Origin of the sequence: Fodinibius roseus, from assembly GCF_900129315.1 — a bacterium.
Classification (GTDB): domain Bacteria; phylum Bacteroidota; class Rhodothermia; order Balneolales; family Balneolaceae; genus Fodinibius; species Fodinibius roseus.
Genome location: NZ_FQUS01000018.1, coordinates 57,672 through 107,807, shown reverse-complemented (window position 1 = coordinate 107,807; position 50,136 = coordinate 57,672). Strand labels below are relative to the sequence as shown.

General features: G+C 50.8%; 36 protein-coding genes (1 of these 36 cut by a window edge). 17 read left to right on the top strand and 19 right to left on the bottom strand.

The features are described from left to right. The first annotated feature begins 225 nt into the window (after nucleotides 1-225). Nucleotides 226-1,353 (top strand): DUF6588 family protein, encoded by a 1,128-nt coding sequence (locus BUB16_RS15565; protein ID WP_073066543.1) that lies wholly within the window; start codon nucleotides 226-228, stop codon nucleotides 1,351-1,353. Between the two features lie 7 nt (nucleotides 1,354-1,360). Here the strand turns inward: BUB16_RS15565 and polA are convergent, their stop codons facing one another. Next, entirely contained in the window at nucleotides 1,361-4,141 is a 2,781-nt protein-coding gene (polA, locus tag BUB16_RS15560; protein WP_073066540.1) for a DNA polymerase I, read from the bottom strand. Nucleotides 4,142-4,307: 166 nt separating this feature from the next. Here polA and BUB16_RS15555 point away from each other — a divergent pair, with 166 nt between their 5' ends. Then, entirely contained in the window at nucleotides 4,308-5,453 is a 1,146-nt protein-coding gene (locus tag BUB16_RS15555; RefSeq protein ID WP_073066537.1) for a PP2C family protein-serine/threonine phosphatase, read from the top strand. A 118-nt stretch (nucleotides 5,454-5,571) separates the two neighbouring features. Here the strand turns inward: BUB16_RS15555 and tkt are convergent, their stop codons facing one another. The 8 genes from tkt to BUB16_RS15515 form a co-directional block, all read right to left on the bottom strand. Next, complete coding sequence (gene tkt, locus BUB16_RS15550; RefSeq protein ID WP_073066535.1) at nucleotides 5,572-7,581, bottom strand: transketolase; 2,010 nt, start codon at nucleotides 7,579-7,581, stop codon at nucleotides 5,572-5,574. A gap of 181 nt (nucleotides 7,582-7,762) precedes the next feature. After that, nucleotides 7,763-8,776, bottom strand: a complete 1,014-nt coding sequence (locus BUB16_RS15545) for a tetratricopeptide repeat protein (RefSeq protein ID WP_073066532.1) — start codon at nucleotides 8,774-8,776, stop codon at nucleotides 7,763-7,765. 430 nt (nucleotides 8,777-9,206) lie between these two features. Further along, complete coding sequence (locus tag BUB16_RS15540) at nucleotides 9,207-9,926, bottom strand: LOG family protein (RefSeq protein ID WP_073066528.1); 720 nt, start codon at nucleotides 9,924-9,926, stop codon at nucleotides 9,207-9,209. Between the two features lie 14 nt (nucleotides 9,927-9,940). Beyond that, nucleotides 9,941-10,594 carry a DUF5683 domain-containing protein gene (locus tag BUB16_RS15535; protein WP_073066525.1) on the bottom strand — a complete coding sequence of 218 codons (654 nt, stop codon included), beginning with the start codon at nucleotides 10,592-10,594 and terminating at the stop codon, nucleotides 9,941-9,943. Next, a complete protein-coding gene (locus BUB16_RS15530) occupies nucleotides 10,578-11,537 on the bottom strand; it encodes a ParB/RepB/Spo0J family partition protein (protein WP_073066523.1) in 960 nt (319 codons plus the stop codon). The genes BUB16_RS15535 and BUB16_RS15530 overlap by 17 nt, the downstream gene beginning before the upstream one ends. Nucleotides 11,538-11,550: 13 nt before the next feature. Then, nucleotides 11,551-12,351: a ParA family protein gene (locus BUB16_RS15525; protein ID WP_073066520.1), complete on the bottom strand. Its 801-nt coding sequence runs from the start codon at nucleotides 12,349-12,351 to the stop codon at nucleotides 11,551-11,553. A gap of 425 nt (nucleotides 12,352-12,776) precedes the next feature. Continuing rightward, nucleotides 12,777-13,889 carry an alanine dehydrogenase gene (ald, locus tag BUB16_RS15520; RefSeq protein WP_073066517.1) on the bottom strand — a complete coding sequence of 371 codons (1,113 nt, stop codon included), beginning with the start codon at nucleotides 13,887-13,889 and terminating at the stop codon, nucleotides 12,777-12,779. A 271-nt stretch (nucleotides 13,890-14,160) separates the two neighbouring features. Beyond that, complete coding sequence (locus tag BUB16_RS15515; protein ID WP_073066514.1) at nucleotides 14,161-14,424, bottom strand: hypothetical protein; 264 nt, start codon at nucleotides 14,422-14,424, stop codon at nucleotides 14,161-14,163. A gap of 378 nt (nucleotides 14,425-14,802) precedes the next feature. On the opposite strand from BUB16_RS15515, the gene BUB16_RS15510 reads away from it, so the two are divergent. After that, entirely contained in the window at nucleotides 14,803-15,678 is an 876-nt protein-coding gene (locus BUB16_RS15510; RefSeq protein WP_073066511.1) for a DUF58 domain-containing protein, read from the top strand. Here BUB16_RS15510 and BUB16_RS15505 read toward each other — a convergent pair. Continuing rightward, entirely contained in the window at nucleotides 15,641-17,005 is a 1,365-nt protein-coding gene (locus tag BUB16_RS15505; protein WP_073066508.1) for a peptidoglycan DD-metalloendopeptidase family protein, read from the bottom strand. The two genes, BUB16_RS15510 and BUB16_RS15505, sit on opposite strands and share 38 nt — an antisense overlap. Nucleotides 17,006-17,222: 217 nt before the next feature. Here BUB16_RS15505 and BUB16_RS15500 point away from each other — a divergent pair, with 217 nt between their 5' ends. From BUB16_RS15500 to BUB16_RS15475, 5 genes are all read left to right on the top strand, one after another. Further along, nucleotides 17,223-18,242 (top strand): hypothetical protein, encoded by a 1,020-nt coding sequence (locus BUB16_RS15500; RefSeq protein ID WP_073066505.1) that lies wholly within the window; start codon nucleotides 17,223-17,225, stop codon nucleotides 18,240-18,242. Next, nucleotides 18,239-19,231 carry a vWA domain-containing protein gene (locus BUB16_RS15495; RefSeq protein ID WP_073066501.1) on the top strand — a complete coding sequence of 331 codons (993 nt, stop codon included), beginning with the start codon at nucleotides 18,239-18,241 and terminating at the stop codon, nucleotides 19,229-19,231. The genes BUB16_RS15500 and BUB16_RS15495 overlap by 4 nt, the downstream gene beginning before the upstream one ends. A 110-nt stretch (nucleotides 19,232-19,341) precedes the next feature. Continuing rightward, nucleotides 19,342-22,689, top strand: coding sequence for a transcription-repair coupling factor (gene mfd, locus BUB16_RS15490; protein WP_073066499.1), 3,348 nt, complete (start codon nucleotides 19,342-19,344; stop codon nucleotides 22,687-22,689). After that, complete coding sequence (locus BUB16_RS15485) at nucleotides 22,682-23,620, top strand: L-threonylcarbamoyladenylate synthase (RefSeq protein WP_211483205.1); 939 nt, start codon at nucleotides 22,682-22,684, stop codon at nucleotides 23,618-23,620. Before mfd ends, BUB16_RS15485 begins: the two co-directional genes overlap by 8 nt. Nucleotides 23,621-23,940: 320 nt before the next feature. Then, nucleotides 23,941-24,852, top strand: a complete 912-nt coding sequence (locus BUB16_RS15475; RefSeq protein WP_073066489.1) for a fasciclin domain-containing protein — start codon at nucleotides 23,941-23,943, stop codon at nucleotides 24,850-24,852. 180 nt (nucleotides 24,853-25,032) lie between these two features. Here the strand turns inward: BUB16_RS15475 and BUB16_RS21615 are convergent, their stop codons facing one another. From BUB16_RS21615 to BUB16_RS15465, 3 genes are all read right to left on the bottom strand, one after another. After that, nucleotides 25,033-25,185, bottom strand: coding sequence for a hypothetical protein (locus BUB16_RS21615; RefSeq protein ID WP_170864425.1), 153 nt, complete (start codon nucleotides 25,183-25,185; stop codon nucleotides 25,033-25,035). A gap of 2 nt (nucleotides 25,186-25,187) precedes the next feature. Next, a complete protein-coding gene (locus tag BUB16_RS15470; RefSeq protein ID WP_073066582.1) occupies nucleotides 25,188-27,137 on the bottom strand; it encodes a M1 family metallopeptidase in 1,950 nt (649 codons plus the stop codon). Nucleotides 27,138-27,387: 250 nt separating this feature from the next. Next, entirely contained in the window at nucleotides 27,388-28,563 is a 1,176-nt protein-coding gene (locus tag BUB16_RS15465; RefSeq protein WP_244545714.1) for a M42 family metallopeptidase, read from the bottom strand. 41 nt (nucleotides 28,564-28,604) lie between these two features. On the opposite strand from BUB16_RS15465, the gene BUB16_RS21610 reads away from it, so the two are divergent. The 5 genes from BUB16_RS21610 to BUB16_RS15445 all read left to right on the top strand — a co-directional run bounded on the left by BUB16_RS21610 (nucleotide 28,605) and on the right by BUB16_RS15445 (nucleotide 35,565). Beyond that, nucleotides 28,605-28,832: a hypothetical protein gene (locus BUB16_RS21610; RefSeq protein ID WP_170864424.1), complete on the top strand. Its 228-nt coding sequence runs from the start codon at nucleotides 28,605-28,607 to the stop codon at nucleotides 28,830-28,832. Continuing rightward, nucleotides 28,829-29,263: an acyl-CoA thioesterase gene (locus tag BUB16_RS15460; protein ID WP_073066486.1), complete on the top strand. Its 435-nt coding sequence runs from the start codon at nucleotides 28,829-28,831 to the stop codon at nucleotides 29,261-29,263. The genes BUB16_RS21610 and BUB16_RS15460 overlap by 4 nt, the downstream gene beginning before the upstream one ends. A gap of 175 nt (nucleotides 29,264-29,438) precedes the next feature. Beyond that, entirely contained in the window at nucleotides 29,439-30,701 is a 1,263-nt protein-coding gene (locus BUB16_RS15455) for an HD domain-containing protein (protein ID WP_073066483.1), read from the top strand. 508 nt (nucleotides 30,702-31,209) lie between these two features. Beyond that, nucleotides 31,210-32,412: an efflux RND transporter periplasmic adaptor subunit gene (locus BUB16_RS15450; RefSeq protein ID WP_073066481.1), complete on the top strand. Its 1,203-nt coding sequence runs from the start codon at nucleotides 31,210-31,212 to the stop codon at nucleotides 32,410-32,412. A gap of 24 nt (nucleotides 32,413-32,436) precedes the next feature. Then, the gene (locus BUB16_RS15445; protein WP_073066477.1) at nucleotides 32,437-35,565 is read left to right on the top strand and encodes an efflux RND transporter permease subunit; all 3,129 of its coding nucleotides are present in this window, start codon (nucleotides 32,437-32,439) and stop codon (nucleotides 35,563-35,565) included. A 201-nt stretch (nucleotides 35,566-35,766) separates the two neighbouring features. Here BUB16_RS15445 and BUB16_RS15440 read toward each other — a convergent pair whose 3' ends face one another. From BUB16_RS15440 to mgtE, 3 genes are all read right to left on the bottom strand, one after another. Then, nucleotides 35,767-36,252: a dihydrofolate reductase gene (locus BUB16_RS15440; protein WP_073066474.1), complete on the bottom strand. Its 486-nt coding sequence runs from the start codon at nucleotides 36,250-36,252 to the stop codon at nucleotides 35,767-35,769. Then, on the bottom strand, nucleotides 36,249-37,097 hold the full coding sequence (locus BUB16_RS15435) for a thymidylate synthase (RefSeq protein WP_073066470.1): 849 nt from the start codon (nucleotides 37,095-37,097) through the stop codon (nucleotides 36,249-36,251). Before BUB16_RS15435 ends, BUB16_RS15440 begins: the two co-directional genes overlap by 4 nt. 82 nt (nucleotides 37,098-37,179) lie before the next feature. Next, nucleotides 37,180-38,562 (bottom strand): magnesium transporter, encoded by a 1,383-nt coding sequence (gene mgtE, locus BUB16_RS15430; RefSeq protein WP_073066467.1) that lies wholly within the window; start codon nucleotides 38,560-38,562, stop codon nucleotides 37,180-37,182. A gap of 362 nt (nucleotides 38,563-38,924) precedes the next feature. Between mgtE and trkA the strand changes: the two genes are divergently transcribed. Both trkA and BUB16_RS15415 read left to right on the top strand, forming a co-directional pair. Continuing rightward, nucleotides 38,925-40,274, top strand: coding sequence for a Trk system potassium transporter TrkA (gene trkA, locus BUB16_RS15420; protein WP_073066461.1), 1,350 nt, complete (start codon nucleotides 38,925-38,927; stop codon nucleotides 40,272-40,274). Further along, nucleotides 40,274-41,788: a TrkH family potassium uptake protein gene (locus BUB16_RS15415; protein WP_084088342.1), complete on the top strand. Its 1,515-nt coding sequence runs from the start codon at nucleotides 40,274-40,276 to the stop codon at nucleotides 41,786-41,788. The genes trkA and BUB16_RS15415 overlap by 1 nt, the downstream gene beginning before the upstream one ends. Before the next feature lie 144 nt (nucleotides 41,789-41,932). On the opposite strand, the gene BUB16_RS15410 is transcribed toward BUB16_RS15415, so the two are convergent. Both BUB16_RS15410 and BUB16_RS15405 read right to left on the bottom strand, forming a co-directional pair. After that, complete coding sequence (locus tag BUB16_RS15410; protein ID WP_073066457.1) at nucleotides 41,933-44,449, bottom strand: efflux RND transporter permease subunit; 2,517 nt, start codon at nucleotides 44,447-44,449, stop codon at nucleotides 41,933-41,935. Between the two features lie 83 nt (nucleotides 44,450-44,532). Continuing rightward, entirely contained in the window at nucleotides 44,533-45,309 is a 777-nt protein-coding gene (locus tag BUB16_RS15405; protein ID WP_170864423.1) for a DUF3047 domain-containing protein, read from the bottom strand. A gap of 426 nt (nucleotides 45,310-45,735) precedes the next feature. Between BUB16_RS15405 and BUB16_RS15400 the strand changes: the two genes are divergently transcribed. Then, nucleotides 45,736-46,212 (top strand): hypothetical protein, encoded by a 477-nt coding sequence (locus BUB16_RS15400; protein WP_170864422.1) that lies wholly within the window; start codon nucleotides 45,736-45,738, stop codon nucleotides 46,210-46,212. 5 nt (nucleotides 46,213-46,217) lie between these two features. Next, nucleotides 46,218-47,111 carry a hypothetical protein gene (locus tag BUB16_RS15395; RefSeq protein ID WP_073066449.1) on the top strand — a complete coding sequence of 298 codons (894 nt, stop codon included), beginning with the start codon at nucleotides 46,218-46,220 and terminating at the stop codon, nucleotides 47,109-47,111. A 448-nt stretch (nucleotides 47,112-47,559) separates the two neighbouring features. On the opposite strand, the gene BUB16_RS15390 is transcribed toward BUB16_RS15395, so the two are convergent. Beyond that, nucleotides 47,560-50,136 carry the 3' portion of a c-type cytochrome gene (locus BUB16_RS15390; protein WP_084088340.1) on the bottom strand. 303 nt of this gene lie beyond the right edge of the window, so only the last 2,577 of its 2,880 coding nucleotides appear in the window; the start codon falls outside the window, past its right edge — the gene reads right to left on this strand; the stop codon is at nucleotides 47,560-47,562.

Sequence of the window (50,136 nt, the reverse complement as noted above, 5' to 3'; positions counted from 1 at the left end):
TGAAATTTTTGAACGCTTATAATATTTGTTATTCATTGCATAGCAATATGTTACAAACTTTTATAACATGCTATGCTTCATAAGACCCTTATTAATTATTGGTATTTAACCACAACATCTTTGAATGTGTGATAAGGCCCCTGTTGGCCCAACAAAAAACGGGTTTTTCAATATTCTCAATACGTACAAACCGGTTAACACAATATACTTACCAGATATTTTATCATGGATAAAAAGCTATATACCCTTATAGGAATCGGTCTTTTATTACTAATGGTGACATCACCGGTAACAGCCCAGCTCAATAATGCCGGTGATATTATCCAGGCCGCAGCAACCGAGGAAGGCAGACAAGATGCGAACACCCTGCTGAAGGCTTACTTTGATCCCGTCGGAAGCGGCTTCGGATCCGACCTCAACACCGGCTGGTTTAATACGGCAAAGTCCCATAGCGTGCTCGGCTTTGATCTGACAGTAAGTGCCAGTGTGGCCCGTGTACCCGGCGCCGACCGCTCATTCAACGTACAGGAACTGAATTTAAAGGAACTGGAATATATCGAAGAGGAATCAACCTCGCCTGTTACGCCCACTGCCTTTGGTGGGGACGAATCAAATACCACCCTGGGCGCCTATTTTTCGTATACCAACCCACAAACAGGTGAACAGCAGCAGGAAAGGGTGGATTTTGAAATGCCCGGGGGTACTGACGTTCCCTATGTGCCTGCGCCCATGGTACAGGCAAGTGTGGGCTTTGTCAAGGGCACCGATGTGACGGTTCGCTATGTTCCTCCCCTTGACCTTCCCAATGATATAAAACTGGACCTCTGGGGGATTGGACTCAAGCATGATATCACCCAGTGGCTGCCCGGCGGCAAGCTTATCCCCGTCAATATTTCGCTGCAGGCAGGCTATACCAAACTAAACTCCTCCATTGCTTTTGATGTTGATCCGGAGCAGGGCAGTGATGTGGAGAACAACTATGATCCCTCAACCTGGGAAGGGCAAAAAGCAGCCATGCGTTCTAACGCCTTTACCATTAACGCCCTGGTCGGTAAAACTCTGCCTTTTATTTCCTTTTATGGAGGTATTGGGTATGAAACCTCAAGCCTGACCATCGATACTCCCGGTTCGTATCCCGTGACCGTTCCAAATGAAGATTTTCCGGACCAATCCAATCAACCAAAAAAAATCGAGAAGATCGACAATCCCATTGACATTTCCTACGACGACAACAACTCTTTCCGGGGCTTAGTCGGAACAAGAATAAAGTTGGCCATTTTTAATATCACCGCTTCCTACACTCTCTCGAAGTATCCCGTGGGACAAGTGGGCGTGGGATTCAGCTTCAGGTAATTATATTTTAGTGTGCTTCGAGCCAGTTATCGGCCAGTCCCATCTCCACATCGAGAGGGACCGCCAGTTCGTAGGCCGATTCCATCAGTTCTTTTAGCTTTGGGGGGACTTCCGCCGCCTCCTCATCGGGCACAGAAAAAATCAGCTCGTCGTGAACCTGCAGCAGCATCCGGGTGGCAAGCTCTTGCTCTTCGATAAATTCCTGGATGTTTATCATGGCCAGCTTGATGATATCCGCAGCAGTACCCTGTATCGGCATATTGATAGCCGTTCGCTCGGCAAAAGCCCGCACATTCCAGTTACCCGCAGTAATCCGGGGAATATAGCGCCGGCGTCCCAGCAGCGTTTTGACATAGCCGTTTTCGCGGGCAAAGGCTTTGGTCTCGTTGATATAATCCAATATACCCGGAAAGCGCTCGAAGTACTGATCAATCATCTCTTTCCCCTCGCTGTTGGTGATTCCCAGCCGGTTAGCGAGCCCATACGCGCTAACCCCATACGGGATACCAAAATTAACTTCCTTCGCCTTACGTCGTTGATTTGGCGTCACATCGTCAATAGAATCCAAATCAAAAATCTCTTTGGCCGTCCGGGAATGTATATCCTCTCCATTTTTAAAGGCCCTGATCATATTTTCATCCTCCGCTATGGAAGCAATGACACGCAGTTCCACCTGCGAATAATCAGCCGAAAGCAGCTGATGTCCCTCCTCCGCAATAAAAGCCTTCCGTATTTCGCGTCCCCGTTCCGTTCGTATGGGAATATTCTGCAGGTTGGGATTGGATGATGACAGACGACCCGTCGCAGCGATACTCTGATTGTAATCGGTGTGAATACGTCCCGTTTCCTCATTAATCAGCTTCGGCAAGGCATCCACATAGGTCGACTTCAATTTGCTGAGCGCCCGGTATTCCAGGATGAGATCCGGCATTTCGTATTCTGTTGCCAATTTTTTCAGCACCGACTCGGCCGTGGAGTATTGCCCGGTCTTGGTCTTTTTGCCCGCCGGAAGCCCCATGTTGTCAAATAATACCTCTCCCAGTTGTTTGGGTGAGTTAATGTTGAATTCCATGCCGGCCTTTTCATAAATCTTCTGCTCAAGGGTAATCAGATCGGCGCGGAGCGTCTCGGAGAATTCCTCAAGCAGCTCTTGATCCACCAGCACCCCCTGCATTTCCATTTTGGCCAACACCTCCATCAGCGGAAATTCCAGGGACCGTGCAATTTCAGACAATTCATCCTCTTCCAGAATGTCACTCAGCACTTCATACAGCCGAAGCGTAATATCCGCATCCTCGCAGGCATAAACGGCAACCTCTTCGGCAGGAATCTCATCCATTGTTTTCTTATTCCGTCCCGATCCGATCAGCTGTTCTATGGGAATAGGTTCGTACTGCAGGTAGGTTTTGGCCAACGCATCCATCTTTAACTTCTGGTCGGCATCAATCAGGTAGCCGGCAATCATGGTATCGAAAGCCGGTCCCTTCGGCTCCAGCCCGGCACGGCGAAGCATCATATAATCGAATTTGTAATTATGGGCGATCTTCAGTGTGTCCTCGTTGGTAAACAAGGGCTCAAGAATGACCAGTGCTTCTTCCTGCGGGATCCCCTCCTCCACGTTCAACGGTATATAATACGCTACCCCGGCCGTAGCAGAGAGCGAAATTCCCACCAGCTTGTGTACCATGGGATCCACCCCGTCGGTCTCGGTATCAAAACAGAGCTGCCGGGATCCCTGCAGCCTTGCAACCAGCTCTTTAAGAGACGTGAGGTCGTTAACCAGGTCGTAACTGACAATATCCTCATCGAATGACTGCAGCCCGCTCTCCCCTTCTTCGGTCTCATTCTCGCCAAAAAGATCAGTCTGGTTTTTATTTGATTTTCGGGACTTGTTACGGGAGGAACGACTGATTTCTTCGCCAAGATATTTTTTGGTCAGCGTGCGAAACTCCATCCTTTTAAAAAATTTACCTAATGTTTTCTCATCAGCGCCTTCCCAGTCGAGGTCTTCCCACTTTACCGTATCCGGTACGTCGGTCTTAATCGTTACCATTTCCTTTGCATGGAGTGCTTCCTCTTCATATTCCTGTAGGCCTTCGCGATGCCGTTTGGAAGACATATTCGGAGCATCCTCGATAGCTGCTTCCAGGCTCCCGTATTTATTGATCAGCCTGGGCGCTCCCTTCTTGCCGATGCCTTTGACGCCTGGAATATTATCCGATGTATCGCCCAGGATAGCTAACACATCCACCACTTTTTCCGGGTAGACACCAAAATAATCCTTGACCTCCTCCCGCCCGATAAGGTTAAAGCCGCCGTTTTTATTATCGGGTTTATACATCATGATATGATCGTGTACCAGCTGCATGAAATCTTTGTCCGGCGTCACCATATACACATCTACGTCTTCAGCGTTGGCATCGCTGGCAATGGTACCGATAAGATCGTCGGCCTCGTAGCGATCCTGCTCGATATTCGGGATACCATATCCTTCGATCATCTCTTTGATCAGGGGAATGCCGATTTTCAGCTCTTCGGGCTGCGGGGGACGGTTGGCCTTGTAATCATCATCTATTTCGTGTCGAAAAGTCGGCACGTTTGTATCCCAGGCAACGGCAATATGAGAGGGTTTATGCTCCTTAAGCAACTTTTCCAGCGTATTGGCAAATCCTAAAACAGGACCGGTCGGTATTCCTTCGGAATTTTTTAAATTGCTGCGTATAAAGGCAAAATGAGAGCGGTAAGCCAGGGCCATACCGTCCAGTAAAAAAAGAGTGCTTTTAGACATCTGGTTGAATCGTTAACTTCTGTTTCAAAATTAAATGCAAATATACAAATCTCTAACAGGCGAGCCTACCCCTGCAGAGGAAATAAACCGTAATAATAAAAAAGGTAAAACTTTTTGATATCGTTTACGAATAAGGGCTATAACAACGTGATAACATATTTTTTACATGTTCTTAAAAAACGAAGCACAAACTGCATTTCAAAATACTAAATCGGTTTACAAGGAATATATATCCGGCATGACGCGGGAGCGTATGGGTAAAGATTTCTACAAGGATACCGATAGGCTCAAGCAGCTGTATGAAGAAGCCATACTGGAAGGCGCCGAACAGAGGAATCCTGAGGATATTCCCGGTCACCTGAAATTCCTGCGACTTTTCTCTGCCCTGACGGAGCGGCTCAACCCCACACGCCGGCTGTTATTCGGCTTATCTGTTATCGCCTTTGTCTCCCATTATTTATTTGGAGTTCTTCAACTTACCGGCTTCATTCTTTTCTATGAGCTTCTGCTGCCTTTTGCCTTCGGATCGATGCTCATCCTGCTCCTGGTGGAACTGCTTGAAAAATCAGACGTCAAGCGTGAAATAGATCTGGCCCGGGATATTCAGCTGAGTCTGCTGCCGGGCACTGAATTCCAGAGTACATCGCTTGAAATATTCTCTTTTGCCACGACCGCCAAGGAGGTGGGCGGCGATTATGTGGATATTATTGAAACCGAATCCGGGATCTACGTCATTATCGCGGATGTCTCCGGGAAAGGACTGTCGGCGGCCCTCTACATGGTCCGCATGCAGGCCCTGGTTCACCTCATTATTGAAAAAAATCAGCCTTCTCCCAAGCAGCTATTCCTGGAACTTAACGACTACGTTAAATCCGGGATTGCGGATAAAACGTTTGTGACGGCCTGCGCGGCTTTTTTCCCGGCACAAGAAGACTTTTTTACGTTTGCACGAGCCGGACATAACGCCCCCATTCTCTTTAACAAGGAGCGGGATGTCACTTTTGACCTTCGATCCGACGGTTTTGCCCTGGGCATGACTTCTTCAGCTAATCTTAAACTTCATCTTCAGGAAAAGAAATTTCAATTCGGCTCCGGCGACAGTGTACTCTTCTATACCGACGGGCTGACCGAAGCCCGCAACGAGGTCGGGGAGGAATACGGGGCGGACCGCCTCGACGCCATTCTCAGTATTTACGGGTCCCTGCACGCAAAGACAATCGTTCGCAAAATTCAGTCTTCCCTCGAAAACTTTATCGGCCGGGAAAAGCCGGGGGATGACGTCACCTTTACCTGTGTGCACCGATCCGGCTGAAGGGCGGGCTGAGAGGCTGGAAAGTGTTGGAAGCTAGAAAAGGCAGGAGGTTCAAGGCCGGTTCGGTAATGAGAAAGATTTTACCTCCGGCTGTCCAGCCTTGAACCTCCAACTTCTGTCAGTGAAGGAGCTTTTGAGCCTCTTCCACAATGCGGTCGACGGTCAGTCCATATTTCTCAAATATTTCCTTGTATGGTGCTGAGGCCCCAAAATGATCTATTCCTATGGCCATTCCCTTATCACCTATCCACTCCTTCCAGCCGAAGGTTGCGGCGGCTTCAATGGACACGCGAACGGTTACCTCTTCCGGCAGAACGCTTTGCCTGTAGTTTTTATCCTGCTTACGAAAGAGTTCCCAGGAGGGCATGCTCACAACGCGGACATCCCTGCCCTGCTCCCGGAGCCTGGTTCTTGCCTGCATGGCCAAATGGACTTCCGAACCCGTGCCTATTAAAATGGCATCGGGGGTATCTTTTTCGGAATCAGCCAGGATATAAGCGCCTCTGGTAGTCAGGGAGGCCCGGTTTGCCTCCGTCCGCTCAAAGGTTGGAATACTCTGACGGGTAAGGGCCAAAAGCGCCGGACCATCGGTATAGCCGAGAGCAGCTTTCCAGGCCCAGGCCACTTCATTGGCATCGGCGGGGCGCAGCACGAGGGCATGGGGCATAGCCCGCAGGGAAGCTAAATGCTCGACCGGCTGATGGGTCGGCCCGTCGCCCCCGAGGCCAATACTGTCGTGCGTAAAGACAAAAACCGAGGGGATATGCGATAAGGCCGCAATGCGAATGGCCGGCCGACAGTAATCGGAAAAGATCAGGAATGTGCCCCCGAACGGGATAACGCCCCTGTGCAGGGCCATCCCGTTGAGTGCCGCTCCCATCGCATGCTCTCTAACGCCGAAGTGAATATTTCTGCCGGCATAGTTCGATGACCCGAAAATTCCAGCATCGTCCATCCAGGTTTTGTTGCTGCCGGTAAGATCGGCTGATCCACCAATCAGCTGGGGAATATTGGCAGCCAACTTTTGTATCACCTTTCCGGAGGAAGCACGCGTAGCCATTCCCTCCTCATCTGCCTCGAAGGCAGGAAGAAAGGAGTCGAAATCGGTTGGCAATTCCCGGTTCAGTGCCATTTCGAACTGTTTGCTCTCTTCCGTATGCTCCTGCCTGTATTGATTGAACAGCTCTTTCCACTGCCGGGTGCGGGTTGCTCCCTCCTCTTCAGCCTGACGGAAATGCTCCAATACCTTCTCCGGGATATGAAATTTGTCCTCATACTTCCAGCCGAGCCGGTCTTTGGTCTGTTGGATCTCCTCTTCACCGAGTGGCGAACCATGCGAAGCCGAACTGTCCTGCTTATTGGGACTGCCAAAACCAATGTGTGTGCGACACAAGATCAACGAAGGTTTATCGGTTACGGCCTGAGCTTCTGCAATCGCTTCTTCCACGGCCCTGCGATCATGGCCATCAATACTGATGGTATGCCACCGGTTCGCATTAAACCTTTGCTCCACATCTTCGGTAAAGGCCAGATCGGTGCTGCCGTCAATAGAGATCTCATTATCGTCATAGAGATAAATTAGCTTTCCCAGCTTCATGTGCCCGGCCATGGAGGCCGCTTCCTGAGAGATGCCTTCCATCAGGTCCCCGTCGCTGACGATGCCATAGGTATAATGATCCGTAACGGGATAGCCGTCCCTGTTAAATTTTGCAGCCATATGCGCTTCCGCCATCGCCATCCCCACACCGGTGGCAAAGCCCTGTCCCAGCGGACCCGTGGTCGTTTCGACGCCGGGGGTTAAATGCGCTTCCGGGTGACCCGGGGTCAGACTGTCGAGCTGACGCAGATTCTTTAACTCTTCGAGAGGCAGCTCATAGCCGGTGAGATGCAACAGGCTGTACAGAAGGATGGAACCGTGTCCGGCCGAGAGGATAAACCGGTCGCGGTCATACCACCCGGGATCAGCCGGATTGTGTTTCAGGAATTTTGTCCATAATACGTATGCAGCGTCCGCCATCCCCATGGGCATGCCCGGGTGTCCCGAGCCGGCCTGTTGAACGGCATCCATCGCCAGGGTTCGTATCGTATTCACACAAAGGTCATCAAGTGAATTGGAAGAGTGACTCATCAGTATAAGTACCGGAAGTATTTGGAGTTAGCATCAAATTTCAGAACGGAAAATAGCCAAAGGAAGGCTTACATAAAAGAAAAGAATAGTGACGGATACGGCTGCGTGTCAAGGGCATTAAAAAAGGCTCCGGATATCCGGAGCCTTTCCAAAAACACTGATAAAAGACCGGTTTCTGCTCTTAAATATTTTCACATTTGAGCTCAAATTCCATCTTGTGCTCTGCCGAGCTCTTGAATGATCCATAGGCGGCATTATCAAAAGCGTCGCAGGCATCGGCCCGCTGACCTAAACCCTGGTAAGCTGTACCCAGCGAGAAGTAGTTCTTGGCCTGGTCGGTACGACCGCCGTTGCCCAGCTCAATGGCCTGCTGGGCAGCCTCCGCGGCTTCCGCCCACTGTTGCCGGCCGTTATAGGCTTCCGACAGGCGGTAATAAGCCTCCTCGGAAGAAGAATCGTACTCTAACGCGCTATTCAACAAGCTGATCGCAGTCTCATAATCGTCATTTTCATTCGCTTGCGAGCCGCGATAAATCAGCTCGCTGGCGGCGGCCTCCTGGGCGCGGGACACAATCTGATTATCGTTGTTTTGCTCCCCTACCTCGATGGCTTTATCAAAATAGCCGAGGGCTTCATCCAGGCTGCTGCCTTCCATATTCTTCGTAACAATGCCTTTTTGATAATACGCTTTGGCATAATTGGCATTGCGCTCTATCACTTCATCGAGAGTCGCCAGAGCGGCCTCAAAGTCTTCCTGCTGGTATTGCAGCAGAGCCCGGTTGTACATCAGCTGGGTGATGACGCCCGGAACTTTTTCGGCGATCTGCTCATTGCCATACTCTTCGCTTATCTCCCCGGCTTCACGAAAAGCGCTAATCGTAGCCTCCAGGCTGCTGAGGGATTTGTCGTTTTGGAATGTGCGGTATTCCCTTAACGCCATCTGGTAGTAGGTCGTGGGGAGCTGTTTTTCGGCACGCTGGACAATATCCTGCCCCTCTTCTCCCAGCTCCTCACCCTGGGCTATAGCTTGGTTAAACATACTTACTGCCTGCTCATAATCTTCCGACTCGACAAGCTCCAGGGCTTTGTTATAGGTTTGAACGGCTTCACGTTTATCCTGGGCGTTGACATTCGTTACGCCCACAATAAACAGGGCCAATAACAGTGTTGCAAGACTATTTTTAAACAGCTTCATAATTCCTACGGGTTTGGTTGAATGTTAAAAGCAATTAATGTAATGAATAAAATTATGTATTTAAAAGTAAAACCTGTTCACAGCTTATTTATTGTATGAATTCGTAAGTCAAACTTATAAAATAGGTCTCCAGGCGCTTTATTCTTTATAATAAGTTTTAATATACTATGTTTCGAACCGATTAACGGAACTCTTTGCAAAACCGTTTTTATAGCCAATCTCTTCATTCTCGTGCATTCAATATCATCACATATGATTTATATACTGTGGTTTTGAATGCACTTAGGGTGATATTGGCTAAAATTCCCGGATCCCTCCCCCTCTAAGCCGTATTCCAACCGTAATTAAAGGATTGGGATCCTCTTTTCCATATTAATTCGCAAAGAGGTATGGTATATAAAAGGACCAATTTCGTGTTGAAAAATCCGGGCTAAAAGTTTGGTTTCAGGGTATGGCGCCGGTAAAAGTCACAAATAATCTGTACCGCTTCATCCGGTTCATCGGTCAGTTGAAAAAGAGTAACATCATGATCAGAGACGGTCCCGTTCTCAATCATGGTCGTCTTGATCCAGTCAACAAGTCCGCCCCAGTACTCCCTGCCGACTAATATAACAGGAAACGACTCTATTTTTCTTGTCTGGATAAGCGTCAACGCCTCGAAAAACTCGTCCAGTGTGCCGAACCCCCCGGGGAATACGATAAAGCCCTGGGCATATTTGACAAACATCACCTTTCGCGCAAAAAAATAATTAAAATTTATTTCATAATCAGTATCAACGTAGGCATTGACTCCCTGCTCGTGCGGCAAGGTTATGCCGAGGCCAACGGACTTTCCCTTTCCCTCCTGGGCTCCCTGGTTGGCCGCTTCCATAATGCCGGGTCCCCCCCCGGTGATAATCCCGAACCCCTGCTCGGTGATCTTTTTTGCGGTCTCCTTGGCCATCTTATAGTACGGGTTATCAGGCGTGGAGCGTGCTGAACCAAACATAGAAACACAGGGACCAATTTTAAATAATTTGTCATACCCCTCGGCAAATTCCCCAATTATCTTAAAAACACTCCATACGTCCTCGCTGTGAGACTGGTCAAAGCTTTCGGGTGCTATACGATTGCTGTTTTTTTCAAAACGATTGCTGTCTTCTTTATTCATAGACTTCTATTCATTTACTTAGATTTCTTAAACAGTTCCACCGAAAGGGTTACCCCGAAGGCAGCGTGCGCCATGACATCAGGCTTTAGGGACGGACGCATGCTTAGATTATCCGAAACATCAAACGATCGCATATGGGCAAAAACATAAGCATCCACGATATTAAGTCCATATGCCAACGCAATACCGATATAAACCATATCCCGGCGGTTGCGATAGGTATTGCGGATGGTTTTCAGCTGTTCCAAATTGGCGCTTTCGGGAATATAGTCGGGAGTGGGACCAAACCGCTGGTCATCGGACGTTTGATCATTCAAATTATAATAGGCAGCCCGGTAATCGTGATAACGCCTGGTAAGATCGATGCTATACCATGTCAGACCGCCCAAAAGCCCGTATACAATAGGCACCTTCCAGATCTGGTTATTGGTTACCTGTCCCCACCCGGGAATAATCATCGATTTGTACATCACACTGTTGGGACTGGGCAGCGACTCCCCGCCTTCTGCCGTATCCTGTCGGGCGTCTAAAGACCCGGGTACTTCAGGGGAAAGCGAATAGTGCGAGAGCGGCTGAAAGGATCGATCGATCCGTGATCGCAGTGTCTGTCCGTAGCTGTATATCGTACATCCAAAAAGAAAAAAAATCAGGCTAAGAAATATTCTCAAACAGTCCAAGCAGGCGGTCCAGCTCCTCATCCGAATAATATTCGATACGTATTTCGCCACCATTCTTTTTGGATTTAATTTTAACTTTGGTACTCAGTTTATTGCGCAACCTGTCGGATATCTCTTTAAGAAAAGCATTCTGTCGATCCTTCCCGGTACTGCTTTCGGAGGTGGCCTTCTCCTCCGTTAAGGCTTTCACCGCTTTTTCTGTCTGGCGAACCGAATATCCTTTTTTGATAATTTTCTTGTATATCGCCTCCTGATCGTCGGGATCCTCCACAGATATAAGAGCCCGGGCGTGCCCCATGGAAATTTTCTCATCCCGCAACCCCGCCTGGATGAACGGCGGAAGGTTGAGCAGGCGCAGCATATTAGCCACCGTCGAACGATTTTTTCCCACTCGGCGGGCCACTTCAGCCTGCGTGTATTCTGCTTCTTCAACCAGCCGCTGATAACCCAGCGCCACTTCGATAGGGTTCAAATCCTCGCGCTGAATATTCTCGATGAGGGCATATGAGATGATATCCTCATCGTTCACTTCCCGAATATATGCAGGAAGCTCTTCAATCCCGGCTCGTTTCGCAGCCCTGAGCCTCCGTTCTCCGCTGATTAACTCAAATCTCTTTTCTCCGATGTATCGTACGGTTATGGGCTGGATGAGCCCGTGATTTTCGATAGAACCGGCCAGCTCTTCAAGGCGCTCCTCGTCAAACTCCTTGCGCGGCTGATGCGGATTCGCCCGGATATTATCGACCGGAACATGCAATACAATATTCACACGCTGCTCCGGCTCTACATAGGTTCCGCTGCCGGCAATATCCTCTTTCCCGCTTTCGCCTTTACCTTCAGTTACACCTTGTCCTTCCTTATCCTTTTTATTTTCGTCTTCATACTCGGGAAAGAAAGCACTGAGACCGCGACCTAAAACTTTTTTTGATGCCATAACTTATCACTCCTTAACTGCTTGCAAAAACAGGACTGTCTTTAAAAAGTTCCTTATTGCGATGTATGATTTCACGGGCCAGACTCAGGTAATTTTTGGCTCCCCGGCTGGTCGAATCATATAACAAGGCAGGTTTACCAAAACTCGGTGCTTCCGCCAGCCGTATATTTCGGGCAATAACGGCCTCAAAAACCCGGTCCTCAAAATACTTGCGAACCTCCTCGGCGACCTGGTCGGAAAGCCGCGTTCGCGTATCAAACATCGTCAACAGCACTCCTTCGATCTCCAGGTCGGTATTCAGGTGCTGCCGAACAATCTTGATGGTATTCAACAGCTGTCCCAGCCCCTCGAGGGCAAAGTACTCGCACTGTACCGGGATGATAACCGAATCTGAGGCTGTCAACGCATTGATGGTAAGCAATCCGAGCGAAGGGGGGCAATCGATAATCACGAAGTCGTATTGATCTGCCAGATCCCCTATGGCTTTCTCCAGGATACGTTCCCGCTCCTCGCGATCGATCATCTCTATTTCGGCCCCGACGAGGTTGATATGCGAAGGTATAATCTCTAAAAAGGGCAATTCGGTTTCCCGCACGGCATCCGTAGCATCTACGCCGCCTACCAGCACTTCATAGATTGAATTGGTAACTGTTTTTGCTTCGATACCCAACCCACTGGTCGTATTGCTTTGTGGATCAATATCAATAACAAGGGTGGTATGCTCAATCGCTGCAAGACTGGCGGCAAGATTGATAGCCGTTGTCGTCTTACCAACCCCCCCTTTTTGATTCGCAATAGAAATAACTTTACCCATGTAATCTGATTAAACCTGTTACAACGATTATCTAACTAATGTTTCAAAAATATAATGGGATGTCTTATGGTAAACAAAAATACTTATTAACAAGTTATTAACCAATTCCGACAGCCTGTCTATCAATATGCACAGCAGTATTTTATAACCTGTCAGTTAACAAATTATTTTATATCATCATTTATTCTGGCTGGCTGGACCTGCTTGAATGACATATTGCACGGCTATGGGTCTTAAATCATCTGTCAGGCGGCCTGTTATTGCCCTTCCTCGCCCTCACCTATGGGTACTACCCGCATACCGGCTGCCGGGTTGAATACCGATGAGCCGGTATGGCGAGGCCTTCAACTCCTGAAAAAGCTGTTTGTCTTAGCCGGGTTATGACATAGACCTGCCGCCCCGGATATTGCACCGGGAACTCCCGTTTAAACCGTACGCTCGAGGGACGTATAATCAAGATTAAAGGCCTCGGCCACAGGTTCATACACAATATCCCCACCGGCGATATTAAGTCCCTTTTGCAGTTCAGGGTCATCTTTAATGGCCTGTTCCCACCCTTTGTTGGCAATATCCACCGCATATGGCAACGTCACGTTGGTCAGTCCCAATGTAGAGGTGTACGGCACGGCCCCCGGCATATTTGCCACACAGTAATGGACAATGCCATCGACCTGATAGACAGGGTCGTCGTGTGTAGTTGGGGTCGACGTTTCAAAACACCCCCCCTGGTCTATCGCCACATCCACCAACACCGTGCCCTTTTGCATCGAGGGTAGCATCTCTCTGGTAATAAGATGAGGTGCTTTGGCGCCCGGATTGAGCACAGCACCGATAATCATATCCATCTGCGGGAGCATCCGCTGGATATTTACTCTTGAGGAAAACATCGTGTCTATATTTTTAGGCATCCAGTCGTCAAGCTGTCGCAGGCGAGCGATGTTTATATCCATAATCGTTACATTTGCTCCCATACCCGCTGCAATTTTAGCCGCATTCACGCCCACAACACCCCCGCCCAATACCATCACGTTAGCGGGTTTAACCCCCGGGATGCCACCCAGCAGGATCCCGCGTCCCCCTTGCGGCTTCTCCAGGTACTTAGCCCCCTCCTGGGAAGCCATGCGTCCCGCTACCTCACTCATCGGTATCAGCAGCGGAAGCGATCGATCCTCCTTTTCAACCGTCTCGTAGGCAATCGCAATACTCTTTGATTCAATCACAGCCTCGGTCAGGGACTCACTGGCCGCAAAGTGGAAATACGTAAAGATAATCTGTCCCCCTCTCATCCGGGGATATTCGACTTCAAGCGGTTCTTTAACCTTCATGATCATCTCAGCTTCTGCCCAGAGCTCCTCCACCTCTTCAAGAACCGTAGCCCCGGCCGCTTCATATTGCTCATCAGGAAATCCGCTCCCTTCCCCGGCGCCTTCTTCGACCAGGATACGGTGTCCGTTTTCTTTTAGCTTTGTGACCCCGCCGGGCAATAACGCCACCCGGTTCTCATGTGTTTTAATTTCCTTGGGTACACCGATGATCATAGATACAGGTTTTAAGTTAATAAGAAATTACGCGAAAGGGCCTCAGGATCCTGTTGTATCCGCATTGTCTGTGGTCATGTGACTCCAAAGCGAAGCAAAAGCATAATACCAATGCCATCGCATATTCCCCGCCCGATCTATCCGGAACCGGGAACGCTTGCGGGATTACATATAATATAACCCTTTGAATGAAATCCGTGCCAAAGGTAGGTATTTTTTGGGAAAAATTTAATGCCCCGGACGATAATAAAAGAGAAAGGTGTACACTCACCTACGAAAGTTCGTTATATTTTCGGAGTCCGGCTTTCGTGATTGTGATATGACCGTAGAGAAAGGGACCTCCGATCGTTTCAATAGTAATAAAACCGAGCTCCTGCAGATATTCCAGCACGTTCTTTATTTCCGTGCGATCTAACCGGATATTATCATTTAATTTTCGCACTGAAATCTTGTGAGAGGTATCGCCGCCGGACAAATCTCCTATTTTTTGTAAAAAATGGTGATACTTTTTGCTGAACTTGCTGCCAATCATCATATGCCGGTCGTTATTTTTCTATCGGAAGGATTTGCAAAACAAGGGCTTTTTGCTCAGGTTCGGGGCCAGAGGAATTTCAGGACCACAGCACATTGAGCATAGGTGAGGATTTTGACATCCCGATTTCGAAGAGATAGGGCAATAAAACCATTTTGCAAAGCCTTCTATTGGTTGAACGTTAACAGGTCTGTAAAACAACGAATCACTATCAACAAAAAGTTATCTGAATATTATCAAATTGTTACGATCGGATGATCTTAAAGAGTATGATCTCAAATCTCGTACCGGGAACGTTGGGATAATGGTATCTTATCGCTTTCAACTACCCTCAATTTCTCGTATTCTTCCCACATATTTTTAATACCAACAAGCTACTTTATGATTTCAAAAGAGATCCTCAAGAAAGTTCGCAAGATAGAGATCCGGACCAAAGGGATGGTCAATAACATATTTGGGGGGGAATACCAGTCCACGTTTAAGGGACGCGGTATGGAATTTTCGGAAGTACGGCAATATACCTACGGCGACGATATCCGGCAGATCGACTGGAATGTGACGGCGCGGACCGGCGATCCTTTTATCAAACAGTTTGAGGAGGAACGGGAGCAAACGCTTATGCTGTGTGTGGACATTTCCCCCAGCGGGGTGTTTGGAAGCCGGGATCAAAGCAAGATGGACCTTTCTATTGAGATCTGTGCCGTCCTCGCCTTCAGCGCCATCCAAAACGGCGATAAAGTGGGATTAATCCTTTTTACCGACGAAATCGAAAAAGTTATTCCTCCCAAAAAGGGGCGGCTGCACGTATTGCGACTCATTCGCGAACTGCTGACTACCGAGCCGAAGGGAACGGGAACCGATATCAGCGAAGCCCTCTCTTATGTCAACCGGCTGCTGAACCGGCGGGCCATCGTTATCCTGGCCAGCGACTTCCAGGATGACCGGTATCACCGACAGCTCAAAATCACCAATCGGAAGCATGACCTGGTAAATATTTTTATCAACGACAGGCTGGAGGATGAACTCCCGGACCTGGGACTGGTGCCCCTGAAAGATGCTGAAACCGGCCGGGAAGTGCTGGTGGATACCTCCAGCGAAAAAGTGCGGAAAGCATACCGCAAAAAACGGCTGCGCCATAAACAGGCACTGCATGATCAGCTTATGCGGCTTAAAATCGACATGATAGAAGTGCAGACCAACGAGTCGTACGTCCGCCCGCTTATCTCATTTTTTCACCGGCGAATGCACCGGTATTAAGGAAGCCGGGTATGGTAGTATCAGGCATGCTGAGTGTAATCATGGATTCGCCTGTATCTCCCTCCTTGCGGGCATCCAGCTGGCGGTCGTAGGCTTCTCTTACTTCGTTGAAATCCGCCATCAGCTTTTCGGGAATAGATTCCGAGGAAGGCAAATCCATCGTCAGGGGATTAACAGGCCTGTTGTTCCGCTTGATTTCGTAATGCAGGTGCGGCCCGGTAGAACGCCCGGTAGTCCCCACATAGCCGATCACCTGTCCCTGTTCCACATGCGTGCCTGCCCGGATTCCCCCTGCAAACCCTTTGAGATGCAAATAAGCCGTCCGATAGGTTCTGTTGTGCTTTACCTGCACGATATTGCCGCTGGCCCCGCGATACCGCGCCTCCGTTACCACCCCGTCGCCGGTAGAGAGTACCGGAGTTCCGTAAGGGGCTGCATAGTCAACCCCGTTGTGCGGCCGGCGCCGGTTCAGGATCGGATGCATCCTGTTCCTTGAAAACGGGGAACTGATGCGATGATCATACTCGAAAGGGGCTTTAAGCAACGCTCGCTGAACACTCTCCCCCTCCTCGGTAAAAAAGCCTTCGGTCTCACCCTGTGAGAAATAATAGGCCCGGAACAGCTTGCCCCGGTGCTCGAGCTGAGCTGCCAGCACATCCCCGACCCCGTAAAATTCATCATCGACATAGCGGTTTTCGTAAAGCGTTTTGAAGCTGTCGCCACTGCGAAGACTGAAAAAGTCGACTTGCCAGGCAAATATCTTGGAAAGCTTTTGAGCCAGTAGCGGGCTGCCGCCGTTTGTGCTTATGGTTTGATAAAGCGAGTTATCAATCGTCCCGGAGGTCACCGTCGTTTCGGTATAGAGCGGGCGGACTGCCTGATAGACTTCCAGGGAATCCTGCTGCCAGTCAAAAACCACATATTCCATATCATTTTTCTGCCATACGATACGGTCGGGAGAGGAAGCCGTATCCGACCCGGAATAAATGTGGTACCGCTGACCGGGACGCATCGATTGTAAGTCGACCACTTTTTCCGCTTTATTACTTACGGAAAAAATCTGGCGGGGACTGAAGTCAAGCTTATCCAGGATAAGATACAGACTTTCATTCCGTTTAATCGTTCGCTCTTCCACTTCAACATTATTAATCCTGAAGCCAAAAGCATCAAGCTCAGGAGGTTCATTAGTATTAGTATTAGAAGTATCTTTATTAACAGTATCTTTTTGGGAAGTGGATGCCTTGGCGAGAGGAGGAGTGTCCGATGATTGACCTGTGCAGCCGCAGAGGATAAAACCGGCAAGTATCCCTGAAAGTAGTATTCGCATTTATACTTTTTTGGGTTTAGGTTATTTGTAGGTAAACATACTATTTTCTTTGTTTTTATGCACATCCAAAATTTCATTATTTTCAGTTCACCATTTGATATTAATTTTTTCCGATGGAGAGATTTTTTCTATTTTGAGCGCCAATGTTTTAAAAGGAATAACAATAAAAAGCTTACGGCTCTGTTTTAAACTACTAATCATTCAATAAGCGGCAGCAGTGATCAATACCCATATATCCAAGATTATTCTCCTTCTGGTGCTTTGGCTGAGCGTGGGCTTTACTCAAAACAGCCGGGCCCAGACGGTCCGGGAGTATGCGCCGGCGGATACCCTGGAGGTAGGTGATACCTTTGATCTTTCGATCACGCTCAACCGTGACCGGGAATATGATGATATCATATTTCCGGACTCCAGCAGCTTGCCTTCCGACAATTTTGAAGTTCGTTCGCGATCGCAATTCAAGGTTTCTTCCTACAAAGACAGCGTTCACTACCAGCTGCAGTTTTTTGGCACGGCCGACACCACGCTTCCCGAGCTGCCCGTACTGCTGGTGCAGGATGAAGACACCACTACGCTTTATACCAACCCTGTCCCCATCCATTTTCGCAGTGTGCTGGCCCGGGATGATGAGTCCTTTCGTCCCCTCAAACCGATCTACGACTTTGCATTGGCCTGGTGGCCCTATATTCTGGCATTTATCCTGCTATGCGTGGCGGCCTACTTCCTGCAGCGCTATTTTACCAAAAAAGGGGACCAGCCTGCCCCGGAACCCGCAACGTTCACCCCGGTCCCCTTTGAAAATCCGCTCAGAATCCTGCAGCATGATATCGGCCGGCTTGAAGATGCCGAACTGACGACACATGAGGACTTCAAGGAGTTCTATATCGACCTGGGGGATGCCATTCGCCGTTATTTTGAAGATCTGCATCATATTCCTGCGCTGGAATCTACGAGCCGTGAAATCCTGCAGGCCCTCAGGGCTCGTTCCATTGACAGCGATTTGATTGATGAGACACGCACGGTTTTACAGGAGGCCGACATGGTGAAATTTGCTAAATTTACGCCAACGACCGAGCAGGCAGAACGGGCTCTCCGCAAAGCCCAGGACTTCGTGCAGCGGGCCAAAGAAATTGACGGTCCCCGCGTGGAGCACCTGCGGCGCGAGCATCAGTCCAGGATGGAAGCAGAACGGGAACGTTTTGAGCAGAAGCAAAACAGGGCGGAGGTGAACGCATGACTTGGGCAAACCCGCAATGGCTGTGGCTGTTACTGCTGCTGATACCGCTGATCGGTTATCACACCTGGGGGCTGTGGAGGACTCGCATTCCCAGCCTTACGTTCTCGGATACCTCGAATTTCAGCGATCTTACCGGAAGCTGGAGGACCTATGGCATCTACCTCCCTCCCCTGCTGCAATGGATGGCCTTTGCCCTGGTGGTCTGTGCCCTGGCCCGTCCCCAGTATCAAAACACCACGGTCGAGCGCAATGCAGAAGGTATTGATATCGTACTGACCCTTGATATATCCACTTCCATGAAGGCCGAGGATCTCAAGCCCAACCGGCTGGAGGCCGCAAAAAACGTCGCAGCTGATTTTATAGACCAGCGGGTTTCCGACCGGATTGGACTTGTACTCTTTGCACGCCAAAGCTTTACGGCCGTACCTCCCACCCTCGACTATGAACTGCTAAACCGGCTTCTGGGAGAGGTGGAAATGGGCGTCGTGGAGGACGGTACCGCCATCGGGATGGGAATAGCAACCGCCGTGAACCGGCTGAAGGAGAGCCGGGCCGAAAGCAAGGTCATCATACTGCTTACCGACGGACAAAATAATTCCGGTGAGATCGATCCCGTTACGGCTGCCGACCTGGCCGTCTCACAGGATATTAAAATATATACCATCGGTGCCGGCACCCGCGGCACCGCACCTTACCCGGTTCAGGACCCAATATTCGGGAACCGCTATCAAAATATTGAGGTCAATATTGATGAAGAAATGCTTACCGAAATTGCCCGTATGACGGGAGGCAGTTACTTCCGGGCAACCGACACCGAGCGGCTCAAGGAGATCTACGGACAAATTAACGAGCTTGAGAAGACCGAGATCGAAGAGATTATTTATACTGATTACCAGGATCTCTATCCCCGTTTTCTGCTGCCGGGCATTCTTCTGCTGGTCCTCTCTGCGGTCACCGACCGGTTTGTTTTCCGGAATGCCATGGAATAAGGCCGGGGCTTCTCGCAATTCCAAAATCCATTACAAAAAGAACGGTTTAAATGGTTATCTTTAGAAGAGCAAACATCCGGCCAATGCAATACTAATTCCTTCTACTGTTCATGGCGCTACAGTCAGTGTTAAAAACTTTTTCCGCCCAAATTCCCTGGCAGGAACTCAATGCTCACATCCGCAAGCGGAATATCCTGCTGCTGGATCACTTTGTAGGCTCCACTCCTGCCCTGCTGGCGGCAAAACTGTCCCGCAAATATGACCGGGTAGTTGTGATTCATCCCGACAGCGAATCGGCCAAATTCATGAAAGGAGATCTCGATGCGCTGGATGTCGGGCAGGCCGACTACTTTCCCGAAACCGGGCAGCACCCCTATGACGATCAGCAAATTACCGACAGCTCGGTCGTCGTGCAGCGGTCAGAGGTCCTGGAAAATATCAGGCATCACAACCGACGGCTGCTGGTAACGTCGGCGCCCGCGGTGTTCGATAAGATCGTCTCTCCCGAACTCTTTGCCGAATCCTCGATTACGATCCAAAACGGTGATACCGTCCATTTTGAAAGCCTGCGGGAAGAACTGCTGAACCAGGAATATGAGCCGGTCAGATTCGTCAGTCAACCGGGCGAGTTTGCCCACCGGGGCGGCATCCTCGATGTCTTCCCCTATACGGGCGAATATCCGATCCGGCTGGAGTTCTTCGGGGATGAGGTGGATTCGATCCGGGAGTTTGACCCCGACTCCCAGCGCTCGGTCTCGCTGCTGAAAACGGTGCGCCTCGTGCCCGATGCCTCCAGTTTGAGCCAGGGCGAAAAACGGGGACTCCTGTCCTATTTTGACGAGGATACGGTGGTCCTGTTAGTCAACCCGTCGCTTATCCGGTCGGAAATGGACCACCGGTTTTCGGAGGCCACCGAGCGGTACGAGCAGCTGGCGGACAAAGAAGAAAAGCTCTCCCCGGAGCAGCTTTTTGTAGATACCGAACAGTTCGAGCGGTCACTGGAGGACTGCGCGCAGCTCTATATGGGCGGGTTTTCAAAAGACCGGCAGGCCGACCGGCGTTTTCGCCTCGATGCCAGTCCCCAGCCGGATTTCAACGGCAACATCAAGCTGCTCCGGGAAGATATCCGGAACCTGAGCAAACAGGGATTCGACACCTACATCCTGTGTGATAATGAAGGCCAGCGCGACCGGTTCGAAGAGCTGCTGGGCGAGCCCTCCAAAGAGCTTCGCTATCACCTTTCCGTGGAAACAATCCACCAGGGATTCCTGCTCAATGAACAGGGACTGGCAGTGTATACCGACCACCAGATCTTTAACCGGTATCATCGTCCCAAAGTCCGTCGCAAGCGACATACGAGCAATATCTCCTTCAAAGAGCTGCGGGACCTGAATATCGGGGATTTTGTGGTTCACGTGGATTACGGCGTCGGCACATTCGCCGGCTTTAAAACCATTGAGGTACGCGGCGTCGAGCAGGAATCCGTGGTGCTGCGCTATAAAGAAAATTCGGTGCTCTATGTCAATGTCTCCAGCCTGCACAAAATCCAGAAATACTCCGGGAAAGAGGGGACACAGCCGCGCATTGACAAGCTGGGCTCCGGACGCTGGGCCCGCAAGAAGGAGCAGACGAAAAAGAAAGTCAAGGATATTGCGCGGGATCTTATCAAGCTCTATGCGAAGCGAAAGTCGCAGGATGCATTCGAATTTGAGCCGGATAATTCCTGGCAAACGGAAATGGAAGCCCGCTTTGAATTTGAGGAAACACCCGATCAGCGCAGTGCTATCGAGGCGGTGAAAGAGGATATGGAATCCAATACCCCGATGGACCGACTGGTCTGCGGGGATGTGGGATTCGGGAAAACGGAGGTTGCGGTCCGCGCCGCGTTTAAAGCCGTAATGAATCACAAGCAGGTGGCCATGCTGGTACCGACGACTATTCTGGCCGACCAGCACTACAAGACCTTCAAAAAACGAATGAAGGACTTCCCCGTTTCCATTGATGTGATTTCCCGATTTCGCAGCGGGAAAGAGCAGCGGGAGACCCTGAAACGCCTGAAAGAGGGCAAGGTGGATATCATCGTGGGCACCCACCGGCTGACTTCCAAAGACGTGGCGTTTGATGACCTGGGACTGCTGATCGTGGATGAAGAGCAGCGATTCGGGGTCTCCGCCAAAGAGAGGCTCAAAAAATACCGCGCCACCGTCGATGTGCTCACGCTGACGGCTACGCCCATCCCCCGCACGCTGCAGTTTTCGCTGATGGGCGCGCGCGACCTGAGCATCATCAATACCCCTCCGGAAAACCGCCAGCCGGTGGAAACAGAAATTCACAGTTTTGACAAGGACCTGATCCGGGATGCCGTCAGCCAGGAGGTCTCGCGCGGGGGACAGGTTTTCTTTATTCACAACCGGGTGAAAAATATTGAGGCGACGGCAAACATGGTGCGGGAATTGGTGCCGGATGTGCGCGTTCGTTTTGCGCACGGACAGATGAGCTCCAAAAAGCTCGAGAAGATTATCGAGGATTTCTACGATCACAAGTTTGATGTGCTGCTCTCCACGAATATTGTCGAGAATGGCATTGATATCTCCAACGCCAATACGATGATCATCAACCGGGCGGACCGCTTCGGCCTGGCTGAGCTGCACCAGCTGCGGGGACGCGTGGGACGCTCGAACCGGAAGGCGTTTTGCTACCTGATTACCCCGAATATCAAATCCCTGACCGACGAGGCCCGGAAACGGCTGCTGGCGCTCGAAGAGTTTTCGGACCTGGGGTCGGGCTTTAACATCGCCATGCGTGACCTCGATATCCGGGGCGCCGGGGATATCCTGGGGGCGGAGCAAAGCGGGTTTATCAATGACCTCGGCTTCGATCTCTATCAAAAAATCCTCAACGACGCCGTTAAAGAACTTAAGAAAGAGGAATTCAGCGAGGTCTTCAGCGACGTGGAAGTAAGCCCCGAGCTTCCCGAGACCCAGGTTGAATTTGATCTTCCGGCCCTGCTCAAAAGCAATTATGTCGCCGACAGCGTGGAGCGACTCAACCTCTATCGCAAGCTGGCCGGGGCCGAAAAACTGGAGGAAATCAAAGACTGGAAAGAGGAAATAGAAGATCGCTTCGGTCCGGTACCCGATGCCGCGCAAAACCTGATCACGGGAGCGGTCATCAAGCTGTATGCCTCACGGCTGTTTTTGACAAAGGTCCGCATACGCTCCGGCCGGATGTGGCTGGAATGCCCCAAGCATGATTCCGAGCTCGGCGAGGAGTTCTACGGGCACCGTTTCCAGGAGCTGCTGAAAACGCTTCAGCAGGAAGCCGAAGACCGCTTTGAAGTGATCCAGAAGGACGACAAGGTCCGTTTTGTCATTCACGAGATCCCGGACCCGGAAGCGGCCGCATCCTTTTTGAAAGAACTTTCCGGGGCCTATAACAGGGAGGTCAGTTTTGCTTGATCGATATATTCAGCTGCTGAGAGAAGGGGAAATTGTTGCGTTTCCCACCGAAACGGTCTACGGGCTGGGAGCGGACGCCTGGAACCCATCGGCCATCCAAAAGATATTCGACCGAAAAGAACGTCCCACGGACAACCCGCTGATTGTGCACGTGGCATCCATTCCGTCCGTCGAGCAGTTTGCCCGGGAAATTTCAGCCGATGCCCGACTCCTGATGCAGCGCTTCTGGCCGGGTCCGCTTACCCTCATTTTCAAAAAGAAGCCGGGGGTGCTGGATCTCGTGACCGCGGGACTCGATACCGTGGGAGTCCGCTGGCCGAGTCACCCGCTCTCCCAGGAGCTCATTGCCGGTGCGGGTCCCCTCGCAGCCCCCAGTGCCAACACCTCCGGGCGGCCGAGTCCCACGAAAGCCCAGCACGTGCGGGAGGACTTCGGGGAGCAGTTTCCGGTCATTGATGCCGGGGAGACCGCTATCGGACTTGAATCGACGGTGCTGGACCTCTCCCGGCAGCCCTACCGGATTTACCGTCCCGGTGCCATCTCCAAACAGGAGATCGAAGAGGCCACCGGAAAAAAAGTGGAGCAGGACGCCGGCGACCGTTCTCCGGATACCGAAACCAGAAGCCCGGGCACCAAATACACCCATTACGCCCCGGATGCCGCCGTTCGCTGGCTTGATGACGACGAAACAATAGATATCGATTCTGCTACCCTGTACCTGCTTCACTCCCGCCGGGCCGGGCAGGAAGGGAAAAACATAGTCGCCTACGAAGGCGACTTCCAGCAACTGGCGCGGGAGCTGTACGACCGGTTCCGCCAGGCCGACCACCGGGGGTATAATACCGTCGCGATAGAACCGTTTACCGGCGGCGATCGGGAGGATCCCTTAGTCCCGGCCCTTGAAAACCGCATCAAAAAGGCGGTCGGGTAAGGAACAAATCCAGCGAAAATGCCTAAAAATGAACATAGGTATGCAAGTGTTCAGGAAAAGATTTTCAGAAGCCGTTGAAAAACCGGTGATTTTGGTCAAGGTCAAGACCAAGATCAGAGGAAGGTTGCCCTCACAGCATATAGCTCATATGTGGCGGTTTCAACCGACCGATAATGCCGGCATTGGGCAGAAGAGCGGTTTTCAAAGGCTTCTTTTAACGTTTTTTAAAATTAAATAGTTATTGCTCTTTTGGCGGGTGTATTAATTGTCTTACATTATTGTATAACTATAAACCTTTTCAACTTATCCTATTTAATATTATGCAACTGACTAAGAACCGGTATTCCCCGATCCCCGTTATCCTGCTACTATTTTCACTGGTACTGACTTCCTGCCTGGACAGCTCCGATTCAGATCAAACTGTAGGAAATCTATTCGAAGAGGCAGACCGCATATCTGATTTCAATACCTTTGTTGACTACTTGGGTGATACAGGTGCGGCCGAACTTGATTCCACCATTGCCCAGGGAAGCCAAATGACAGTTATCATTCCCACCAATGATGCATTTGATGATTTGCCTTCAAATCTCACTGATACCCTGTCATCAGAAGAAGCACGAATTGAAGTCTTAAGCTATCATATTTTAAATGAATTGGTTGAACCTAATAACTTAGAAGAGACAGAAGACATTCAAAGTATGCAAGGAGAATACCTCTATTTTGAACTTGTATCTACTAACCAAGGTACCAGTCTCAATATAAATGATAGTGAATTACTTCAAGGTGGTATTTTATCTGCAAGTAACGGTTATATTTATGCTGTTGATCAGGTTCTTTTCCCCGATTCCTATCTTGATGTTACCGGTCTTATTGCCAAGCGATATCAACTGAATGATCTGCAGGATGCAATTGAAGATGTTGCAGGACTGGAAGAAGATTTACAAAATCCCAATGGCGAATTTACAGTCTTTGCCCCTTCTGATGAAGCTCTTGACGGTACAAGTCCAACCGGGAACGAAATTCAATACTACATTCTTGAAGAAAAGCTCACCTCTGCTGAGTTCAGTTCTCAAACGTATACTACGATGAGTGGTGATGAGCTGGATGTGGATGTCAGCGGCGCTACCATCACCATTAACGGCGAGGCCACCGTTACGACGGCCGATATAGAGGGCATCAACGGCGTTGTTCATATCATCGACACCCCGCTCGAAGCGCCCTCTGAGGAATAAACACTCAGATCGCTGTTCATTTGTACATTAATGACATTTAAAAGCCCGTCCTTTACTGGGGACGGGCTTTTTTATATACCGCTGATATTTCACGGGCATTATCACAGAGCCAAATAAATCAGGCGCAGGGTTTCGCCGGGCAGCGGATCGGCAGACACTTACCCATCGAGTGTGTCCCAATTAGATAATAAAAGTCTCCCTGCGTAGATTCGGGATCGGCATCCAGTGCAGAACCATCGTTCCTGTTATCGATCCCCCGCGATCGTACCCATACGGCAAGTGGAGAGGTCCCGCGGACCCGGGACCTGTCAGATTATACCTGAACTCCGCCACAATCACTTTTCGCTACTCCACACATTATTAGCCGGATTTACATCCGGGAATTCTCTTCGGGGATCCATTTCCACCCGACGGATCTTCGAAGTGGATGGGTACTGCGTGGTCCAGTGGTCACCGCGGTGCCACACCTGAACCGGCAGCTCGATCACTTCAGTCTGCCCGTTTTCCTGTGTTATTTTCATGACCACAGGCATCACCAGCTTGTCGTTGTTGCTGATACTGATCAGCGCTCCCTGTGAGGGGTCTCCCTCCACATAGCGGACCGAATCAACGGCCTGGTCCATCGTCCAGGTCTTTTCAAACCAGCCTCTCCAGAACCAGTCCAGCTCGCGTCCGCTGACATTCTCCATCGTATTGAAGAAATCATCCGGAGTGGGATGTTTGTAGGCCCAGCGGTCTAAATATTCGTTAAACGCTTCGTCAAACGCTTCCCGGCCGAGGATGGAATTTCGAAGCATATGCAGTCCCACTGCCGGCTTATTGTAGGCCACCGCGCCCAAATTGCCCGGCTGTATCTGGTCGGGAGCCGTCATAATCGACTCATGGTCCTCACTGTTCAGCCAGTCATTCAGAACCCGGGCATCGGTCTCGCGGTAATATTCTCCCTCATTGAAATGCTGCGTGCTCAGACGGTTGATGAAGGTGTTAAACCCTTCATCCATCCAGGCATGCTCGCGTTCGTTGGATCCCACGATCATGGGAAACCAAATATGTCCGAATTCATGGTCGGTAACGCCCCATAAGCCGGCTTCCGTAGCCTTCCAGCTGCAAAAGACGATGCCCGGGTATTCCATGCCTCCCACCGTGCCGGCTACATTAACAGCGGTGGGATACGGGTACTTTTTCAGGTAATCCGAATAGAATTCAATCGAACCCTTGACATACTCCGTTGAACGGCTCCATGCGGTGTCGCCTGCACTCTCCACCGGATACACCGACATTGCCAGCGACTGATCCTCACCCGGCAGGTTTATCCGGGCCGCATCCCAAATAAAAGCCCTGGAAGCCGCCCAGGCGATATCGCGGGCATTTTCAATGGAATACTTCCAGGTCAGCCGCTTCGAGTGCCGGGGACGTGAGGCCTCCGTACCTACCTCTTCCGGGCTGATGATATATACGCGCTCATCACTATTTTGTGCCTTTTCCCAGCGAGCTTGCTGACCCGGGGTTAATACCTCCTGCGGGTTTTGAAGGGCCCCGGAAGCTACGACCACATAATCCGAGGGAGCGGTGATCTGATAGTCAAAGGAGCCGTAATCCATGTAAAACTCGCCTGCCCCCAGGTAGGGACGAATGTTCCAGCCCTGCACGTCATCATACACGGCCACTCTCGGGTACCACTGGGCCACTTCGTAGATCATACCCTTTTTGGTTTCAAGGCGGCCGAGCCGATCCGATCCGTAATCGGGGATGACGAATGAATAATCGATGCGAAGGGTTACCTCCCCTCCTTTGGCAGACAGGGGATCTTTAAGATCAACTTTCATATTCGTACCCATCGAGCGCGTCTCGGGCTCATAGCCTTCCCCCGCCTGCCGAACGGTGATATCGTCAATCGTTATGCCGCCGTCAAAGTTCCGATTGCCGAACCGGGACCCGGTATGGGGCGTTAGCTTTGCCCCCCAGGATTCTTTGTCGAATAAATTTTGATCGAGCTTGAGCCAAATGAATTCCAGCGCCCGGGGACTGTTATTCGTATAGTAAATGGTCACGCTGTTGGTTACTTTATGCTCTTCCGGGTGCAACCGGACATCCATCTCATAGTCGGCGGAATTTTGCCAGTAGGCCTCGCCCGGAGCACCGCTTGCACTCCTGTAGGAGGTGCCGGGTCCCGTTTCATAAGGCAAAAAAGCTTCCTGTACCGTGCTGTCGTTCCCTTCTTGAGCATTGAGCGGCGAAGTTGCCAACAGGGCCAAAACCAATAGAAATGTAATTCTAACTTTCATATACATAAATGGAATCTTGTTTTTTTACTCGTTGAGCGGGTAAAAAGCAATCATCCCACCGGCCCGGAATACGATCCGACCGGTGAGGTTGCCGGTTTCTATCTCCTGTCACCGTAGGTATTATGTTATCGGTTTCTGACGCAGATAACTCATTGTTAAAGCTATTAATAATCACTCAACGGGTGATTGGGATTAAATTATTCCTTTAAAAAGCGGGGATGCGATTTAACATCACAGCCGGGTTTAACATCTACAAAACCTGGAAGGTCTGATCGGGTTCCAGCGCCAGCACCGACTCGGTCATCAGCTCGATGAGGGCCTCAGCATCGGTTAGCGAGACGGTCTCCACCGGCGAATGCATATACCGGAGCGGCAGGGAGATCAACGCGCTGGGGATGCCGGTCTTCTGGTAAAAAATGCTGTCGGTATCAGTGCCCGTGCGAACGCTGGTTGCCTCATGCTGGATATCGATGCCCTTTTGCTCGCTGATCTTTTCCAGGTATTCCACAATCCTGGGATGGTTGGCGCCGCCGTGCTGGATTGAAGGTCCCTTACCCAGTTTCACCAGACCGTGCTCCTTGTGGTCAATGCCAGGGCTATCGGTGGCATGGGTCACATCCGTCACCAGTGACAGGTCGGGCTCAATGCGATAGCTCATCATGCGCGCGCCATAACCGCCCACTTCTTCCTGCACCGAATTCAGGGCCACCACGTTAACGCCCAGCTCGTCGCGCCGGTCATTGAGCCTGCGCAGCACCTGGGCGATCATATACCCGCCGATGCGGTTATCGAGGGCGCGTCCCGTTAGAATATCATCGGAGAGATAATCATAGGCGTCAGCATACGTAATGGGGTCGCCCACCTGGACCATATCCAGGGCCTCATCCCGGCTCGATGCCCCGATATCCACATAAATATCTTTCCAGGCCGGCTGCTCGCCTTTGCCGTTCTTCTTATCCTGAAGGTGGATCGCCGTATTGCCCGTCACGCCGGAGACCACGCCCTCTCTTGTGTGAATATGTACACGCTTGGCCCGTGCAATAGTCGAATCGCTCCCCCCCAGCTTATTGATATATACAAATCCGTCGTCGGTAATATGCTGTACGATCATGCCAATCTCATCGCAATGCGCCTCCAGCATTACCGTAATCACATCAAAGCTGGTATTCAGCTTCGCACAAGCCGAACCGTAGGCATCCGCCTCTACTTCATCGGCAAACGAACCGACATACTCCTTCCATACTTTTTGTCCCTCTGATTCAAACCCCGTGGGACTGGGGGTTATTAATAAATTCTCTAAGAATTGCTGTTCGCTGTTATCCATCGAAAAATAATTTTTAATTTCAAACTTTGGGTTAACTAATACGGTTTTACCCGAAAGAATATAAGCATTCATTCGCTGTCCGTTAAATAAAAATACTTTCATACCGATCATTTTATCTTTAGGAAATTTTCTCTACTTTCATTTTGCTGTCTCAGGATAACAGCCTTTTTATACGGTATGCCCGGGCGTCCGCCGGACTTGGATTCATGACATCGGGCAGGCAGCTGATTGCCGAGACAGGCACAGGACATCCCCGGCTTCAGGCAGAAGGCGGTCAGACGCATGGCCCGGGGGACGCTTTCTCCCTGTTATCTTTGACAGATGTCACTTTTTACTTTTCAGATTATCAGTTTAGACCAACCATCGCATGAAAAACCCCTCATACCAACAGGAGCTGTTCCCGCACTGGTCGGAAATTCCCATCCGGTTCCGGGACCTGGATCCTCTCAACCACGTCAACAACGCCCTGTTCAATACCTATTACGAAGAGGCGCGCATCAAGTTCATCCGGCAGGTCCCCGCTTTTGCCGATCAGCTCCAGGAGGGCTTCAGTTTTGTGCTGGCCAACATCAACATTGATTTTATTCACCCGGCGGAGTACCCGGGCAGCCTGCTCATCGGCTCAGGGATCATAAAGATGGGCCATTCCAGTATTTCAAGCTTTCAGGCGATCTACCTGGCAGAAGAGAAGACACTGGTTTCCGTGGCTGAAGCCCACGGCGTGTGGTTTGACCTCGAACAGCAGAAGCCGAGCCGCCTGCCCGGGGTCGATGATGCGGATCAATTTTTCGTGAACGGTTAGGATCCCATCCGGGGGACTGTAGTATGAGCCCGCTCGACCGCACCCGTGAGAGGAGCAGCAGCTAAAATCTCTGTCCGGTGGAAATACCGCCCCCCGGCAATTTCTTCATAAGCCGAATTTAATCGTTATTTTCTCTGCATAAAGATATCAAAATGATGTAAGACACCTTTTTAGAATGGACAAAAGCACGCAATACAAGATGTTCAATGATCCCATCCACGGGTTCATTACGGTCCCCAAAGGCATTATCCTGGATCTGATCGACCACCCTTACGTCCAGCGGCTGCGCCGTATCAAGCAGATGGGCCTGGGGTACCTCGTATTTCCGGCAGCGGAGCATTCCCGCTTTTCCCACGCCCTCGGCGCCATGGAGCTGGCCCAGCGCATCCTCAACAATCTCCGCGAAAAAGATACGACCATCAGTCCCGCTGAATTCGAAGGCACATTGATCGCCGTGCTGCTGCATGATGTGGGACACGGTCCGCTGTCCCACACGCTCGAATTCAACCTGATCGAGGATTTTCATCACGAAATGATGACCCTTGCCATTATGCGTAAACTTAACAGGGAGATGGATGGGGCCCTGGATCTGGCGATCAGGATTTTTACGGATCAGTATCCCAAAAAACCTTTTTTAAACCAGCTTATCTCTTCGCAGCTGGACATTGACCGGCTGGATTACCTGAAGCGGGACAGCGTCTTTACCTCGGTTTATGAAGGATCGGTGGGTATTGAGCGTATTCTCAAAACCATGCGGGTATACAAAGGTAATATCGTGATCGAAAAAAAAGGCATTTATGCCATTGAAAATTACATCCTGGCCCGGCGGCTGATGTATATGCAGGTCTACCTGCACAAAACCGTTTTAAGTGCCGACAAGCTGCTTCGAAATATATTTAAGCGCGTGCGGGAGCTTATTGCCTCCGGGACCGACCTGTACCAGGCCTCCCCCTCCCTGCAGTTCTTCCTGGAAAATCGTCCCACCGCCACAAAAGGGATCGCCCGCCGGGTGCTCGAGCAATACCTTCAGCTCGATGACAACGACGTCTATCAAAGTATTAAATACTGGCAATATGCCGATGACCCCATCCTCGCCGACCTCTGCCAGCGGTTCCAGTCGCGTTCCCTGTTCCGCACAACCTTCCTGGATGGGACCCCGAATGCCAGGCTCAAAGAAAAGGTCAGGATGAAAACACAGAAGGTCCTGCAGGCACAGGGCCTTCCCCATGATGAGGCCGCCGCTCAATATTTTTACTCTTTTGACGAAAGCTACAGTGAGGCCTACCGCTATGAAAATGAGGGAATATGGATTTTAGAGGAAAAGGACAAAGCCGTGGAATTTTCCAAGGCCGCCGACACACAAAATATCATTGCCCTCACCGAGCCCGTCGTCAAGCCCTATGTGGTGCACCTGAAGGCTTTTGATGTAAAACGGTGACATCTCTATCCAACAGATCCATACTATTCCACTCTTCTTCTTTCGTCCCAACGCTACTGCGACAGCCCGGGATGTTGCGTTCGGATCGGATTCTTCCTTCCGGCCTGAACGTCTGCAAAATGCATTCAGACGCCCTGATTCGGAATATATCTTTCATAACTATTACGTAAACGGTCTCGCTGGAACTGCCGCACAGCCGGAGTTGTTTGTTTAATCGTTGAGTGCCTTGTAGAGGGCTGGGAAATCCCATGCCTGACCGATGATATTATGGTCGGAGGAACCTCAGCAGGCGGTAAATAAAAGTGGGTATCGGACAGCAAAACAACCGGCTGATGGTTTTTTAAAAAGTCCCTGGCTGGGAGATCAAAGGATTTCATCTGAACATGCTTCAAAGTTCCTATAGATTTGGTATATAGATTAGCTTAGATGAGCTTAATCCGGTGAAGGTCACTCTTTAAACAAATGAAAACGCTCATAACAGGATTCCCCAAGCAAAGGAAAAGGGTTTATGGATTGGAAAAGGACACTTCTTATCTGTTTCATCATACTGCTCGTCGGAGGTGGTATCACCGCACTTATTTTTTCCACCGAACCTACTGCTTCACGACAAGGGGCTACCCAGGAAACAGCCATGCTGGTGGATGTCATTGAAGTCCGCCGTGACACCTACCAGCCTACCATAGAGGCTATGGGCACCGTGGAGCCGGCCCGGGATATTATACTCAGTTCACAGGTCAGCGGCGAAATTATCAGGCAATCCGCCGCTTTTACCCCGGGCGGTTATGTCGAAAAGGGTGAGCTATTGCTTCAAATTGACCCGGCGGATTATGAACATGCGCTCCAGCAGCGCAGAAATGAGCTGCAACAGGCGAAGGCAGATTTGCGCATTGAGATGGGACGCCAGCGAGCGGCCCGTAAGGAGTATGAAGCGTATGGCGATACGCTCAGTGAAGAGAACAAGCCGCTTGTTCTTCGCCAGCCCCAGCTTGAAACGGTACAGTCGCAAGTCGAATCCGCGCAAACAGCTGTAAAGCAGGCGGAGCTGGAACTCGAACGAACTACGATCAGGGCACCTTTTGACGCTCATATTCTAAGCCGCAATGTGAATATCGGTTCCCAGGTGGGGGCCGGCGCAGACCTGGGACGGCTGGTGGGACTCGATACCTTCTGGGTGGAGGCGACGGTGCCTTTGTCAAAACTGCGGTGGCTCACCTTTCCCGATGATGAGGGTCCGAGATCTGACGTTACGATACGAAACCGTGCCGCCTGGGCGGCGGAAGAAGTTCGCGAAGGCTATTTATACAAACTGATCGGTGCCCTGGAGCAGCAAACGCGCCTTGCCCGGGTGCTGGTGGCGGTACCGGACCCCTACGGCTACCGGGAGGAAAACACCGATTTGCCGACCCTGATGATCGGCTCCTTTGTAGAGACAAATATCAAAACCGAAGAACTCGAAGAGGTCGTCCGGCTCAGCCGCGACTATATACGCTCAAACGACACCGTATGGGTGATGGAGGAAGGGAAGCTCCAGATCCGTGAGATGGATATCGTCTTTCGTGATGCCCGGTACGCCTATATCAGCAGCGGATTACATGAGGGAGATCAGGTCGTTACCACGAACCTGAGCACTGTCTCCGAGGGGGCTCCCCTTCGACTGGAAGAATCGGGCACGGTCTCGGCGCGGGATTCAAGCTTAGAGGATACAGAATGAATGTGATTTAGATATCAAATATAAATGAACAGTCCTGATTCAAAAAGCGGCAATCAAAACGGTTATACCGGTCCCATAGCCTATATGGCCCGGAACCCTATTGCCGCCAACCTTTTGATGATCATCCTCCTCGGCGGGGGGATATGGACGATATTCCATATTCAGAAGGAAGTGTTTCCCCAGTTTCAGCTCGACGTCGTAGAGGTGAGTGTCGTCTACCCGGGTGCGGCCCCGGCGGAAGTGGAACAGGGCATCCTGCGGCCGGTGGAAGAGGCCATACGGGGCGTCCAGGGCATAAAAGAGGTCACTTCCACGGCCGATGAGGGCTCCGGCGAAGTCCTTATCGAGCTGGTAGCCGGCACCGACCGGATGCAGACGTTCCAGGATATCGACCAGGCGGTAAACCGGATACGGACCTTCCCCGATGACATTGAAGAACCGGAAGTCCGGCTGCAGTCGAACCAGCGGGAAGTGATGGTCATCGGCCTCTACGGCGATGCCGACATCTGGACGCTGCGCAAGCTGGCGGAAAACATCCGCGACCAGCTGCTGAACAGCGAAGAGATTACCCAGGTTGAAATAGGAAACGTCCCTGATTATGTGACCCACGTGGAGATTCCGCGAAATCATCTCCGTGAGTATGATCTCACCCTCGGCGGGGTTGCCGACATCATTGCCCGGTCGAGCGAAGACATTCCGGCCGGCGCCGTTGAAACCAATGCCGGGGAAATTCTTCTGCGCATGCAGGAGCGCAAACAGTGGGCCGAAGAATTCGGAAGCATCGAAATCATCTCCCTGGTAAACGGGGGTGCCATCACGCTCGCCGACATTGCCACCATCACCGATGGCTTTGAGGAGACCGGTTTTCACGGTGAGTTCAACCGACAGCCAACCGTTGACCTCGACATCTTCCGTGTCGGAGACCAGTCCCCCCTGGATATCGCCTCTGCCGTCCAAACCATTCTGGAAAAAGCCGAACCCTCCTTCCCGAGTGGCGTGCAGTACCGTATCGACAGCAGCACCGCCGACGACTACAGTGAGCGGCTGACTTTGCTCACCGAAAACGGGCTGATTGCCATCCTGATTGTCATCTTTATCCTGGCGCTTTTCCTCGAATACCGGCTGGCCTTCTGGGTGATGATGGGAATGACGATCTCTTTCGTGGGGGGCATACTGTTCCTGCCGTTGATCGGACTGAGTATAAATATGATCTCTCTCTTCGGCTTCCTGGTGGTGCTGGGCATTGTGGTCGATGATGCCATCGTGGTGGGAGAAAATGTCTACGAGTACCGGCAGAAGGGCATGAGCTTTATCGACGCCGCCATTACGGGGGCAAGAGATATGGGCAAACCCGTCACCTTTGCCATTCTTACGAATATCATAGCTTTTGTTCCCCTGCTGTTCATTCCCGGTTCTACCGGCAAGTACTGGTGGCCCCTGCCGGCCGTGGTCATTGTAGTGCTGGCTGTTTCGCTGCTGGAAGCGCTGTTTATCCTTCCCGCCCACTTGGCCCACAGCTCGCAGAAAGAGAGTACATATAAGGCCGGCAAAACCCTGCATCGCTGTCAGCAGGCGTTTGCACGCCGTTTTAACCGGTTTATCGATCGCTACTACCGCAGATTTCTCGAGATGTGTCTGCGCTATCGATATATCACCCTGAGTGCGGCGATCGCCCTGCTCGTGGTTATCGGCGGCTATGGGTATAGTGATCACATGGGCATGATTATGATGCCGGAAGTCTCAGCCGACGAAATTGAATCGGGTGTATCCCTCCCGGTTGGCACGACCCCCGACCAGGCCGCTAAGGTAGCGAATGAAATTACCAATTCCACCCACCGGATGTTTGAGGAACATGATCTGTACCGCGTGGCCGACGGAATAAAAACGAATGTGCGGGGACAGAGTTTTATCGATGTGGAGATTGTCATGAAACCCCCGGGCGAGCGGGATATGACCGCCCAGGAGGTGATTGAACTCTGGCGCGACGAGATCGGTGATATTGAAGGCGTTGACCAGATTACCTTTGAAGCCGAGAGAGGACCGGCCGGCTACCAGCAGGATATCAGTGTCGACCTGAGTCACTCTGACATCGACGTGCTGGAAGAGGCCAGCCAGGCGTTTTTGGAACGGGTAGAATCCTTTGATGCCACCCGGGACGTAAACGATAACTATAACAGGGGGAAAACCCAGTTCGATTTCAAGCTCCTTCCGGAGGGACGAAAACTCGGGTTGACCTCTTCGTATGTGGGCGAACAGATTCGCAACGCCTTCTATGGAGCGCTTGCCATGCGTCAACTTCGGGGCACCAACGAAATAGAAGTCCGCGTAAAGCTGCCCCATGAGCAACGCAAGGATATGCATCACCTCCAGGATCTGGTCATCCAAACCCCCGACGGCACGGAAGTGCCCCTGATGGACGTTGTACGTGTCGAAGAGGGTGAAGCCTTCACCAGCATCAACAGGCGGGACGGCCGCCGGGTCGTTACGGTCGGTATGGACGCCGAACCCGCCAATGCGGTGACGCGGGTGCTCGCCTCCATACAGGAAGAGATTCTGCCGGAGCTGAGAAACGACTTTCCCGGGATAACGTGGAGCTTTGAAGGAAGTCAGGCCGAAATGAGGGAGTCCACCCAGGCGCTGTGGGGCGGATTTACCATGGCCATGCTGGTCATCTATGCCCTGCTTGCCATTGCTTTCGGCAGTTACGTTCAACCCCTGATCGTTATGGGAGCTATTCCTTTCGGCATTGTGGGAGCCGTGATCGGGCATATCCTGCTGGGATACGACCTGTCGCTGGTCAGCCTGATGGGAGTGATCGCGCTGTCGGGGGTGGTACTGAACGATTCGCTGATTATGATCGACTATGCCAACAAAAAACGCGCCGATCATTCCGTTTTCGAAGCCATCCATGAAGCCGGGCTCCGTCGCTTCCGGCCCATTATGCTGACGACCCTGACAACCTTCGGGGGACTGACCCCGATCATCCTGGAAACCTCGCGGCAGGCCTACCACCTGATACCGATGGCGATATCCCTCGGCTTTGGGATTGTTTTTGCCACCTCCATTATTCTCGTGATCGTTCCCTGCCTCTATATGATCCTGGAGGATATTCTCTCCCGGCTGAATAAAAGCTCAGCCATCGGACCCGGATAGGTCCGAATACCCGGCCCATGGAATTTGTCCCTGTGCGGGGTTGCTTCTCAACAGTCCGTTTGTATTACGTGAACGTATGTCCATCTTGCCGGGGATTCGTCTTGCTCCCGCCATCCCGACCCTTCGGGAGCGGGCAGTGGGGCAAACGCAGCTGTGGGGCCCCTAATCCAATAGTGCTTTTTAAGCTAAGCGTATGGTGTATCAGGGTTTTTCTTCCCTGATCCGTTCATACACCACAAAACTCAATTCCGGACGCTGCTCTCTTTTAATCTCCTTCCAGGTTGAGCCGATTTCATGCCGGTATTCCGGGAAGTAGGTATCCCCTTTGAACGACTGGTGAATCTCCGTGACGAACAGCTTGTCCACCTCGGGCAGCAGCTGCTCGTAAACCCGGGCCCCGCCGATCACGAACACCAGCTCTTCATCCCTTACGTGCTGCAGGGCCGTTTCGATGGAGGAAAAGACAGGCACATGATCGTAACTCTTCGAGCGGCTCAATACAATATTTTCACGGCCGGGCAGCGGTTTTTCATCCAGCTCCTCAAACACAACGCGTCCCATGATCAGGGGATGTCCCATGGTCACGCTTTTGAAGTACTTCAGGTCTTCGGAATAGTGCCAGGGCAGCTCGCCGTTACGGCCGATAACCAGGTTGGGATCATGGGCGACAATGGCGGCGAGTGTCATACGGCCACCTCAAAGGTTATAGGCGGATGCGGGTCATAGTCCTCAAGGGTAAAGTCCTCAAATTCCAGGTCGTCCACCGGTTTATCTGCGATCTTCAACTGAGGCAGTGCTCTCGGCTCACGGCTCAGCTGCTCTTTGAGACCTTCCACATGATTTTCATAAATATGTGCATCAACGATCGTATGAGCAAAGGTGCCGTACTCAAGTCCCACTTCATTGGCGATGGCCATCGTAAGAGCCGAATAACACGCCAGGTTAAAGGGAATACCCAGGGCAATATCCCCGGATCGCTGCGTCAGATGACAGTTTAATTTGCCGTTGGCAACGTTAAAGATATACATCAGATGACAAGGGGGCAGCGCCATCTGCTTGAGGAGTCCCGGATGCCAGGCGCTCACTACAATACGACGGCTGTGCGGACTCTCCTTCAGCATATCAATCGCCCGCTGTACCTGGTCAAACTCCTTATTAATCAATACCGTCTTGCAGATGTGAGAGGCATCTCCTTCAAAACGAATTTCCTCTTCGTCGTGATACGGAAATCGCCGCCACAGCACCGGGTAAATGGGTCCCACATGGCCGTCTTCATCGGCCCAGGCGTCCCAGATATGACAATCCTTCTCGTCGCGCAGCCACCGGATATGATCTTCTCCCCGCAGGTACCAAAGCAACTCTAAAATGACCGATCGAAAATATACTTTCTTTGTGGTAAGCAGCGGAAAACCTTCCGACAAATCCACCTTGTAGAATTCAGAAAAACTGGAAATGGTGTCGGTACCGGTCCTGTTCGGTTTCCGCACTCCGTTTTCCAATACGCTTTCAACCAGATTTAAATATTGTTTCATGAGTTTCTGACTTTTTATCCAATGTTTCCATTAACCAGTATAAACCGAAAATTGATGAAAATGCATCCCGGCCTGGAGCCCGCTACAGCACGATGCCTTCAAGCAGGGCAATAGCAATCGAAAAATAAATAATAATTCCCGTTACATCACTCAGTGTCGAAACAAAAGGTGCTGACGTTACCGCCGGATCCAGTCCCATTTTAGACAGGGCGAACGGCAGCATCGACCCGCTTAAATTGCCCCATAAAACAACCCCAATAAGACTTAGTCCCACTACCACGGCACTCAGAATCAATTCCTGTGTCAGCGTATCACTGGTCATATAACCCCATCCGATGATAACAAAAAAACCGATAACGGCCATGATCAATCCCAGCATGAGCCCCGAAAGAAGCTCGCGTCCCAATACTTTGAGCCATTCGTTCATGTCAATATCATCGGTGGAAAGAGCGCGAATGATCAGCGTTGCCGCCTGTGTACCTGAGTTTCCTCCGGTGGAAATAATCATCGGGATAAAGAGCGACAGGAATACGGCATTGGCAATAACGCTCTCATAAGCGCCCATAGCGGTGGTCGTGAACAGCTGTCCCACAAACAGGAAGGCCAGCCACCCGATGCGCTTTTTGATCATCTCAAAGATCGTCGTTTGTGAATAGTAGTCATCCAGCACATCCATACCGGCCATGAGCTGCATATCCTCTGTGGTCTCCTCCTCGGCCACATCAATAATATCATCCACGGTAACAATGCCCACCAGTATGCCATCGGAATCAACGACCGGCATGGCCACCCGGTCATATTTGCTCAGCATTTTCACCGCATCCTCCTGGTCGTCAAAAGCGCTGAGAGCCTCAAAACTTTCGTCCATGAGCGACGAGATCGGGGCCTCCGGGTCGGCCAGGATAAGCTGGTTCAGCCTCAGGTCATCGATCAGATGTTCATCCCGGTCCACCACATATATCACATTCACCGTTTCAGCACTCTGCCCGAACTTCCGGATATTATTCATGCCCTTTTGTATGGTCCAGTCTCTTCGAACTTTCACATACCGGGGCGTCATCAGCCGGCCCACACTCTCCTCCGGATAGCCCAGCAGCTTTTGCACCTGCTTGCGGTCTTCTACTTCCATGGAATTCATGACCCGCTGGGTCAGGTTCCCGGGCAGCTCTTCCATCAGTGATACCCGCTCGTCGGGCTCCAGGTTCGACATCACATCGCTGAGCTGCTGGGCGGTAAACATATCCAGCAGTTCCATCCCCTTTCCCGAACTCAGGAAGGTAAAAACATCCGCGGCCTTCTGCTTTTTAAGCAGCCGGAAGATAACGATCGCCACCTCCGCCTCAAGCTCTTCCAGGAGTTTGGCGACATCGACAGCCGGAACATCATTGAGGATATCCTTCAGGGCCACCCAGTCCTTGGCCTCAATCAGTTCATCGAATTCGGGTTTTAACAGGTCAACGATCATGAAAATAAATAGCTTTCCGGTTGGCAGGATATGCGCCTAAGAATCGCACTAATTACGTAAAAAAACAAGCTTTCATTAAACTTCCAATCAAAGATTTCCCGTATCACCGGTTTTCTCTCTTACATCACACCATCTACCTTCATCCGAAAAATATTATTGTCAAAACCTTTGAAAAACCGGGGACGTTGTTCAAGGTTAAGGCCAAAGGGAGGTAGGAACTACAGCACATAGCCTATTACAACCGTCCGGTAAGGCAGGGCCGGACAAAAAGGCCGGTTTGGAAAGTCCTCTTGACTATGGTTGCGATTGTGATTACACTTTTCGACTTTTAGCGTACTTCTTAATCAAACCGGAGTTACAATTTGAAGATTGTTATCATAGGAGCCGGAGAGATCGGTTATGATCTGGCCAGCATGCTTTCAAACGAAAAGCACGACGTGGTCGTACTTGATCGCGATAAAGATGCCCTGAAAAAAGTTTCCGACAACCTTGACGTACTTTACTTCGAGGGCAACGCAACTTCGGCGAAAGACCTCGTAGATGCCGGCGTCAAGGATGCGGATATTCTTATTGCAGTTACCAGTATCGACGAGGTGAATATGATTGCCTCCATGATGAGCAAGCGCCTCGGTGCTGAAAAGGTCATCGCACGCGTTCGTAGCGACGAGCTATCCCGTCCCAACGCACCGCTGAAATCAACCGACCTGGGCATTGACGTGCTTATCCATCCTGAACAAAGCGCTGCCCTGGAGATTGTGCGGCTGATCAAGCGGGCCTCCGCCAGCGATCTCATAAACCTGGCAGACGGACAGATGCAGATGATCGGGCTGCGTATCGGAAAAGCCTCTCCCCTGGTGGGAAAAACGCTGGTGGAGTATGCCGAAGAATTCCCGGAGATCACCTTCCGGGTAGTGGCCATATCCCGCAAAGGAATGACCATCATTCCCAGCGGATCGGTTCGTATCCAGGCATATGACCAGCTGTTTCTGCTGGCCAAAACCGATGTCATTCCGGAGGTCATCAAGACAACCGGCAAACCGGATGTTGAGATCAGCCGCATCATGATTGCCGGCGGGACGCCCATCGGGGCCATGATCGCACGCATACTCAGCGAGGAGGACAAAAACTGGAACATCAAACTTATCGAACCGGACCACGATACCGCCGTGGAACTGGCACAGGAGCTTAAAGATGTCCTGGTGCTCAATGGCAATCCCACCGATCCGGACCTTTTGGCAACGGAGGGCATTACCGATACGGATGCTTTTATTTCGGTCACCGAAGACGAGGAGTCCAATATTATTTCGTGCCTTATGGCCAAGCATCTCGAAGTGAAAAAGACGGTGGCCCTGGTTTCCAAGCCCGACTATATACCGCTTAGTCAGACGATCGGGCTGGATGCCGCCATCAACAAAAAGTCGGCGGCGTCGAATGAAATTCACCGGCATGTGCGGGGGGGACGGGTTATATCGGTGAAGGCACTGCAGGGGATCAAGGCTGAAGTTATTGAACTGCAGGCGGCTCCCAAGTCGAAGGTTGTCAAAAAACCCATTCGCAACATTCGCTTTCCAGAGGGGTGTGTGGTGGGGGGTATTCTCAGCAACGGGTCATCGGAGATCGCTACGGGACAGTCCCGGATTAAGGCCAATGACCGGGTCATCATTTTCTGCCTTCCTGAAGCGGTGGATAACGTAACTTCACTTTTCAAATAATGCAGACCTCCTCCATAAAAAGTTTTTTGCGGCCGCAGATCGACTTTCTTACGGTTCTGGGTATCCTGGGATCCTTTATCTTCTTCCTGGGATTTGCGCTGCTGACCCCCATGATTATTGCTCTCATTTATGAGGAAAAAGTATGGCATACCTTTTTGTCGTCCGCTTCCATCGCTTTTGTTATGGGCGGCAGCCTGTACTACTTCTTCAAGCCTGAACAGGAACTGCGCATCCGCGAAGGATTTCTGGTCGTCAGTCTCACCTGGCTGTTTTTGTCGCTGGTAGGGGCCCTGCCTTTCGTCATATCCGGCATTCTTCCCAGCTATACTGATGCCGTTTTTGAGACCATGAGCGGGCTTTCCACGACCGGGGCCACGATATTCGGGGGAGAAACCAGCAGCGGGTTTATGAATCCCCAGATCGAATCGCTGCCCATGAGCATGCTGTTCTGGCGGTCCATGGCGCACTGGCTGGGCGGCATGGGAATTATTGTTCTGACTCTTGCCATCCTTCCGCTGCTGGGCATTGGCGGCATGCAGCTTTTCCAGGCCGAATCGCCCGGACCCACCACCGACAAGCTCACGCCGCGCGTACAGGAGACGGCCAAGTTGCTCTGGGGAGTCTACGTGGCGTTCACCGGCATCGAATTTCTGCTGTTGTGGGTACATCCTTCGATGGATTGGTTTGACGCCCTCAATCATGCTTTTGCCACCCTGGCCACCGGGGGTTTTTCGACCAAGAACGCCAGCATCCAGGCCTTCGACTCTGTCTATATCGATTCGGTCATCACTCTTTTTATGTTTTTAGCCGGGATCAGTTTTGCCATGCACTTCCGGTTGCTGCGTGGGGATACACAGTCGTTCTTTAATAACCGGGAGACGCGTTTTTACACGCTTATAACAGGCATCAGTATTGTGGTCGTCAGTGCTTCGCTCTGGCTTTTCAACGAGTATTCCATCGGTAGCGCCCTGCAATACGGCGCTTTTCAGGTTGTTTCCATCGTCACGACGACGGGCTTTGGGACAGATGATTACGAACTCTGGTATTCGTTCGGCAGTTTCTTTCTTTTTCTGCTTTTCTTTGCCGGGGGCTGTGCGGGTTCGACGGGCGGGGGACCCAAGATGATCCGGTGGATGATTATCATTCGCAACTCTTTTCGCGAATTCAAGCAGATTGTGCATCCCAAGGCGGTACTCCCCATTCGTATCGGAAACAAGACTATCGATGCGGATATCCAGCGTACGGTCCTCAGCTTTTTTGCCCTATATCTTATTGTTTTTGGTCTCGGAGCCCTGGTCATGGCAACCATGGGCTATGATCTGGAATCCTCGATCGGTGCCAGTATTGCCTGTCTGGGCAATATCGGTCCCGGCTGGGGAGAATTTGGTCCGACGGACAATTACGCCCAGATTCCCTATGCGGGCAAATGGGTGCTTATCTTTATGATGATGGTGGGACGACTGGAGATTTTTACCGTGCTACTCATCTTCACGCCCGCATTCTGGAAGCAGTAGTGAGAATTTGGAAAAACCAAAAATGTTGATCGAAATCAATTATCATGCGAATCCCCAATAGCAAGAGGTAAAACATATGTGAGGGCGGCATGTACCAACACGCCGCAATGGCCAAATGGACGGTTCGGCAAAGCTCGACAGGAGTTAAAACCGGATCCACCCCCGTTCTTCCAACAGTTGAATCAACGCCGGTAAAAAGGTGAGGGCGGCCACCAGCGTCATGCCGATGCCGATGACGGCCATCGCACCCAGCGACTGCAGTCCCGGATGATTGGTAAACAGCAGCCCGGAAAACCCAAGCATTGTCGTAAGTGAACCGATAGTTATATGCTGACCCGTACTGGAGAGCACATCCCACATGCTGCGTTCCCCTTCCTCCCGGTAGCGACTCGCAAGGTGGACACCGTTATCCTCTCCGATACCAAGGATAGCCGGTAGTACCACCAGGTTATAGAAGTTAAACATCATGCCCGTAAGCAGCATAATCCCAAAGAGCCACAATAAACCGACCAAGAGCGGAAGCATGGCTATAATCGCCCATCGCAGAGAGCGGAAAGCAAACAGCATAAGGATAAAGACCATCAGAAAAGTCGCTCCCACCATATAAGGGCTTTCGCTCCGCATCAGGTCCAGCATCTCGGCCGCAATAATGGAGGTGCTCGCCGCATAAAACGTTTCACCGCTGTTCAGCGTAATTTCACCGATGTCATCTTTAAAGGCGATGGACTGCTCCCCGTCCGCAAGTCCCACGCTGGGATAGACAATGACAAAGTTGCCGATTTCTCCCTCTTTGGTCACAAACTGATTTTTAAAATAATCCGGTATCTGGTCGATATCCAGACGGCTTTTGGTCTGTGCCGCACGTCGTAGCTTATCCAGCTGCGGATCGTCCTGGTCTCTGATAAACGGGTCGTTGAGCAGCTCCCGAATACGGGCGATCTCCTCTAATTTTTCTCGAGCCCCCTCCTCGGAGGGAGGAAATCGCTCCGGAAGCGCTTCTACGTCTTCTATAGTTGGGCTGGTGGTATCGGTTTCCATCTTGTGACGGATTTTTTTTAGAATTTCTATCACCTGCTGCTGGTTATCCGCCAGGATATAGGCCGGGTTATGCCGGTCCGACGATTGCTCGACATTGCTGGTAAATTTATTGTATGCCTGGTATTCGGGAAATTCGGGTTCCAGCTCTCCGAAATCGTATTGAAAGCCTAACCGGGGAGAAAAAGCACCAACGAATATGGCGATCAGGATGCCTGTAATGACCACCGAACGGGCCATGGGAAAACGGGTGAATAGGCTGGCTTTCTGTTGTTCTGAATCCCGGTTTACGTTCAGCAGCATCCAGTTATAGCGCTCGAACAGTACCAGCAGCGAGGGCATCACAAAAAGCATACAGAAGAGTGCCAGAATAATTCCTGATCCCGCAATAAACCCAAATTCAGAAAATCCCCTGAAACGGGCGATAATTAATACAAAGAGCGAAAATGCCGTAGTCAGTCCGCTTACGACAATGGCCGCCCCCGTATTGTCGTAGGTTTCCTGCAAGGCATCCAAAATGGGTTTGCCGTCGGAACGGAATTCGATATAGCGGGCATAAAAATGAATGCCGTAATCGATCCCCATCCCAAATAGAATTACGAAAAGTACGGACGTCATCGTATTGAGTGTACCCAGTACAAAATAGGTGATACCGAACGTCCACGCCAGGCTCACCAACAGCGGAAGCCCGATCACGAGGACCGGCACCGGCAAACGAATCAGGTGCTCCCAGAAGCGATGTTCCCTGCCTTCTGAATCTCCTCTCCGGTAATTCACGTACTTTTTGATAAAGAAATATATCATAACCAGAAGAATGACGCCGGATATGCCCGAGGCAAAGCTGTTAAACACATCATTCATGATAGAGTCGATTTCCGACAAATGACGCTTTAGGCGTCCTCCATACCGCACCTCCATTTCACTGTTATACGATTGCGGGTTCATTGCTCCCAGCAATAAGTCATAGGAGGCAAACATATTGCGCAAGTAGTCCAGATTGCTTTTGGAGCCGGTGGGATAAAGTTTAAAGACCATGACCGTGCTATCGGGACTAACGGGATACTCGGGGGGGATCAGGTCTTCATAGCTTTGCTCAAAATCCTGAAGCTCTTCATCCGCTTCCGCATCTTCCTCCTCTTCCTCTTCTCCAAAATCCACTAAAAAGGGATTTGCCCCCTCTTTGGCCGACTGAATTTCATCTTTCAGATAGGTCTCAATATCATTTAATTCACCGGGGGTGGCAAAATACAGCGCATTATCCCTCAAAAAAGCGGTTTCTTTGCGAAACTCCGCCCGTTCGAAAAAGGGCCGGTCATGCTGCTCGTCGTACAGCGCCAGGCTTTTTTCTATCAGATCCTCGGCAAACCGCTTATTATCCTCAAAACTCGGGGACTTGATGGCCACTTCCATAGCGGTTTCTCCTCCTACGGTCTCCTGCAGCTCATCCAGTGCTTTAACATGCGGGTTATTTTTGGGTAAAAGATTGGCGAGGTCGGTGTCAATGGACAACTGAACGGCAAAGCTCCCCAGCACTATTGCCAGCAGGATCGTTACACTCAATACCCAATACGGGTAATTATAATTGTAGGTAATAAGCGGACGAAAAAAATGTAGAATCTTATCCATTAACTCCGGATCAAAATAGCAATTAAATCAGCGGTGAAGTTAACCATTTTCACAGAACTTATTTAATTTCTGTTTTTTAAACTTTATCGGGACTTCAGTATGAAATCATCGTAGTCGGCCATAACCCACGATCCGGTACTGTCTCCATCGCTCATAATCAGGATTGCCATGGGCGTCCTGGGGGGATCGTCCCCGAACAGCCGGCGATAATCTTCTACAAGGTTGCGTTCAAACGTAATCCATTTCCCGGTATTTTTCCTGCCGGACTCCACAATGACTATTTGCTGATTACCAAACAGCTTCGAGGTTCTGGTTCCCTTGTCAAGCAGTGTGCTCCATGTATATCGTATGGTTTTGGGTACTTTTTTAAACAGTGCCACGCGTCCCATATCAAAAACCACATACACACTGGCAACGGAGTCGTTGTAATCATCGTTGTCTTCGCGAGCGTTCTCCGGCAACTTATGAGCTCTGACTTTCCAGGAAAGGATCGGCGTCTCATAAATGTTGATATTGTAGATGTTGTCTTTATCCTTATTTATCAACGGCAGGTTGATATGTTTGGCCCTGGAACCTTTATACCGCAAAAACTTGTTGGCTTCGGAATTGTCACTTCTTACAACTTTGTATAAATATTGCTTGCTAAAAGACTTGTCGTGATTAACCAGCCTCTTGTTACCGTCCCGGTCGTACCATTTATAGGGAAGCGAACCTACCGTATCGTTTTCAAAATTCTCCAGCAGCACATTTCCGTTATCCAGATGAGTGGGTTGCTGCGCTTCGGACATAGGAGTATGCCCGAGACTGAAGAATAACAGCAAAAGAAAATAATGTGAAATCTGCGTATCTGTTCGTTGCATATATAAGTCCATTGATTCTGTTAGTTGGCGGCATACCCTTGTAAGAGCCTCTCTGTACAAATAGTTTTGAGAGTAACTATACAAATTTCGCTTTACCAACGTTTCCCATTACATTTTATTTCTAACGGCAGTCGGTCCCGGGGCATCTGTATTGCCCGGATTAAAACAATAGATCGACCGGATTTCACAGTGACGACACGGGATCATTATAATTTATATGCTAAAATCCTAATAAACCTATTGCCACCAGAAAGGTTATTATTATTCCCTGTCTTCCGGGGTTGGGAATGCGGGATAAATGGATCTATTAAAAGTTTCTGAAACAGTCTTCTAAAAATGATCGAAAACTGCTAAATTTGCGTTGCTGTATAGCCTGGAGATGCTTACATACAAAAAACATTTAATCCAAAAATTTCTGTTGGCGTATTGATGCTCGAAAAATACAAGAGAATTATAGGAGCTGTTTTACTGATAAACATTCTTTTAGTAGCTACCCATGAAGGAGAGTTTTGGCCGTTTAGTATTTATCCGATGTTTTCACAGGCCGGAAAACCATGGTCCCGTGGTGTCGTGGAGGATGTCCGTGATACGACCCGTTCCGACCTGTGGGAGACCAAGCCCATAGAAGCTATTGACAATCGTATACTGCCCCTCGAAGAGTACGGCATTCATGAGATTGATTTTGCCAACTATATTTCAAAGACCAGGAGCTGGAACGCCGAAAAGATAAACGGCCTCAGGACCACCTTTCAAATTGATGATTACCCGGGTAAAATGTGGATGGCAACCCGGGTTGTCGGCTCCATTAACGAACAGGACTCTGTTGTGATCAAGGCTATTCCAATGTTCCTGTTTACCCCCGACAGTACCTATAAGAACCCTAATCTATTCCCCAATAAGTAAATCAGATGGATCGTTTACTCAGGAATTTATTCCATTTTGAGGCGCCTCAATCAATCGGAACAAAAATCCAGCTTCGCGCTTTTGAATTTTTCACCGTTATCTATACCCTGCTCTATACCTGGGAATGGGCTTTTTATGTCCCCCGGCTGAGTGATGTTGTACTCCCCCTCGGGGTGGCCAATTATCTGAATGTTGAAATCTTTTTTAGTGAACTGGCTACGGTCAATGCCATCGTCATAACCCTCAGCTGCCTGATCCCTCTTTTATTCAAGCGCCTTCGCTGGCTGTATGTGCCGGCATTCCTCCTGTTTCATCTGCAGTATGTGACTCGTTTTTCGCAGGGCGAAATTCCCCACAGCGCCAATCTCGTTGCCTTCAGTTTAATGGGTTTAGCCCTCGCCGCCGTTTTTGTCAGAGATATTAAAAAATCACTGCCCTTTGCTTTCGGGTTTACGATATTTTTCCTCGGTCTCGGTTATACGTCCGCCGCCATCAGCAAACTTGTGGCCACCGGCATCACCTGGCCCGACGGCCAGCACCTGTGGCTCTGGATTGGGGAAAAAAGTATCGATATCCTTTCAAAGACCGGAGAGTTCCAGCTTAACTGGCTCCAGGAGCTGGCTTTGAGCAGCAGATTCATTGCCACGGTCATTTTGACCTTTGGCTTGGTTGCCGAACTCCTCGGCTTTCTCGTCTGGTGGAAACATTTGCGTCCCTATGTCACCCTGGCGCTGATCGGAATGCACATAGGTATCGATTTGACGATGAATATCTTCTTCAAAACATTTACCATCCAGCTTATTATCATGGGCTTTCCCTGGAATCGTTACATAAATAATTTCAGCAAACGTTTGCGTTCGCTCCCGCTTAAGGCTTTTGGGCGGTATCTGCTTTATTAAATAATGATGTTTCTTTTGGCTTGATCCAAAAGAAACGCAAAAAATCAAGGCTCAGAAAACTCAGGAATCAGATTTCGCCGGTGCTCCGGAAAATAATTTAACTTGCTCCGAACTACGCGGAGCTTCAGACAAAAATTATTTTAAATCCTCCGCACCGCCTCGATCTAACCAGATTCCTGACTTTTCAAGGCCGTGGTTCCTTCCTCAGTTTATGTGATAAAACCTTACCGATAAACCAATGTAGGGAAATACTCCTCCCCCCTCCGGACTCCGCTCAGGATTCTTAGGCCGGTAAAGTTTATTCTCTCCCCAGCAAAGCGACATGACCAAAAAAGCCTCTCTGAGACTTTAACGGATGGTGGGTAAAAGATCATCGATGTAGCCCAGCAAACCTCGTAAGGGAGAGTTTAACTATCTTATTGACGATTACTCAGATATATAAACATAATTATTCCGACAGGGTCTTGATATACAGAACCATCGATTCCATTTCCCTGTCGGAGAGAATTCCCAGGAAGGAGGGCATCTCCCCGGCATGCCCTTCTACGATTTTGGCTTCCGGCTCCAGCAGAGATTCCCGGATATATCCTTCGTCAGCAATCGCAGACGACCCATCCTCAAAATGCTGTTCAGAACCAAACAGTCCCTGTAGCGTGGGACCGATCATGCCATCCGTCGTTCCATCCGTGGAATGGCAGCCCATACATCCCAACCGCTGGTATAGCTCTTTACCACGCGCGGCAGAAGCCGGTTTTTCTGGCTTATTGGCAGCCTTTTGGGTTTTATCTTCATCCTCAAAAGCCAGCGACCCGATATCAAGGCCAGAGAACCCTGCTACTTCCGGATCCGGCTCTTCGACATCATTAACGGTAAACCATAGGGCGTCATCCATCACAGTCCCGTCAGCGGCTTTCAGGTCGTAGGAAATTTCCATCTGCATCACCTCCCGCATATCGGGGATAGCCAGAAATACCGCCTTCCGGTCGTCGGACAGATGCGCCGAAAAAACCGGCATAAGCTCCTCACCGGCCGAGCCGTCCAGTTTAAAATGACCGGATCCGTAGTCTTCCGTGCGTCGGTAATTCCATCTTTTCGCCTGGTAATTGCCCGGGTTCGTCGCCGCTTCCTCATCCAGTTCGGTATCGAATCGGAGAATTATGCCCCCGTCCCGAGCAAGGAATCCCTGCGGGAGCAGACTGCGCCGCCCCGTATACCTAAGCCGGGTAAAAGCACTGATGCCGCTCGAATTCGTTCCCCAGAGGGTAAAGCCGGTAAGATACAGCTGGCCATCTGCAGGACTCACGGCCCCTTTCATTGTCGGGGCGGGGTAATCGGCCGGTATATCGGCTATCCCCCCCTGCACCGTTCCGCCGGTGCTGTCAATCAAAATTTTAAATAAACCCGGACGTCCATATGAAAGATGAACCAGGCTGCCACTCAGCGGACCCATCCGGTCGCTGGTAATCCAAACCTGTCCGATGCCCGATCGATCCACGCTGTGAGGGAACCACACCAATGGCGGCGTAATATCCGGTTCACGGGCGGCAGCGGGACGATGTGCGGTGGTGGGCACCCCGAAATAGTCGCCCTCTTCAACCAGCAAAAGCGGAGTTGACGGTACGTAATGCCCCTGCTGATCCGATGCGGTTAACACCCCCGTCTCCGGGTTTATCCCCAGATACGGTCCCCGCAAACCCGTGGCATAATGCCTCACGCTGCGTCCCTCAGCAGAAACCTTCAACACGGAACCGCTGTGACGTGAACCCGCCCGGAATCCCTTGGTTATGGCGGGAAAAGAGGTCTTCGGCCCCATATCCAGTCCCCCCGCTTTAGCTACGAAAAAACCGCCCCCCGGCGCCGCTACCATGTCGGTTGCCCACTCCCGGGTCTCAATAGACTGGGCCATTCGGTTCGAAAAATTCTCATAATAATCAGCGACACCATCCTCATTCAAATCATGGAACCGTACGATCCCCTCTTTACCGTAGGTATACACCGTATCATCAACGACTTCTACGCTCTGGGTTTCATACAAGCCGGAAGCATACCGTCGCCATTCAATATTCTCCAGCTCTTCATCTATGCCTTCAACGATCCAGACATCTCCTGAAAAGGTCACCACGGCCGCACGACCATCATCAAAGAATGCCACATCTACGACCCGGACATTGCGATTCCACGGGTTGGGAATGGGCAGCGTCAGCTGGTCAATCACATAGGCGGAGGTGGTATCCGGGGCAACCTGTCCCTCCGTCACAACCGTTTCAGTCCAGTGAGGAGCCCCTCCCTCCCGAAAATCAGGCATCTCAGCCGGCGGGGCCTCGGCAAGCATTTGCTCAAAAACCTCTTTTTTGTCAGCGGGACCGCTCCAGAGGACCAGCGTGAACGTCACATCTTTCCGGCCGGAAGAAACCTGAACGGTGGAATAGCGGTCGTCAATAATATTCAGTTCAACACCTTCTACCGATTCCGCCAGACCGATAGCCGTAACGGAATCCCGGTCCTCTCCCCGGTAAATATAGGCCGCGTTGCCGGTAACCTCGCTCCCGGTTCCGTCGGATACTTCCGCCGCTACCATAGACAGGGACTCCTCGCGCTGCCCGATCTGAATAGTTCTGGTAAACCCTGTTTCATCCTGCAGCCGGGTGCTGCCGGGTTTTTCATAGATATCCGTATTCCGGGCGGCATACGACAACACCACCTCCTGTCCCTGCAGGTATACCCCCTTCCATCGCCCCGTCTCCCCGGGAACAGGTCCCCACACCGGGGCATCGAGATCCGTTCTCGGGGGACGAGGGTCAGTGAAGTCCGGCTCGGGTCCCGACCACCCGGGATAAAGTCCCGTCGCGATGGATGGTTCGCCAAGGACTGTGGGGATCTCGTTGTCCTTGTTATGAAAATCGTTATATGATATCTGTCCCATCGTAACCATCGGCAGGAATTCGCCCGTCCAGGCCACAGACCAGCGCAGCATATCCGTATCGAAACAGGCGTAGGCTTCCCCGCCCAGGCGGAGCGCCAGGCA

What these genes read in the sequence shown, in the direction of transcription:
- BUB16_RS15545 (WP_073066532.1), bottom strand. Translation starts at nt 8,776, where the DNA reads ATGAAGCTGTTTAAAAATAGTCTTGCAACACTGTTATTGGCCCTGTTT.
- BUB16_RS15515 (WP_073066514.1), bottom strand. Translation starts at nt 14,424, where the DNA reads ATGATGATTGGCAGCAAGTTCAGCAAAAAGTATCACCATTTTTTACAA.
- polA (WP_073066540.1), bottom strand. Translation starts at nt 4,141, where the DNA reads ATGTCTAAAAGCACTCTTTTTTTACTGGACGGTATGGCCCTGGCTTAC.
- BUB16_RS15410 (WP_073066457.1), bottom strand. Translation starts at nt 44,449, where the DNA reads ATGGATAAGATTCTACATTTTTTTCGTCCGCTTATTACCTACAATTAT.
- BUB16_RS15405 (WP_170864423.1), bottom strand. Translation starts at nt 45,309, where the DNA reads ATGCAACGAACAGATACGCAGATTTCACATTATTTTCTTTTGCTGTTA.
- BUB16_RS15455 (WP_073066483.1), top strand. Translation starts at nt 29,439, where the DNA reads ATGGACAAAAGCACGCAATACAAGATGTTCAATGATCCCATCCACGGG.
- BUB16_RS15460 (WP_073066486.1), top strand. Translation starts at nt 28,829, where the DNA reads ATGAAAAACCCCTCATACCAACAGGAGCTGTTCCCGCACTGGTCGGAA.
- tkt (WP_073066535.1), bottom strand. Translation starts at nt 7,581, where the DNA reads ATGAGTCACTCTTCCAATTCACTTGATGACCTTTGTGTGAATACGATA.
- BUB16_RS15440 (WP_073066474.1), bottom strand. Translation starts at nt 36,252, where the DNA reads ATGACACTCGCCGCCATTGTCGCCCATGATCCCAACCTGGTTATCGGC.
- BUB16_RS15445 (WP_073066477.1), top strand. Translation starts at nt 32,437, where the DNA reads ATGAACAGTCCTGATTCAAAAAGCGGCAATCAAAACGGTTATACCGGT.
- BUB16_RS15475 (WP_073066489.1), top strand. Translation starts at nt 23,941, where the DNA reads ATGCAACTGACTAAGAACCGGTATTCCCCGATCCCCGTTATCCTGCTA.
- BUB16_RS15510 (WP_073066511.1), top strand. Translation starts at nt 14,803, where the DNA reads ATGATTTCAAAAGAGATCCTCAAGAAAGTTCGCAAGATAGAGATCCGG.
- mgtE (WP_073066467.1), bottom strand. Translation starts at nt 38,562, where the DNA reads ATGATCGTTGACCTGTTAAAACCCGAATTCGATGAACTGATTGAGGCC.
- BUB16_RS15540 (WP_073066528.1), bottom strand. Translation starts at nt 9,926, where the DNA reads ATGAATAAAGAAGACAGCAATCGTTTTGAAAAAAACAGCAATCGTATA.
- BUB16_RS15435 (WP_073066470.1), bottom strand. Translation starts at nt 37,097, where the DNA reads ATGAAACAATATTTAAATCTGGTTGAAAGCGTATTGGAAAACGGAGTG.
- mfd (WP_073066499.1), top strand. Translation starts at nt 19,342, where the DNA reads ATGGCGCTACAGTCAGTGTTAAAAACTTTTTCCGCCCAAATTCCCTGG.
- BUB16_RS15450 (WP_073066481.1), top strand. Translation starts at nt 31,210, where the DNA reads ATGGATTGGAAAAGGACACTTCTTATCTGTTTCATCATACTGCTCGTC.
- BUB16_RS15495 (WP_073066501.1), top strand. Translation starts at nt 18,239, where the DNA reads ATGACTTGGGCAAACCCGCAATGGCTGTGGCTGTTACTGCTGCTGATA.
- BUB16_RS15415 (WP_084088342.1), top strand. Translation starts at nt 40,274, where the DNA reads ATGCAGACCTCCTCCATAAAAAGTTTTTTGCGGCCGCAGATCGACTTT.
- BUB16_RS15465 (WP_244545714.1), bottom strand. Translation starts at nt 28,563, where the DNA reads ATGAAAGTATTTTTATTTAACGGACAGCGAATGAATGCTTATATTCTT.
- ald (WP_073066517.1), bottom strand. Translation starts at nt 13,889, where the DNA reads ATGATCATCGGTGTACCCAAGGAAATTAAAACACATGAGAACCGGGTG.
- BUB16_RS15395 (WP_073066449.1), top strand. Translation starts at nt 46,218, where the DNA reads ATGGATCGTTTACTCAGGAATTTATTCCATTTTGAGGCGCCTCAATCA.
- BUB16_RS15470 (WP_073066582.1), bottom strand. Translation starts at nt 27,137, where the DNA reads ATGAAAGTTAGAATTACATTTCTATTGGTTTTGGCCCTGTTGGCAACT.
- BUB16_RS15525 (WP_073066520.1), bottom strand. Translation starts at nt 12,351, where the DNA reads ATGGGTAAAGTTATTTCTATTGCGAATCAAAAAGGGGGGGTTGGTAAG.
- BUB16_RS15565 (WP_073066543.1), top strand. Translation starts at nt 226, where the DNA reads ATGGATAAAAAGCTATATACCCTTATAGGAATCGGTCTTTTATTACTA.
- BUB16_RS15505 (WP_073066508.1), bottom strand. Translation starts at nt 17,005, where the DNA reads ATGCGAATACTACTTTCAGGGATACTTGCCGGTTTTATCCTCTGCGGC.
- BUB16_RS15530 (WP_073066523.1), bottom strand. Translation starts at nt 11,537, where the DNA reads ATGGCATCAAAAAAAGTTTTAGGTCGCGGTCTCAGTGCTTTCTTTCCC.
- BUB16_RS15555 (WP_073066537.1), top strand. Translation starts at nt 4,308, where the DNA reads ATGTTCTTAAAAAACGAAGCACAAACTGCATTTCAAAATACTAAATCG.